The sequence below is a fragment of the Phaeobacter cretensis genome, assembly GCF_047372505.1.
Lineage (GTDB): Bacteria > Pseudomonadota > Alphaproteobacteria > Rhodobacterales > Rhodobacteraceae > Phaeobacter > Phaeobacter cretensis.
In genome coordinates this window covers 2,901,019-2,958,689 of the sequence record NZ_JBKBEU010000001.1, presented here as the reverse complement: position 1 = coordinate 2,958,689, position 57,671 = coordinate 2,901,019, and the positions used below count along the sequence as shown (strand labels likewise).

At 55.8% G+C, this 57,671-nt stretch carries 48 protein-coding genes and 1 tRNA gene (2 of these 49 only partly in view); 24 read left to right on the top strand and 25 right to left on the bottom strand.

Annotated features, from left to right (window positions below; translation table 11 throughout):
• The 3 genes from ACEWZM_RS14040 to ACEWZM_RS14030 all read right to left on the bottom strand — a co-directional run.
• Positions 1-1,156, bottom strand: partial view of a tripartite tricarboxylate transporter permease gene (locus tag ACEWZM_RS14040; protein ID WP_414007026.1) — the 5' portion only. It extends 362 nt beyond the left edge of the window; only the first 1,156 of its 1,518 coding nucleotides appear in the window; it begins with the start codon at positions 1,154-1,156; its stop codon lies off the left edge, out of view.
• Between the two features lies 1 nt (position 1,157).
• Positions 1,158-1,652, bottom strand: a complete 495-nt coding sequence (locus ACEWZM_RS14035; RefSeq protein ID WP_414007025.1) for a tripartite tricarboxylate transporter TctB family protein — start codon at positions 1,650-1,652, stop codon at positions 1,158-1,160.
• A 144-nt stretch (positions 1,653-1,796) separates the two neighbouring features.
• On the bottom strand, positions 1,797-2,774 hold the full coding sequence (locus ACEWZM_RS14030) for a Bug family tripartite tricarboxylate transporter substrate binding protein (protein WP_414007024.1): 978 nt from the start codon (positions 2,772-2,774) through the stop codon (positions 1,797-1,799).
• A 142-nt stretch (positions 2,775-2,916) separates the two neighbouring features.
• On the opposite strand from ACEWZM_RS14030, the gene ACEWZM_RS14025 reads away from it, so the two are divergent.
• The 3 genes from ACEWZM_RS14025 to ACEWZM_RS14015 are packed head-to-tail and all read left to right on the top strand — an operon-like array spanning position 2,917 to position 6,070.
• Entirely contained in the window at positions 2,917-3,582 is a 666-nt protein-coding gene (locus ACEWZM_RS14025) for a response regulator (RefSeq protein WP_414007023.1), read from the top strand.
• Positions 3,579-4,994, top strand: coding sequence for a sensor histidine kinase N-terminal domain-containing protein (locus tag ACEWZM_RS14020; protein ID WP_414007022.1), 1,416 nt, complete (start codon positions 3,579-3,581; stop codon positions 4,992-4,994). The genes ACEWZM_RS14025 and ACEWZM_RS14020 overlap by 4 nt, the downstream gene beginning before the upstream one ends.
• The gene (locus ACEWZM_RS14015; RefSeq protein WP_414007021.1) at positions 4,964-6,070 is read left to right on the top strand and encodes an ABC transporter substrate-binding protein; all 1,107 of its coding nucleotides are present in this window, start codon (positions 4,964-4,966) and stop codon (positions 6,068-6,070) included. Before ACEWZM_RS14020 ends, ACEWZM_RS14015 begins: the two co-directional genes overlap by 31 nt.
• Before the next feature lie 18 nt (positions 6,071-6,088).
• On the opposite strand, the gene ACEWZM_RS14010 is transcribed toward ACEWZM_RS14015, so the two are convergent.
• The 5 genes from ACEWZM_RS14010 to ACEWZM_RS13990 all read right to left on the bottom strand — a co-directional run bounded on the left by ACEWZM_RS14010 (position 6,089) and on the right by ACEWZM_RS13990 (position 12,564).
• Positions 6,089-7,180, bottom strand: a complete 1,092-nt coding sequence (locus ACEWZM_RS14010; protein WP_414007020.1) for an ABC transporter ATP-binding protein — start codon at positions 7,178-7,180, stop codon at positions 6,089-6,091.
• Positions 7,181-7,211: 31 nt separating this feature from the next.
• Complete coding sequence (locus tag ACEWZM_RS14005) at positions 7,212-8,870, bottom strand: alpha-amylase family glycosyl hydrolase (RefSeq protein WP_414007019.1); 1,659 nt, start codon at positions 8,868-8,870, stop codon at positions 7,212-7,214.
• Positions 8,871-8,933: 63 nt separating this feature from the next.
• Positions 8,934-10,082, bottom strand: coding sequence for a carbohydrate ABC transporter permease (locus ACEWZM_RS14000; protein ID WP_414007018.1), 1,149 nt, complete (start codon positions 10,080-10,082; stop codon positions 8,934-8,936).
• 10 nt (positions 10,083-10,092) lie between these two features.
• Complete coding sequence (locus tag ACEWZM_RS13995) at positions 10,093-11,100, bottom strand: carbohydrate ABC transporter permease (protein ID WP_414007017.1); 1,008 nt, start codon at positions 11,098-11,100, stop codon at positions 10,093-10,095.
• 111 nt (positions 11,101-11,211) lie between these two features.
• On the bottom strand, positions 11,212-12,564 hold the full coding sequence (locus ACEWZM_RS13990; RefSeq protein WP_414007016.1) for an ABC transporter substrate-binding protein: 1,353 nt from the start codon (positions 12,562-12,564) through the stop codon (positions 11,212-11,214).
• Between the two features lie 248 nt (positions 12,565-12,812).
• Here ACEWZM_RS13990 and ACEWZM_RS13985 point away from each other — a divergent pair, with 248 nt between their 5' ends.
• Entirely contained in the window at positions 12,813-13,841 is a 1,029-nt protein-coding gene (locus ACEWZM_RS13985; protein ID WP_414007015.1) for a substrate-binding domain-containing protein, read from the top strand.
• Between the two features lie 48 nt (positions 13,842-13,889).
• Entirely contained in the window at positions 13,890-15,239 is a 1,350-nt protein-coding gene (locus ACEWZM_RS13980) for a GH1 family beta-glucosidase (protein ID WP_414007014.1), read from the top strand.
• A 12-nt stretch (positions 15,240-15,251) separates the two neighbouring features.
• Here the strand turns inward: ACEWZM_RS13980 and argE are convergent, their stop codons facing one another.
• The 6 genes from argE to ACEWZM_RS13950 all read right to left on the bottom strand — a co-directional run bounded on the left by argE (position 15,252) and on the right by ACEWZM_RS13950 (position 22,510).
• A complete protein-coding gene (argE, locus tag ACEWZM_RS13975; RefSeq protein ID WP_414007013.1) occupies positions 15,252-16,409 on the bottom strand; it encodes an acetylornithine deacetylase in 1,158 nt (385 codons plus the stop codon).
• 4 nt (positions 16,410-16,413) lie between these two features.
• The gene (locus ACEWZM_RS13970) at positions 16,414-17,598 is read right to left on the bottom strand and encodes a M24 family metallopeptidase (protein ID WP_414007012.1); all 1,185 of its coding nucleotides are present in this window, start codon (positions 17,596-17,598) and stop codon (positions 16,414-16,416) included.
• Between the two features lie 22 nt (positions 17,599-17,620).
• Positions 17,621-18,994 carry an aspartate aminotransferase family protein gene (locus tag ACEWZM_RS13965; protein ID WP_414007011.1) on the bottom strand — a complete coding sequence of 458 codons (1,374 nt, stop codon included), beginning with the start codon at positions 18,992-18,994 and terminating at the stop codon, positions 17,621-17,623.
• Between the two features lie 520 nt (positions 18,995-19,514).
• Complete coding sequence (locus ACEWZM_RS13960) at positions 19,515-20,117, bottom strand: acyl-homoserine-lactone synthase (protein ID WP_414007010.1); 603 nt, start codon at positions 20,115-20,117, stop codon at positions 19,515-19,517.
• 208 nt (positions 20,118-20,325) lie between these two features.
• Positions 20,326-22,266 carry an ATP-binding protein gene (locus ACEWZM_RS13955; RefSeq protein WP_414007009.1) on the bottom strand — a complete coding sequence of 647 codons (1,941 nt, stop codon included), beginning with the start codon at positions 22,264-22,266 and terminating at the stop codon, positions 20,326-20,328.
• Positions 22,267-22,434: 168 nt separating this feature from the next.
• Positions 22,435-22,510, bottom strand: a tRNA-Thr gene (locus ACEWZM_RS13950).
• Positions 22,511-22,965: 455 nt separating this feature from the next.
• On the opposite strand from ACEWZM_RS13950, the gene ACEWZM_RS13945 reads away from it, so the two are divergent.
• On the top strand, positions 22,966-23,955 hold the full coding sequence (locus ACEWZM_RS13945; RefSeq protein ID WP_414007008.1) for a hypothetical protein: 990 nt from the start codon (positions 22,966-22,968) through the stop codon (positions 23,953-23,955).
• 200 nt (positions 23,956-24,155) lie between these two features.
• Positions 24,156-25,448 (top strand): O-acetylhomoserine aminocarboxypropyltransferase/cysteine synthase family protein, encoded by a 1,293-nt coding sequence (locus tag ACEWZM_RS13940; protein WP_414007007.1) that lies wholly within the window; start codon positions 24,156-24,158, stop codon positions 25,446-25,448.
• A gap of 81 nt (positions 25,449-25,529) precedes the next feature.
• On the opposite strand, the gene ACEWZM_RS13935 is transcribed toward ACEWZM_RS13940, so the two are convergent.
• Positions 25,530-26,246: an SIMPL domain-containing protein gene (locus ACEWZM_RS13935; protein ID WP_414007006.1), complete on the bottom strand. Its 717-nt coding sequence runs from the start codon at positions 26,244-26,246 to the stop codon at positions 25,530-25,532.
• 169 nt (positions 26,247-26,415) lie between these two features.
• On the opposite strand from ACEWZM_RS13935, the gene ACEWZM_RS13930 reads away from it, so the two are divergent.
• Positions 26,416-29,070, top strand: a complete 2,655-nt coding sequence (locus tag ACEWZM_RS13930) for a hypothetical protein (protein WP_414007005.1) — start codon at positions 26,416-26,418, stop codon at positions 29,068-29,070.
• A 127-nt stretch (positions 29,071-29,197) separates the two neighbouring features.
• Here the strand turns inward: ACEWZM_RS13930 and hppD are convergent, their stop codons facing one another.
• On the bottom strand, positions 29,198-30,298 hold the full coding sequence (gene hppD, locus ACEWZM_RS13925) for a 4-hydroxyphenylpyruvate dioxygenase (RefSeq protein ID WP_414007004.1): 1,101 nt from the start codon (positions 30,296-30,298) through the stop codon (positions 29,198-29,200).
• Between the two features lie 144 nt (positions 30,299-30,442).
• On the opposite strand from hppD, the gene ACEWZM_RS13920 reads away from it, so the two are divergent.
• From ACEWZM_RS13920 to ACEWZM_RS13910, 3 genes are all read left to right on the top strand, one after another.
• On the top strand, positions 30,443-30,898 hold the full coding sequence (locus ACEWZM_RS13920; protein WP_414007003.1) for an Lrp/AsnC family transcriptional regulator: 456 nt from the start codon (positions 30,443-30,445) through the stop codon (positions 30,896-30,898).
• 62 nt (positions 30,899-30,960) lie between these two features.
• A complete protein-coding gene (locus ACEWZM_RS13915) occupies positions 30,961-32,181 on the top strand; it encodes a PAS domain-containing protein (protein ID WP_414007002.1) in 1,221 nt (406 codons plus the stop codon).
• Between the two features lie 203 nt (positions 32,182-32,384).
• A complete protein-coding gene (locus tag ACEWZM_RS13910; protein WP_414007001.1) occupies positions 32,385-34,277 on the top strand; it encodes a monovalent cation:proton antiporter-2 (CPA2) family protein in 1,893 nt (630 codons plus the stop codon).
• 90 nt (positions 34,278-34,367) lie between these two features.
• On the opposite strand, the gene cobT is transcribed toward ACEWZM_RS13910, so the two are convergent.
• Positions 34,368-35,384, bottom strand: a complete 1,017-nt coding sequence (gene cobT, locus ACEWZM_RS13905; RefSeq protein ID WP_414007000.1) for a nicotinate-nucleotide--dimethylbenzimidazole phosphoribosyltransferase — start codon at positions 35,382-35,384, stop codon at positions 34,368-34,370.
• A gap of 100 nt (positions 35,385-35,484) precedes the next feature.
• Here cobT and ACEWZM_RS13900 point away from each other — a divergent pair, with 100 nt between their 5' ends.
• On the top strand, positions 35,485-36,243 hold the full coding sequence (locus ACEWZM_RS13900) for an adenosylcobinamide-GDP ribazoletransferase (protein ID WP_414006999.1): 759 nt from the start codon (positions 35,485-35,487) through the stop codon (positions 36,241-36,243).
• A 237-nt stretch (positions 36,244-36,480) separates the two neighbouring features.
• Here ACEWZM_RS13900 and ACEWZM_RS13895 read toward each other — a convergent pair whose 3' ends face one another.
• The 5 genes from ACEWZM_RS13895 to ACEWZM_RS13875 all read right to left on the bottom strand — a co-directional run bounded on the left by ACEWZM_RS13895 (position 36,481) and on the right by ACEWZM_RS13875 (position 41,767).
• A complete protein-coding gene (locus tag ACEWZM_RS13895; protein WP_414006998.1) occupies positions 36,481-36,993 on the bottom strand; it encodes a CarD family transcriptional regulator in 513 nt (170 codons plus the stop codon).
• A 383-nt stretch (positions 36,994-37,376) separates the two neighbouring features.
• Positions 37,377-37,715: a ferredoxin FdxA gene (fdxA, locus tag ACEWZM_RS13890; protein ID WP_414006997.1), complete on the bottom strand. Its 339-nt coding sequence runs from the start codon at positions 37,713-37,715 to the stop codon at positions 37,377-37,379.
• Positions 37,716-37,778: 63 nt separating this feature from the next.
• Positions 37,779-38,144 carry an RNA-binding S4 domain-containing protein gene (locus ACEWZM_RS13885; protein WP_414006996.1) on the bottom strand — a complete coding sequence of 122 codons (366 nt, stop codon included), beginning with the start codon at positions 38,142-38,144 and terminating at the stop codon, positions 37,779-37,781.
• Positions 38,145-38,162: 18 nt separating this feature from the next.
• Positions 38,163-41,156, bottom strand: a complete 2,994-nt coding sequence (locus ACEWZM_RS13880; protein WP_414006995.1) for a helicase-related protein — start codon at positions 41,154-41,156, stop codon at positions 38,163-38,165.
• A 41-nt stretch (positions 41,157-41,197) separates the two neighbouring features.
• Positions 41,198-41,767, bottom strand: a complete 570-nt coding sequence (locus ACEWZM_RS13875; protein ID WP_414006994.1) for a tetratricopeptide repeat protein — start codon at positions 41,765-41,767, stop codon at positions 41,198-41,200.
• 97 nt (positions 41,768-41,864) lie between these two features.
• Here ACEWZM_RS13875 and ACEWZM_RS13870 point away from each other — a divergent pair, with 97 nt between their 5' ends.
• The 3 genes from ACEWZM_RS13870 (at position 41,865) to ACEWZM_RS13860 (ending at position 45,152) form a co-directional block, all read left to right on the top strand.
• On the top strand, positions 41,865-42,152 hold the full coding sequence (locus ACEWZM_RS13870) for an SCP2 sterol-binding domain-containing protein (RefSeq protein ID WP_414006993.1): 288 nt from the start codon (positions 41,865-41,867) through the stop codon (positions 42,150-42,152).
• Complete coding sequence (locus ACEWZM_RS13865; RefSeq protein ID WP_414006992.1) at positions 42,152-43,114, top strand: alpha/beta hydrolase; 963 nt, start codon at positions 42,152-42,154, stop codon at positions 43,112-43,114. The genes ACEWZM_RS13870 and ACEWZM_RS13865 overlap by 1 nt, the downstream gene beginning before the upstream one ends.
• A gap of 199 nt (positions 43,115-43,313) precedes the next feature.
• Positions 43,314-45,152 (top strand): M3 family oligoendopeptidase, encoded by a 1,839-nt coding sequence (locus ACEWZM_RS13860; protein WP_414006991.1) that lies wholly within the window; start codon positions 43,314-43,316, stop codon positions 45,150-45,152.
• Between the two features lie 72 nt (positions 45,153-45,224).
• On the opposite strand, the gene ACEWZM_RS13855 is transcribed toward ACEWZM_RS13860, so the two are convergent.
• The 3 genes from ACEWZM_RS13855 to ACEWZM_RS13845 all read right to left on the bottom strand — a co-directional run bounded on the left by ACEWZM_RS13855 (position 45,225) and on the right by ACEWZM_RS13845 (position 47,580).
• Positions 45,225-45,494, bottom strand: coding sequence for a DksA/TraR family C4-type zinc finger protein (locus ACEWZM_RS13855; RefSeq protein WP_414006990.1), 270 nt, complete (start codon positions 45,492-45,494; stop codon positions 45,225-45,227).
• Between the two features lie 214 nt (positions 45,495-45,708).
• Positions 45,709-46,770 carry an ABC transporter ATP-binding protein gene (locus tag ACEWZM_RS13850; RefSeq protein WP_414006989.1) on the bottom strand — a complete coding sequence of 354 codons (1,062 nt, stop codon included), beginning with the start codon at positions 46,768-46,770 and terminating at the stop codon, positions 45,709-45,711.
• An 18-nt stretch (positions 46,771-46,788) separates the two neighbouring features.
• Positions 46,789-47,580: an IclR family transcriptional regulator gene (locus ACEWZM_RS13845; protein WP_414006988.1), complete on the bottom strand. Its 792-nt coding sequence runs from the start codon at positions 47,578-47,580 to the stop codon at positions 46,789-46,791.
• A 135-nt stretch (positions 47,581-47,715) separates the two neighbouring features.
• On the opposite strand from ACEWZM_RS13845, the gene ACEWZM_RS13840 reads away from it, so the two are divergent.
• From ACEWZM_RS13840 to ACEWZM_RS13800, 9 genes are all read left to right on the top strand, one after another.
• Positions 47,716-48,966, top strand: coding sequence for an ABC transporter substrate-binding protein (locus ACEWZM_RS13840; RefSeq protein WP_414006987.1), 1,251 nt, complete (start codon positions 47,716-47,718; stop codon positions 48,964-48,966).
• Between the two features lie 161 nt (positions 48,967-49,127).
• A complete protein-coding gene (locus ACEWZM_RS13835; protein ID WP_414008042.1) occupies positions 49,128-50,066 on the top strand; it encodes a carbohydrate ABC transporter permease in 939 nt (312 codons plus the stop codon).
• Positions 50,066-50,914 carry a carbohydrate ABC transporter permease gene (locus ACEWZM_RS13830; protein ID WP_414006986.1) on the top strand — a complete coding sequence of 283 codons (849 nt, stop codon included), beginning with the start codon at positions 50,066-50,068 and terminating at the stop codon, positions 50,912-50,914. Before ACEWZM_RS13835 ends, ACEWZM_RS13830 begins: the two co-directional genes overlap by 1 nt.
• A complete protein-coding gene (locus ACEWZM_RS13825) occupies positions 50,911-52,977 on the top strand; it encodes an alpha-galactosidase (RefSeq protein ID WP_414006985.1) in 2,067 nt (688 codons plus the stop codon). The genes ACEWZM_RS13830 and ACEWZM_RS13825 overlap by 4 nt, the downstream gene beginning before the upstream one ends.
• Positions 52,974-54,689 (top strand): IlvD/Edd family dehydratase, encoded by a 1,716-nt coding sequence (locus ACEWZM_RS13820; protein ID WP_414006984.1) that lies wholly within the window; start codon positions 52,974-52,976, stop codon positions 54,687-54,689. The genes ACEWZM_RS13825 and ACEWZM_RS13820 overlap by 4 nt, the downstream gene beginning before the upstream one ends.
• Positions 54,689-55,459: an SDR family NAD(P)-dependent oxidoreductase gene (locus tag ACEWZM_RS13815; RefSeq protein WP_414006983.1), complete on the top strand. Its 771-nt coding sequence runs from the start codon at positions 54,689-54,691 to the stop codon at positions 55,457-55,459. The genes ACEWZM_RS13820 and ACEWZM_RS13815 overlap by 1 nt, the downstream gene beginning before the upstream one ends.
• Entirely contained in the window at positions 55,456-56,433 is a 978-nt protein-coding gene (locus ACEWZM_RS13810; RefSeq protein WP_414006982.1) for a 2-dehydro-3-deoxygalactonokinase, read from the top strand. The genes ACEWZM_RS13815 and ACEWZM_RS13810 overlap by 4 nt, the downstream gene beginning before the upstream one ends.
• Positions 56,430-57,041, top strand: a complete 612-nt coding sequence (locus ACEWZM_RS13805; protein ID WP_414006981.1) for a 2-dehydro-3-deoxy-6-phosphogalactonate aldolase — start codon at positions 56,430-56,432, stop codon at positions 57,039-57,041. Before ACEWZM_RS13810 ends, ACEWZM_RS13805 begins: the two co-directional genes overlap by 4 nt.
• Positions 57,031-57,671 carry the 5' portion of an SMP-30/gluconolactonase/LRE family protein gene (locus tag ACEWZM_RS13800; protein WP_414006980.1) on the top strand. Its footprint extends 232 nt past the window's final position, so the window shows 641 of its 873 coding nt (coding positions 1-641); the start codon lies at positions 57,031-57,033; the stop codon falls past the right edge of the window. Before ACEWZM_RS13805 ends, ACEWZM_RS13800 begins: the two co-directional genes overlap by 11 nt.

The following is a 57,671-nucleotide window of genomic DNA, read 5'->3' as shown; positions in this document are numbered from 1 at the left end:
TGGCGATATAGGGGATCAACGGAAGATTCAGGATGAGCAGGATCAGGTTGCCCACATACATGGAGATGATTACGGCCCAGAAAATCTCCGGTTCATCCACCATCAGACGAGGCCCTGGCGAGACATTGAGTGCAATCAGAGCACCAAGCAGAATTGCCGTGGTCCCCGACCCCGGAATACCCAGCGTCAGCAGAGGCACAAAAGACCCAGTGCAGGCCGCATTGTTTGCGCTTTCCGGTGCCGCAAGGCCCTTAATCGCGCCTTTCCCGAAATCCTTCTGCTCTTCCTTGGGTGCGATGTTGCGCTCAACCGCGTAGCCGAGGAAAGAGGCGATTGTGGCCCCCGCGCCCGGCAGTACCCCGATCAGAAAACCTTGGATCGACTGACGGCCAATCACTGGGGCGATGGACTTCGCCTCAGCCTTGGTGATGCGCAGATCCTTGATCTCGTTGCTACCGGCTTCGCTGTTCGAGCGTCCGGGGTCCAGCACTAGATAGAGCGCCTCTGGCAGTGCAAACATTGCCATTGCCAGCGTGATGAAGCCAAAGCCGGACTGAAGATCCATGATCCCCATGGTGAAGCGTGGCATGTTGAACAACGCGCCCTCGCCAACGGTTGCCATAATCAGGCCAAGAATTGTCATCAACAGTGCTTTGACCACCTGGCCAGTCCCTGCAAAAGCGGCGATGGCTGAGAGCCCTACCACCATCAGCGCGAAATATTCAGCGGAATGGAAAAGCAGCGCAACGCTGGCCAATGCGGGAGCAAAGATCATCAGCAAAACGGCACCAATGCTGCCACCGCAGAACGACGAGATCGCCGCTACGGTCAGCGCCTTTCCTGCCTTGCCCTGACGTGCCAGCGGGTAGCCATCGAAAGAGGTCGCAACGGTCGAGGCCACCCCGGGTGCGTTGATAAGGATTGATGAGGTCGAGCCGCCAAATATCGCGCCGTAATACACTCCGGCCAGCAGGATCAAAGCCGCCGAGGGGTCGCCGATCGAAATCGCAACCGGGATCATAATGGATATGATGCTCATCGGGCCGAGTCCCGGCAACATGCCGATGAACGTGCCTATCAGGCAGCCGCCGATGACCATAAGAAGATTACTGAAGGAGAAGGCGGTGCTGAGACCGATCAGAATACCGTCAAGCATGTCAGACCCCGTTCCCAAAGAAGATAGGCAACGGCCGCAGATAGATACCCAACACCCCCTGCACCAAGTACCAAACCAGGCCCGCTGCAAGCACGGCGATTGGGATCAGAAAACGCAGCTTGCGTTCCCCCAGGATCATAGCACTGATCACTAGGAACCCGACGGTTGAAATCAGGAAACCCACCGGACGCAGTGCCAGTGCATAGGCCACCATCATCGCCAGAAGCGATAACGCCTGCCCCAGTTTGTAGTCCAGAAGGCGTCGATAATCGATATCGCCGGCCTTTGGGCCCGCATCCGATTTTTGGGGCGACAGCACGATGATCAAGGCACAGACCACCGCCATCACTGACAGCCCTTTGGGGAAGGTGCTGGGCCAGATGGCATTGAATTTCATGAACGGCGGCAACCCGGCATCCATGGTGAAAAAGGCCGTATAGCCATAGGCCAGGCTAATCATAAGGATGACAAGCGCGATCCATCGGTCGAGCGCCATGAGGCTCTCCCCCCTTCGTGAGATTTGTCTGGATGAAACCTATAGGTGGCGCGCTGCCCTCCTGCAGATGCGTGCCACTGGTTTCCGGAAACAGGCTAGGCGCCCGGTGCAATGAAACCGAGCGCCCACCTGATAATCTTGTCCTCAGAGGAAGCCGAGTTCCACCATCAGGCTTTTGATGACCTCTTCCTGACCTTCCAGGAAGTTGACGAAATCATCACCACTGTTGTGAATGTTGACCCAACCGTTGCGGGCGCGAACTTCTTCCCACTCAGGCGTGCCATACATTTTGGCAAGCGCGGCGCGGTATGCTTCGACCTTGTCCTCTGCCAAGCCGGGTGCACCAAAGAAGCCCCGCCAGTTTACAAAGGTGGCGTCGATGCCCTGTTCTTTCATGGTCGGAGCATCAGCATAGGCAGGCACACGATCCTCAGCAGTCACACCGATAATCTTCACTTCACCCGCATTCGCGAGGTCGATCGCCTCGGAGAAGCCCGTCGAGAGCGCTGCGATCTCACCGGACAGGAGTGCGGCCATGGCCACACCGCCAGCATCATATGGGATGTACTTCACCGATGTGGGTTCTTCGCCCGCAGCCTTCATCACCATTGCCGCAACCAGATGGTCCATGCCGCCCGGCACCGAGCCGCCGCCAATAGCGGTTTTGCGCGGATCAGCCTGGTAGGCAGCAACCAGATCGGACATCGAATTGATCGGGCTGTCTTTGCCCACCACTATGGCAGCGTAGTCGCCAATGGTGCCTGCCACCATGGTCAGATCCCGGAAGTTATGTGGGAATACCCCGGTAAGCGAGCGGATCACAATCGGGGTCGAATTGACCATCAGCGTACCGTGGTTGCTCTCAGCGTTTTCAATCAGATAGCCGATCGCCTTGCCACCGCCGCCGCCGGACATGTTCTCAAAGGACGCATTGCCAACTAGGCCTGCTTTGGTCAACGCCTCACCTGTGCCGCGTGCGGTGCCGTCCCAGCCTCCGCCTGCGCCGCCGGGGATCAGAAAGTGGATGCTGTCTACCATCTCATCCGCAGTCACCGGTGCAGCAAACGCTAGTGTCGCGGCGGTCACGGCCATCAGTGCGCGCCGCGTCATGATCGTTTTCATTTTTGTCTCCTCCCATTTGACAAATGGCGGCTTGGCCGCTCATGACTGGAGAGGAACACGCCAAGCTGACACAGACCTGTCATCTGGCCTGTCATCTGGAATTTTGCGGCACCGGCGCTGCCTTCTCAATGGATAGACACCCATGCGTTTTCTGCTGGTCGAAGACAATCTGAGCCTTGCCGCCGCCGTAGAGGACCGGTTGCAAATGGACGGCCATGTGGTGGATCATGCCCCGGACCTGGCAGCAGCAGATGACTACGCCGCAACGGCCGACTACGATTTGATTTTACTGGATATTATGCTGCCTGATGGAGATGGGCGTCGCTTTCTGAAGTCACATCGCGCCCGTGAAGGCACAACGCCGGTGATCGTCCTGACCGCACGGTCCGAAGTTTCGGACCGTGTTGGAGTTTTGGATCTGGGAGCAGATGACTACATCACAAAACCCTTTGATTTTTCGGAGCTTGAGGCACGCTGCCGAGCCGTACTACGGCGGCATGGTGGCGGCAGCTCGAACCAGAAACGATTCGGTGCGCTGGTCTTTGATCCGCTGGCCGGTACCTTGGCAGCGGGCGACAAAACGGTTTCTCTGCGCAACAAGGAACTGAGACTTCTAGAGGTATTTATCAACGCACCAGACCGGATTTTTTCCAAATCGAAACTGGTGGATCGGTTGTTTTCCTATGAAGAGGATGTCTCGGAAAACGCAATTGAAGTCTATGTCGCGCGGCTGCGCAAACATCTGGCCGGGTCAGATGTGGAGATCACTACGGTCAGGGGATTGGGCTATCGGATGTCGCTCATATGAGCCAGACCTTGCCAACCAGCGGCTCTATCCGGCGGCGGCTGACGTTGCAATTGGTGGGGAGCGCCGCCTTTCTGGCATCGCTGCTGTTTTTCATCGTGCTCGTATTCACCCGCGATGTCTCGCAGCAAACCCATGACAGCATTCTACGGGCCTCAGCGACGTCGATCATGGACTCGGTTTCTGTCCGGTCCGGAGATGTAACGGTAGACATCCCCTATTCAGCACTATCGATGCTGGGCAATGTCAGCAACGACCGGGTGTTCTATCGTGTAGCACAAGATCAGGTCCTGTTGACCGGATACGCTGATCTGCCGCGCCCCGACCCGCTGCCGCGGCAAGGTACGCCGCAGTTTGAAACCCTGCCATACAAAGGCGATAGCATTCGGATGGTGACGCTTGCGCGACGAGTGTCATTGGGCGAGCAGGCCTCGGATCTTATCATATCTGTAGCGCAGACCCGTGAAGGGCAATCAGAACAACTGGCACAATTAACCCGCAACGCATTGCAACTGGGATTCGGGTTCTTTGTGATTGCCGCGCTGCTGGCCATCTGGACAGCACAATCCAGTGTGCGCCCTTTGGCTGAGCTGACCGATGCGGTGTCACTCCGTGGCCCAAAGGACTTGCGCCCCGTCCGGAGGCCAGTTCCGTCAGAGATGATTCCGCTGGTACAGTCCCTGAATCGTTTTATCGACAGGTTGCGGATTTCATTATCTCGATCAGAGGATTTCATCGCCGAGGCGGCGCATCGTGTACGAACTCCGCTGGCGACGGTTCGCACGCAGGCCGAAATCACTCTGCGCCGGGTCGATCGTGCCGAAAACCGCGCCTCCCTACGGGAGATGATCCGTGCCATTGATGAAAGTTCACGCGCCGCCGGGCAGTTACTTGACCACGCGATGGTCACGTTCCGCACCGACAGTCTGCTCCGTGAAGAGGTCGATCTGGGGGCCTTGTCCCGCGATCTGTTGAAACGGTTGCGCCCAATTGCAGAGCTGAAAGACATAGCGCTGCATTCTGATCTGCCGCAGACGCCGTCCCTATTAGGTGATCCGATATTGATCCAGAATGCAGTGCGGAACCTTCTTGACAATGCCATCAAATATGCGCCCTCCGAAAGCGACATACAGGTCAGCCTACGTAAAGAAGGCACGGAACTGCGTCTGAGCATTATCGATGAGGCAGGAGGATTTCCCAGTGGGGACACAGGCGCGCTAACGGCGCGATTTGCCCGTGGATCCAACGCTGCAGGCACCATCGGATCGGGCCTTGGTCTGACTATAGCCCGCGAGGTCGTCGAGGCCCATGGCGGTCAATTGACCATCGCCACCAGCAAAGCTGTAGACGGCCCACCAGCAGCGTCACCACGAAGGGAGGGGTCATGCGTTTCCTTATGTTTTCCGCTGTCCTGAGCGGTTTTCGAACCATATTCTCCCAGTCTGGCTTGCCTTGGGTCGTCTGGGGGCTGGCGATGGTGATGGCATCGATCGCCGGTGTAGCTCAATCGTTTGAGATCGAAGATCAACGCCAGTTCGGCCCTGCAAACAATGCCGTTGCGCCGGACGTGTTGAGGGTTCTATCAACCACCGACACCGACCTATTGGCACCACTTATAGAGAGTTTTCTAAATACGCGACCAACCACGGCAGTAGACTATGTTGCTGTCAGCAGTGCCGAGTTGATGCGTGCGGTGGTGGACGAAAACGCCGGGTTTGATCTCGCGGTATCCTCGGCGCTGGATCTGCAGACAAAGTTGGCCAATGACGGTTACACTCAGGCGCATCGATCGACGGCCACAGCACAGCTCCCTGTCTGGGGAAACTGGCGCGACCATGTTTTTGCCTTCTCACAGGAACCGGCATCGATAGTGCTGTCACCAGTGGCCTTTGAAGGGTTGGAACTGCCCCGCAGCCGACAAGCATTGATGTCGCTCCTGCGCCGCTATCCCAACCGGTTCCGGGATCGTATCGGAACTTATGACGTCGAGAAGAGCGGACTTGGCTATCTGTTTGCAACACAGGATCTGCGCACGTCTGAGAGTTTTTGGCGGATGATGGAGATCTTTGGCAGCCTTGATGTTCAGCTCTATTGCTGTTCCGGCGAGATGATTGAGGCCGTCGCCAAGGGAGAGATTGCAATCGCCTATAATGTGCTGGGTAGCTATGCACGCGCCCGGACGGATCTGACCGGGCTGATCGAGATTGTCGACCCACAAGACTATACCAATATGATGCTGCGAACTGCGGTGGTTCTGCGCCAAGCCGAGCGGCCGGATCTGGCCGGAGCTTTTATCGACCATCTCTTACGTGCAGCCTGGGGAGAGCGTGCCGATCCCGCCTATCCGTTTCCACGCTATCCATCGGGGCTGGCCAGCCAAGAGGCCTCGCTGCGTCCGATTCAGATGGGCCCCGGATTACTGGTGTTTCTGGATCACTTGAAACGGCTTCGTTTTCTGGACGAATGGCGCAGCGCTGTATTGCAGAAATAGATCCGCGACCAGGTTTCTTTAGCGATAAAGCAGCGACTGGCCGTTGTGAAACAGATGTAGTTTGGCCGGATCCGCATGTAGGCGGACTGAGGTTCCGCGCAGCCCTTTGTGAATGCCCGGAAGTTTGGCGATCAGTGGCTCCTGCCCAGTTTCCGAAGCGATATACAACACCGTAACCTCTCCCAGCGCCTCAACAATATCAACGCGACTGTCGATTAATGCACCGCCTTCACCGGTTGCGACCAGATCCTCCGGCCGAACGCCTACATTGACGCGGAGCCCCTGATCCGCATTGGTTGTGGGAATATTGGCGATCACTTCCTCATCGCTGTCCAACTGAACAGTCGTACGTGCGCCTGTGGCGACCACAGTGCCCGGAATGAGGTTCATCGCAGGGGAACCTATAAACTGGGCCACAAATTCGTTTTCCGGACGCTCGTATAGATCGAGCGGCGTGCCGACCTGTGCTACTCCTTTGTCAGCCAGCACCACAATACGGCTGGCGAGCGTCATCGCCTCGACCTGATCATGGGTCACGTAGATCATCGTGCTGTCGGGCATCGCCTCTTTCAGCTGAGCGATTTCGATGCGTGTGGCAACCCGAAGAGCGGCGTCCAGATTTGAGAGGGGCTCGTCAAAGAGATAGACCTTTGGGTCACGGACAATGGAGCGGCCAATCGCAACGCGTTGACGTTGCCCCCCTGAAAGCGCCTTAGGCAAGCGGTCGAGATAGGGTTCCAATTGCAGAATCCTGGCCGCGCGATTAATCGCGGCGTCGATTTCCTCTTTGCTTTTCTTAGCAATCTTTAGAGCGAAAGCCATGTTGTCGCGCACTGTCATATGAGGGTAAAGCGCGTAAGACTGGAACACCATCGCAATACCCCGTTGGGCTGGCGGGATATCGTTCATCACCCCGCCGTCGATTTCCAACGTGCCATCGCTGATCCGTTCCAGCCCCGCAATCATCCGCAGCAGAGTCGACTTACCACAGCCGGACGGGCCTACGAAAACCACCAGTTCTCCCTGCTGAATATCGAGGTTGATGCCTTTCAGCACCTCCACCGTGCCGCCATAGGTCTTGGCCACATTGGTCAGTTTCAAATTTGCCATCTGCTGGTCCCTCCCCTGCTCGTACTTCTGGTTATATGCGACGCGCCAGGCAGGCCTGCCATGCCGCCAGTTGCACAGGATCACCGGGCTGTGGCACCGGGGTCAAATCCAGTTCTGTGCTGAGCATTGTCCAGCTGCCCTCTGGCAATGAGATCTCTACCGGAACATCCCCCATATTGAAGGCACAGAAGATCTCTTCAGCCCCGCTCTGGCGGGTAAAAGACACGACGTTGCCCACGGCCTGCATCCCGTCATGATTGCCGAAAGCCAGCGCCGGATATGCACGGCGCAACGCGATTGCCCGGCGGTAATGGTGCAGGATCGCGTCTGGATCAGCCTCCTGATTGGCGACATTCAAAGCCAAATGCGCGGAATTAATCGGCAGCCATGGTTTGCTATCGCTGAAACCGCCCTCACCATTTGAGGCCTCCCACACCATCGGCGTGCGGCAACCATCGCGACCCTTGAATTCTGGCCAAAATTCAAGGCCGTAGGGGTCTTGAAGATCTTCAAAGGCGATATCGGCCTCTGGCAGGCCCAGCTCTTCCCCCTGGTAGATACAGGCGGTACCGCGCAGGCACATCATCAAGGTAGTAAACAGGCGTTGCGCCGCCGGGCTGAGGGACCAACGGGTAGTGTGGCGGATCACATCATGGTTGGAAAAAGCCCAACATGCCCAGCCATCTGCGGCGACCCGGTCGACCTCAGAAAAAACCTCAGCCAGACGTGCTGCGGTCAGCACATCCTTGGCCAGCAACTCAAACGCGTAGCACATGTGGACGCCGTTGTTGCCCGCGGTGTAGCTGCCCATAATCTCAAGCCCGCGCTGTGCGTCGCCGACTTCACCCACGGCGGCCTTGGCCGGGTACTCATCCAAAACCGCGCGGAAACGCCGCAGGAAGTCAAGATTTTCAGGCCGGTTCTTTGAATAGAGGTGCTCTTGATGATTGTAAGGATTCACTGAAGGCGCGATGGTGGCATTGCGGGCCTCAGGCGACAGCGGTGGATTGCTGCGCAGCTGGGCGTCATGGAAATAGAAGTTGATCGTATCGAGACGGAAGCCGTCGACGCCCCGATCCAGCCAGAAGCGGGTCACATCAAGCAAAGCATCCTGAACCTCTGTATTGTGGAAGTTCAGATCCGGCTGGGACGCAAGGAAGTTGTGTAGATAATATTGTTCTCGCCGGGGATCCCATTGCCAGGCAGAACCGCCAAAGATCGAAAGCCAGTTGTTTGGCGGCGCACCATCCGGTTGCGGATCAGACCAGACGTACCAATCTGCATGGGCATTGTCGCGATTGGCGCGGGACTGTGCAAACCAGGAATGCTGGTCCGAAGTGTGGGACAGGACCAGATCAATCATCACCCGCAGTCCCAGCGTATGGGCGGTCTTCAGCAGCTGGTCAAAGTCAGCAAGGTTGCCAAACATTGGGTCAACATCACAGTAATCCGAGACGTCATAGCCAAAGTCTTTCATCGGCGAGGTGAAGAAGGGCGAAATCCAGATCGCATCAACGCCCAGCGAGGCAATATGTGGCAAGCGCCGAGTAATGCCAGCCAGATCACCGATGCCATCGCCAGAACTATCCTGATAGCTGCGCGGGTAGATCTGATAGATCACAGCACCGCGCCACCAATCAGGATCGGCAGAGAGCATCTGTGCAGGGTCGAGTTGGAGTTGTGCATTCATGTCAGCGTATTCCGTAGGCTAGATAAAGGCGGGTCCCACAGCAGGGGAGGCCGCAAAAGAGGGTCATTTCACCGATCCGGCCAGCAGGCCGCGAACGAGATATTTCTGCATCGCGAAGAACACGGCCAAGGGCACGGCAATCGAAACAAAGGCTGAGGTTGCGAGGATCTCCCAATTGCCTCCACGTGTGCCCAACAGCTCCACGATCTGCTTGGTCATCACCGTCGTCTCGCCAGTTGCATCGATCAGGAAAACCATGGCGACCAAAAGGTCATTCCACGTCCACAGGAATTGGAAAATCGCGAAGGACGCCAACGCCGGGAAGGACAGCGGCAAGATGATACGGGTGAAGATCACGAAATCAGTCGCGCCATCTACGCGAGCGTTTTCGATGATATCGCGCGGGATGCCGACCATATAGTTGCGCAGCAGATAGATCGCCAACGGCAGTCCGAACCCCGTATGGGCCATCCAGACGCCAAGATAGCCTTTGCCGATGCCGATCTCATTGTGAAATTTCAGCAACGGGATCAGCGCTAGTTGTAACGGCACAACCAGCAGGCCGACAATTGTTGCGACCAAGAGCGCGCGGCCAGGAAACTCCATCCATGCCAAAGCATAGGCGGCGAAGGCTGCAACAAGGATTGGAATGATCGTCGCCGGTATGGTCACAGTGAGCGTGTTGAAAAACGCCTTGGCCATATTGTCGGTTGCGTTGCCGGAGATCAACACGGTCTCGTAGTTCGCCAGCGTGAATTCCGGTGGCACTGTCGCGGTCACGAACACACGCGGGCCACGCTTTCCGGTGATTTCTTCGACGTCTTCGAACCGGTAGCGCCCATCAGACTGCACGGTCATCAGGCCACCACGACGCAGCTCTGCGCTGGTTCCCGGAGCATTAGCAGCCGGATCACGCGCAGACGTCCCCCACGCGGAAATTTCGGCCTTGGAATTCTCCGCGAAAAAGCGCCCTTCTATTACGTATAAATCCCCCTCCCGAAGCTGTTCGCTGGGTGGATCTGTTCGCAAGGTCAGGTTTTGCTCTGTGGGGAAGAGCGCACGCCACCAGCCACTGGTTGCGATCTGATCGGACGTCCGAAAGGACGATACCAGCAGACCAAGCGTCGGGAACAACCAAAGCCCCACGAGCAATACGACCGAGAGGCGTAGTGCCCAGATCAGCGCAGGTTTTTGTCCGGCAATCGAAGTCATGGCGGCCTCCTCAGCGCATTTCGCGGCGGGCATTGTAGACGTTCCAAACCAGGATCGGCAGCACCAACAACATGATCACCATCGCGCTGGCGGAGCCCACTCCCCAGTCATTGGCGCGGAACAGTTTGTCGTACATGTAATTGGCCAGAACCTGCGTTTCCCACTGGCCATTTGTCATCGCAAAAACGATGTCAAAGACCTTGAGCACAACAATGGTAACGGTGGTCCAAACCACGACAATAGTGTCCATGATTTGCGGCACCTTGATCTTGAAGAAGATCTGAAAAGGCCCGGCACCATCAACAATAGCGGCCTCTACGGTTTCCTCGGGAATGCCGCGCAGGGCCGCAGATAAGATCACCATCGCAAAGCCGGTCTGGATCCAGACCAGAACCATCATCAGAAAGATATTGTTCCACAATGGAATAGTCAGCCACTGCTGCGGTGCATCACCACCAAAGTAGATATAGATCGCGTTCAGAACCCCAATCTGATCAGTGCCTTCGGGACGGGCATCATAGACCAGTTTCCAGATCACCGCAGCCCCGACAAAAGAAATCGCCATTGGCATGAAGATCAGAGATTTCGCGATATTGCCCCAAGCCAGCCGATCAGTCAGCTGGGCGGCCAGCAGTCCAAACCCAGTCGCGGCAGCAGGGACAATCAACAGCCAAAGGAAGTTATTCTTGAGCGCTTCCCAGAACTTCGCCTCGGCCAACATCTGTTGGTAGTTATCCAGTCCAACGAATTCAGAACCGCCTCCGGGCAAGCGTTCTGTAAGCGATAACCGCATGGTTTCGACAACCGGGTAAGCGAGATAGAGTCCCAAAGCCAGCAACGCAGGCAGCAGAAACAACCAGGGACGAATCATATTGGCGCGGCGAATATTACGGGCGATATGCTCACCTCGTGCCGGGAAGATGAACCGATCCAGCACAAGATTGGAGAAGTAAAAATAGCCGACACACCCGCCAACGCCAAAGGCAATGGTCAAAAGGCCCTGAATGGCTGGATGCATGGGGTTCTCCCTTCTCGGTGGGCTATTGAAACGGGGGTAGGCAAGCGGGCAAGCTGAGTTGATGCTTCAGGTGGTCACGGGCCGATCCACAAACCGGCCCGCGCAATCGTGTTACTTCAATGCATCCCAAGAAGATTGGATTTCTGCGGCTGCGTCAGCGGCAGAGGTGCCGCCGGCATAGCCAACCATACCGGTCCAGAAGGATCCCGCCCCTACACCACCGGGCATCAGATCGGACGCATCAAAGCGGAAGGTATCTGCTGACAGAAGGATATCTCCCATCTTTTTTAGAGTTTCCGTGGCATAGAGATCGGTGTTGACACCTTTGTGAGGGGTCAAGAAACCCTGCTGCGCCATCCAGACCTCATGTGCGATAGGAGATTGAAGGAACTCCATCAGAGCGCGGGCACCCTTGCTGTCGTTGGTAACCGCCCAAAGGGTGCCTGCACCCAGAACCGGGCTTCCCAGATCCTTTTCCGCGTAGGCGGGGAAATAGAAGAAATCAGCGTCCAGGCCAACTTCAGTTCCTTCGGGAAAGAACGCCGGAATAAAGGAGGCTTGGCGATGCATCAGACACTGCGGCGGGCTGGCAAACAGACCTTTGGGGCTGTCACGGAAATCAGTTGAAGCCACGGCCCCTGCCCCGCCAGAGACATAGTCATCGTTACGTGCGAAATAGCCAAACTCATCGATGGCGGCAACAACACGTGGATCGGTAAAGGGAATCTCGTTGCTGACCCATTGGTCATAGACAGCGGGTTCCTGCGTTCGCAGCATCATGTCCTCGACCCAGTCAGTAGCGGGCCAACCCGTCGCACCACCGGATCCCAGACCGATACACCAAGGCGTATTCCCGTCTTCCACCATCTGATCTGTCAGCGTCTTCAGTTCTTCCATCGATTGAGGGATGTCATACCCGAAATCCTCAAAAGTCTCGGGCACAAACCAAACGAGCGATTTTACATCGACCTTGTAGAAAAGGCCGAAAAGGTCTTCAGCTCCGTCCGGCCCTTCGAACGTGCTAAGATCAACCCAAGACTCACCGGCCGCATAGTTGCTCCGCACCCAATCCGCAGTCTCACTGCCCAAGGGAGTAATAAAGCCGCGGCGCGCCATATCGGCGACCAGGCCGGGCTGCGGGAAGACGGACACATTGGGAGCAGACCCTGCCTCGGCATCAACAACGATCTGCTGCTCGAAGCTGTCAGAACCGGTATAGCGCACATCTGCGCCGGTGGCTTCGCCGAAATAGGCCAAAACCTTTTCCACGACTTCTTGATCCGGGCCAAGCCATGGGCCAAAGACCGTTACCTGTTCTCCCGACAGATCTGTCGCCTTCAGCGCCTCAAAACTGTCCCAGTTGAATTCTCCCTCGCCGACCGGAAAAGTCAGCGCGCCCTCGGCGTGTGCAAGTCCGGCGGTCAATGCCAGAACGCCCGCAGCGGCAGTAAGCCTGCGTTTCATGATGTCTCCTCCCGATTATCACAGCACCAGTTTTGAGATCTCCTCAGACTCAAAATCCAAAGCGCTTTGGATCATCTCAATCTTGTAGATTCGAACGTCTCTGTCAACAAATTAGAACACAAGGCGCGAATATTCACCTTCAAACAAGGCTTGCAAGCCTTATCCAGACCCTGTCATAACAATATAAGAATAGGCGCTTCGGTGCCGTATGATGCCAAGTAATCAAATCGCTTTGGAGAATTTCGGGCATGAACCTAAAGGAACTTGCCGCCCATCTGAACCTGTCACAAACGACAGTCAGTCGCGCGCTAAATGGGTTTCCCGAAGTCAGCGAAGCGACGCGACGGCGGGTTGCGGCAGCGGCTGAGCAATACAACTACCGCCCTAACACCCGCGCCAAAGCCTTGGCAACCGGACGTGCGATGGCCATCGGCCATGTGATTCCGTTGTCATCGCAACATGAAATGGTGAACCCGATCTTTGGTGACTTCATCGCGGGTGCCGGTGAGAGCTACGCCAGAGCAGGCTACGATATGATCCTGTCTCTGGTCGAGGACAGTGAACAGGAAAAAGCCTATCGTGAGATGGCTGCAAAGCGAAATGTTGACGGCATCGTACTGCACGCGCCGCGCATGTCTGATCCGCGCATCGACCTGTTACGCAGCATTGGCCTACCGTTTGCTGTGCATGGCAGAGCATCTGACCTGGAAGCACCATACAGTTGGTTGGACGTGAACAACAAAAGCGCCTTTGACCGCGCAACCCAGTTTCTGTTGGATCTTGGCCATCGGCGTATCTGTCTGGTCAACGGGCTGGAAAGCATGGATTTCGCTTGGCGGCGGCGCGCAGGGTATGAGGCCGCACTATCCTCGCGCGGCCTGCCGCTGGATCCGGCGCTGATGTATGCCGAAGAGATGACCGAAAGCTATGGCTATCGCACTGTAGTGGCGACACAGGCACTAGAGAACCCACCGACAGCTTATCTGGTCTCATCCATTATCCCGGCCATGGGGGTTCGCCGAGCGATCGAGGATACTGGTCGCCGTATGGGACGCGAGATTTCGGTGATCACACATGACGACGACCTGTCTTATCTGCGCAACGGCGATGAAGTCCCACAATTTACCGCGACGCGATCATCGGTACAGGAAGCTGGGCGCCAACTGGCCAATCTGCTGCTGGAGCAGATCCGTTCCCCTACCGAGACGCCTTTGACGCGACTGCTGGAAGCGCACTTGACCGTTGGGCGTTCAACCGGGCCCGCTCCCACGCCTTAGCCCCGTAGCGCGCCCTCTCTCAGACATCACAGGCACAGGAGAGCCGTCATGCTCCGCAATACTCGCAGCGATTTCCCAAAAGGGTTTCTATTCGGTACCGCCACCTCCGCCTATCAGATCGAGGGACATGGGTTCGGCGGCGCAGGGCCGACCCATTGGGACAGCTTTGCCGCTACACCAGGGAATGTGACGCGCGCTGAACACGGTCTGCGCGCCTGCGATCACTACCACCGCTATGAAGAAGATCTCGACCTGGCAGAGGCTGCCGGGTTTGATTGCTATCGGTTTTCCACCAGCTGGGCGCGGGTTCTGCCGGAAGGACGCGGCGCACCCAACCCCGAGGGGCTCGATTTTTACGACCGGCTGACCGATGCCATGCTTGAGCGTGGTCTGAAGCCCTGCGTAACGCTCTACCATTGGGAGCTACCACAGGCACTGGCGGACATGGGCGGCTGGCGCAACGCAGATATCGCCAATTGGTTTGGCGAATTCACCGAAGTCATTATGGGCCGCATTGGCGACAGAATGTATTCAGCAGCCCCGATCAATGAACCCTGGTGCGTCGCCTGGCTGTCGCATTTCCTGGGCCATCATGCCCCCGGATTGCGTGATATTCGCGCCACCGCACGCGCAATGCATCACGTGATGCTGGCTCACGGCACTGCCATTGAGACGATGCGCGGTTTGGGCATGACCAATCTTGGCGCGGTATTCAATCTGGAATGGGCCACGCCTGCCAATAACAGCGCGGAGGTTCGCCTTGCCGCTGACCGCTATGATGCGATCTACAATGGCTTCTTTCTCGGCGGGGCATTTCGGGGTTGTTACCCGGATCTGGCGCTTGAGGGGCTGGAACCACATCTTCCAACGGGCTGGCAGGATGATTTCGATACCATTACCGCTCCAGTCGACTGGTGTGGTTTGAACTACTACACGCGTAAACTCATTGATGCAGAGAGCAACCCGGATGCAAATGCATGGCCAAACATGCAAGAGATCGACGGACCTCTACCCAAGACCCAGATGGGTTGGGAAGTCTATCCGCAGGGCCTTTATGACTTTTTGACCCGAACCGCGCGGGAGTATACCGGCAACACGCCCTTGATCGTGACGGAAAATGGTATGGCCAATGCTGATGCACTCATGGCAGGCGCAGTTACGGACGACGCGCGGATCGCCTTCGTCGACGACCATCTGGATGCGGTACGTCGCGCCATTGCGGATGGGGCGCCAGTCCATGGCTATTTCCTGTGGTCACTATTGGACAACTATGAATGGGCGCTTGGTTATGAAAAGCGGTTTGGTCTGGTGCATGTGGATTTTGACACGCTGAAACGCACGCCCAAAGCCTCCTACCATGCACTGAAATCAGCATTGAAAACTGCGCCGCTAGACTAATGCCCCGGCCTGCTAGTGGTCAGCTAACCGACTGCTCAGACGTCCCAACAGTGCCAAACATTGTGACAGCTGATCAACAGCCAGGTATTCATTTGCCTTATGCGCCTGCGCGATGGATCCCGGCCCGCAGACAACAACATCCATGCCCAGCGCCTGAAACAGGCCCGCCTCCGTGCCAAATGGCACCAACTCTGGGGTGTTGCTACTAAGCAGCTCAGAGAGGAGCTCGCGCGCTTCATTCTGTGTGGTGGGGATCAAACCGGCAACCTCTCCGACCACTTCAGTATCAATATTGGCGTCTGGATAGACCGCCCGCATCGAGGGCAGTAAAACATCAGCGCAATACCGCGCCATAGCGTCCTTAACGTAATCGGCGTCGGATTTGGCAACCGGGCGCATTTCCCAGTCGACCTGCGCCTTTGACGCGATGACGTTGTGGACGCTACCGCCATTGAGCGCACCAACGTTCAATGTGGTCCAAGGCGGATCGAACCGACTGTCCGATGGCGTACGATCCTGAAGGTCACGGCGTAAATCCAATAGTCGGCTGACATAGCGCACAGCATATTCAACTGCATTGACACCTTGCCCTGGATCCGATCCGTGCCCCTCAAGCCCGTGAAAGCGCGTGCTGTATTCGTGACAACCTTTGTGGCCTTCAACGATGCGCATACTGGTCGGCTCGCCAATGACCGCCAATCGCGGTTTGATGCCTCGTTCGCTCAGCGCTTGTGTGAGATGGCCCGCACCAATACAGCCCACCTCTTCATCGTAAGTGAAAGCAAAATGGACGGGCCGTCTGCCCACCCTATCCACGAACTGCGGAGCCATTGCCAGCGTCGCCGCAATGAACCCCTTCATATCGCAGGTGCCACGGCCAAAGAGCCGCCCCTCTCGCTCCACCAGAGTGAAGGGATCACTCTGCCAATCCTGATCAGCTACGGGTACGACATCGCTATGACCGGACAGCAGAATGCCACCATCCCGTACGGGACCCAAGGTCGCGAAGAGGTTAGCTTTTTGTCCGCTGCCATCAACGAGTACATCGACCTTAGCGCCACAGTCCTCCAGCCGGTTGGCGAGATAGGCCATCATTTCCAGATTGCTGTCGGCGGAAACCGTGGGAAAGGCGATGAGATCCGATAGAATGCGCGTGGTTTGCTCAATCAACGGCTCAGTCCTTTACAAACAATTTGCGCTCCACCGTACAAAGCGGCTGCGCCGCACCCGTGTCGCGGATAAGCAGGGTTTCGGTGGTTTCCAATCCCCAGCTGTCCATCCACAAAGCCGGCATGAAGTGAAAGACCATACCGGGTTGCAGTATAGTGTCATCTTCGCTGCGGATTGACGCGGTGCGCTCCCCCCAATCAGGGGGGTAGGACAAGCCAACCGGATAGCCCATACGGCCCGAACGCTCGATCCCGTGTTTTGCCATTACACGCATGAACGCATTCGCAATATCACAGGTACGATTGCCAGCACGAGCCGCCTCGATCCCCGCAGTGATACCCTCCATCTGAGCAACCTCTACCCGGCGCATATCCTCCGTCGGGGTGCCCAGAAATACCGTGCGGGACAGAGGTGCATGATAGCGGCGATAGCAGCCCGACAGCTCAAAAAACGTCGCCTCGCCTGACTGCATCGGGGTTCCATCCCAGGTCAGATGCGCGGCTGTGGCATCAAGCCCGGATGGTGTAAGTGGTACGATGGCCGGGTAATCCCCCCAATCCTCCCCAACACCAGTAACGCCAGCATGGAGAATATCGGCCACCAGATCATTTTTGCGTATGCCAGGTTCTGCGTGGTCAATTGCGGTCTGGATCACCTTATCGGTGATTCTCGCAGCCTTGCGTATGAAGCTGAGTTCAGCGTCGGATTTAACCAAGCGCTGCCAGTTCACCAATCCTGTTGCGTCCACAAGATCAGCCGTTGGTAACGCCGCCGCCAATACCACATGGGCCTTGGCAGAATAGTAGTAATTCTCCATCTCGACACCAATACGCAGGCGTTCCAATCCACGGGTGCGAAGCTGCTCGGCCAGCTCCTGCATCGGGTGGTGTTTCGTCGATTGGACATAATGATCTGAATACCCAAGCAGGTTATCCTGCGACATCCAGCAGGTGCGGCGAGCGCCCATCATATCCATGTGACGCCCCCACCAGATCGGGTCATGATCAAGGGTGACGATGACCCCCTGATGCACATAGAAGGACCAGCCGTCATAACCCGTGAGCCATGCCTGATTGGACGGATCGGTGACAAAAAGCACGTCTAAACCAGCTTCTGCCATGGCCGCGCGAGTCTTTGCCAACCGCTGCTGATACTCTGATCGCTCAAATGGGGTACTGGGTTTGCTCATCGCACTGCTTCCTCTCTACGCATCAGCCAAGTACCGCCGTCACCGCACGGTGGGTTGCGGCCACGACGCGGTCCGCCTCTTCTCGGGTCAGACAAAACGGCGGTGCGAATCCTAGGATGTCTCCCTGCGGCATTGCCCGCGCAATCACGCTGTCCTGCTCAAAAAGTTTGGCGGCGATCTGCGGCCCAATCTTATCACTGGCTTCGAAGAAACGGCGATCATCGCGATCCGCAACAAACTCCACTGCACAGAGCATCCCCTCACCGCGCAGATCACCCACATTGGGATGATGCCCCAACGCCCTGCGCATTTCATTGTTAAGATAGGCGCCGACATTACCTGCGTTTTCAATAAGACCCAGTCGATCAATCAGGGTGAGATTTGCAACGCCAGCTGCCGCACCAATGGGATGCGCCGAATATGTCCAGCCATGGCCGATCGGGCCGTTCTCATCTGAGCCGCGCTCCAGCACCTGCCACATTTTATCCGACACGATGGACCCGGAAAGTGGCGCATAGGCTGACGTCAACCCCTTTGCGATTGTAATAAGATCCGGACGTATACCGTAGTGCTCTGAACCAAACATGGTGCCCAAACGGCCAAAGCCAGTCACAACCTCATCGGCGACCAGTAGAATGTCGTGCCTTTCCAAAACAGCCTGTATGGCCGGCCAGTACCCTGCTGGAGGCGGGACAATCCCTCCGGTACCCAAAACCGGCTCACCAATGAAGGCCGCGATACTGTCTGCGCCTTCACGGTGGATCAGCGCTTCCAGCTCCGCCACGCAATGGGTGACAAAATCACCCTCGCTCTGGTTGCGATCCTCACGGCGGAAATAATAAGGAGCTTCCGTATGCACCACCTGCGCCAGTGGCAAATCGAACTTGTTATGGAATAGTTCCAACCCGGTCAGAGATCCCGTCATCAAGCCTGACCCATGGTAACCCCGCCATCGCGAAATGATCTTTTTCTTCTCGGGGCGACCAAGGATATTGTTGTAATACCAGATTAATTTGATGTTGGTCTCGTTAGCGTCAGAGCCCGATAGGCCGAAATAGACCTTCGACATATGGTCAGGCGCACGATCCATGATCATCTTGGCCAGCGTAATCGACGCCTCGGTTCCGTGCCCCACATAAGAATGATAGTAGGCCAACTCGCGGGCCTGATCGGCAATCGCCTCGGCAATCTCGGGGCGGCCGTAGCCCACATTTACACAATATAGCCCGGCAAAAGCGTCCAGCATTCGGTTGCCGTCGCGATCCTCAATATGGCAGCCGCTACCGCCAGTCACTACGCGCTGCAGCAGGTTTCCGCGGGCAAAGTCTGCAAGATGTGTTGAGGGATGGAAAAAGCTGTCTCTGTCCCATTGATCCAGTTGATCATTGTGAAGCATGGTTCACTCCTTGGCTTTGGCGGCGCGCCGCCTGTGGTCAAATGAAGGGAGCCAATTGCACGCAACAAACCGATATACGGTCTGATTTCGAGCAGAAAAGGCTCCGCTCACCCAGACAGCAGCGCGCAATGCCTTTATTGCCAGGGTCACCTATAGTTGGACCATGACAGGTCTACCAATGGCAACTTATTTCTTTCAAGCCGGAGGAACTGTCAGTAACGCATCCATGGATGCTGCATTACCGCACATTGATCATCAACAACGCGACTATGAAGCGGATCGATCAGACGAAATACCAGGTCGTCTAAATAGGGCCAAAAACCATTGCGATCACTAAGCCGAAGGTATCAATCGTATTTGCTATTTCGGATGCTATGCCCGTGGCCCAGATATTTCGATGAACACAGTACAGAGCATTGTTGGCCTGACACCATTCAACCCAGCGCTGTCTGAGAACGGTATTCTCTTGATCATCTCGCTAAAGGCGATGCTTAAGGGACGCCCAACCCGCGCGGCACTTTCACGCTGCATCACTGCGAATGCTCTTGGCGTCGACCTTAAGGTGGTAGGCTTGGCAGATCTCTCCACCCGCTTCAAACCGGGGGCCCGCTGAGGTTATCGACAACCGAGCTCGACGCATCAGCAAGGCTGCCGTCACAGATGTAATGCACAGGAATGCACTAATATCCCATTCCTGCGCAAACCGTGACAGGCCCTGCGCCAAATGACCCCGTACAAGCATACGTTCGCGGGCGCTCAACGTATCCTCAACAAAGAACCTGCTGACTTCCCAAATCGTCGAATCCTGTGGCGCCGAAGCGTCGAGAACATTGGACGGTAGACCCGGCAGCAATCCCAATTGTGCATCTCGCAACATGTAGCTGTTATTCATGCATTGGGCGGTTGTTGGCGTCATTCGAAAACCACCCAGAACCGTCTTACCTTCATGAACCGTGCAATACGTACTTTCCGGGGTATCGTACTGATCAAATTCAAGCCCGCGCACATTCGGCAGGTTCCATCGACGCAGCTTAACAAAATGGCGATAGCGCGCGCGAAGCAATTCAGTAAAGAGCGCTCCGGTCTCTCCAAAGTTGTCGAATGTGATCTCTGTCGACTGCATCGGAGTGTCCGGTCAGCTGTCTGGCCTCCTCGAAGCGGAATTGCCAGAAATTATTCATAAATTTAACTCAACTTATCCGGCAATCGTAAATTTTGAATTAATTCGTCAAGATCAGATCGCGTTGCCCTCAGCCAGTAGCCGAACTTTGCTGCGGTGATCCGGCGCCAAGTTGCGTCATGAATTGATTTTACCGCGCCAGGGCCGGACGTCAGGCTGTTCGAGCAATCGAAGTCGCGGTAACCTTACAAATTTCCGCAATCAAAACTGATTTTTTAACGGGCTTGGCCAGGTAACTCGCAGCCCCCAGTTCAATGAAAAGGTCCTGCTCCTCAGGGGCGGCATTAGCTGTTAGCATAATCACAGGCGTGCCAGAAACCTTACCGCCCCGCTTCGCCATTTCTACCAACGTCTCCCTGCCATCCATAACCGGCATTTTCATGTCCAGTAGCACCACATCAAATGCGTATTGCTCAAGGCAGGTCAGAGCCTCGAACCCGTTCTCGGCATCCATGATTGTAACGTTGCTGTTCTTCAGGAAAGCACGAACAACCAGCCGGTTAGAGGCGGTATCATCGACAAGAAGTATTGACAGCCCTTCAAGGTCGCGATGCTCGATAGTCTTCTCTGGCAGCTGCACCGCATCGACTTCAGGCGCGTTCAGGATTGTGGCAGGCCAGGAGAAAGTAAAGCAACTGCCCCAGTCCGGACTGGTCTGCACAGTAATGTCCCCCCCCATGATACGGGCAAGATTACGAGCGATCGATAATCCCAACCCAGTCCCAGGCACATTCGGTGCGTTCTTGTCATTGACCCGGTAGAAATCAGTAAACAGTTTCGCCGTCTGCTGCGCAGTCATGCCCCGCCCGGTATCAGAAACCTCCAAGCGCAGGATCGTCCGCCCATCCATATTCTCGCTATCGGCGACAACAGTAACATGGCCCGTTTCGGTATATTTGACCGCATTGGAGACGAGATTTCCGATGATCTGGCGCAAACGCAATGCATCACATTCTGCATGAATAGGGAAATTGTCAGATATTCTGGTGTTCAGATCCAATCCCTTTTCAACCGCGCGCAACCGATACATTTCAACGACACTAGAAATCTCCTCACGGGGGAGCGCCGGTGCTAGTTTCAGCTCAAATTGTCCGGACTCGATCTTCGCATGGTCCAGGACATCATCCAAAATCCCTGTGAGTGCTTGCGCAGACTTCCGCAGGAGCTGTGTGCGCTCTCTCAGCACCCCAGAATCTGAGTTTTCTTCTTCAATAAGCTCCGACATTCCACAGATCGCATTCAAAGGCGTACGAATTTCGTGGCTCATTGCTGCCAGAAAGCGGCTCTTCGCCCGACTACCCGCTTTAGCCTCTTTCAAAGCATCCTGAAGACGTGCCGTCAGTACGTGCTGCACCCACATCGCATGCAACATATAGACCGCGCCTAGTAGCACGATGACAGCAGCAATAAGCATCTCGCCCATGCTCGCAAAGCGAATAAGCGTTCGGTAAATCATATAGGTTACGGTGCAGATGATCGGCACCGCTGTGATAAATCCAAAGTGAATCCAGGCAGATCTGGCAACCACCGAATGGTTGAGCGCTATTATGAGAAGCATAGCACCCATCAATTTTGGGAACGGTTCCGGATGCAAGAAAAGCAACAAAGATAACGCGTTAAACACCCAAACGCCTACAAAGGCAGAGAACCCGAACAATAGGGTTGCACCAACAGTAATTTCGCGCGCCAGTCGATGATAAACACGCAGACCGATGACTTCGATCAGTACATAGGCTGCATAGACAATCACCACAGTCTGAAGTGGCAGGAAATAAAGAGACAGAAGAGATACTAGCGTGATGGAGGCAAAACGCGACGGCAGATCAGCCCGAACCAATTCATTCTGGGTCGCCACGGAATTCTTGAGGTCTGGCGATAAAGAAAACAAACGCATCCTCCTTCCGAGTTTCGTCAGCGTCCTCACGGTTGTGGTCTTCGAGCATCGGCGACCTGCCTGATCTGACTCTATCAAGGCAAACTGATTCGTCTCCCCCGTCAAATTGACGTTAAATAATGACCGATGACTTAATGCAAAATCATGAAATCCCTTAGCTGACCTGATCATCAACCTTTGCATAGCTGGTGACAACATGCCATTTCAATGAGATGACTAGCGAAAGCTAGATGTCGTCCGCCACTTAGGTCGCGTCTTCATAAAGTGGCATGATGAACCAAGAATAATACTAGTTCTGTGTCTGCAATGTATTTCGAAGGTTTGCACAGGAAAACACAGGCCATTTATTAGATATCTCTATATAAATGGTGCCCCCACACGGACTCGAACCGCGGACCTACTGATTACAAATCAGTTGCTCTACCAGCTGAGCTATAGGGGCCTTGGGGAGCGCAATAACGCCTCTCGCATAAGGGTGCAAGACGAAAAATTCGGGTTTTTGCAGTAAGATCATCAGGTCGCTTTTTCACACGATCAAATAGGTGCGATTTCGGCTTGGGGCGATCATCGGATAGCCGCACCCGTCCCGAAGATAGGTATCTTGCATCGCATCCGAGACTAGGCGCGAAGGGACGCATGCCAAGCTACTAAACATCGCCGTCTGAGGTGCGTCGGCATTTGCGATCCCAGCCTGTCGGGTCCGATAGCTGTTTCATATCTCCCGATTGCATTCAGGCCTAAGCACGAAAAGCTGGTACGAAATGCTACATCGAACCAAAGACATACTGGTAGTCGCCATGGAAATATAAGAACATGATATGGCCTACCTTGCGATGGCGTGCGGTATCTTCCGCCATATGCAATCACCAAACCTGTTCAAAAACCGAAAGCCGTTGAATGGCAGATCCTCGTTTCAACATCATGATCGTCGGACAAGCTGGGCGGTTGCAATATGAGGCGGTCTTGTTTGCCGCCTCCCTAAGACATCACGCTCCCGATTTTAACGGAAGGCTGTTCGTGGCGACCCCTCGGCCCGGCAAAAAATGGGAGAAGGACCCCAGCATTCGCAACAAACCGGTCCTTGACGCATTAGAAGCACTGGGCGCACAAATTTTGCCATTTCAATCAGAAGCCTTTGGGCAGGTTTATCCCTATGGCAACAAGATCGAAGCGCTGCGGGCCTTACCCGAGGGTGAGCCTTTCGTCTTTTTTGATACCGACACGCTGATCACTGGCCCAATTGATCAGGTCCCGTTTGACTTTTCCAAGCCTTCGGCCTCGCTGCGTCGCGAAGGGACTTGGCCAAAGCCCACACTTTACGGGCCGGATATGACGGGCATCTGGTGCGCGCTATATGATCGGTTCGGACTGGATTTCGAAAGCAGCCTTGATCATGGCCAACCGGACAATCATTGGCGGCGATATCTGTATTTCAACGCGGGCTATTTCTACGGAGAGTGTCCCCGGATCTTTGGCAGACGTTTTTTAGACTACGCGATGTCGATTCGTGACGACATGCCAAAGGCAATCATCGGGCAGTCACTGGACCCCTGGTTGGATCAAATCGCCCTTCCACTTGTCATACATAGCCTTGGAGGTGGCCGTGACGTGCTGCCTGAAGGATACCTTGATGGGGTGATCAGCTGCCATTATCGCAACTTCCCCCTGCTTTATGCCCGTGAGAGCGATAAGGTCGTCGAAGCACTGGAGACTGTGGCCCGCCCGAACAAGATCAAAAAGGTTCTGAAGCTATATGAGCCGATGAAGAGGATGATCTACCAAGGACGTGGCGCGAAGGTACGGGCGATGTTTGATCGCGACAACCTGCCCCGCAAAGAACAAGCAATTCGCAATAGGATCAAATCGGCCGGTTTCTGGATGCGCTGAACAGGTAAGTTGAACGAACTCGGCCATACTCCGAACAGTCGTTTGTTGAGGGCCCTCGCTACAAAGCCCTGAGACCGACTCTTATTTCTCGGGTTTTAGATCGACGGCAAATTGCGCCTTGCCTTACGGGCCGTGGCAGAGTGTTGTAGCGCGCGACGACAATTTGACCATCTCGGTGACTATCCAGAGGAGCACATATCATGTCTGCAGCGCCAAGCTACGGGTTCGACACATTGCAAATTCACGCGGGCGCAAAGCCCGATCCGGCCACCGGTGCGCGACAGACGCCGATCTACCAGACCACAGCCTATGTGTTTCGCGATGCAGATCACGCCGCTGCTCTGTTCAACCTGCAAGAGGTAGGTTTTATCTACTCGCGCCTGACCAACCCCACCGTCGCCGTATTGCAGGAGCGTATCGCCACGCTGGAAGGGGGCGTAGGGGCGGTCTGCTGCTCCTCCGGTCATGCGGCCCAGATCATGGCCCTGTTTCCATTGATGGAACCCGGACGTAATGTTGTGGCCTCTACCCGTCTTTACGGTGGCAGCGTCACTCAGCTAAGTCAGACGATCAAACGCTTTGGCTGGTCAGCGAAGTTTGTGGATTTTGATGATCCTGCAGCGGTCGCAGCGGCCATAGATGACGACACACGTGCGGTATTCGGCGAATCTGTCGCTAATCCGGGCGGCTATGTCACCGATATCCGCTCAATCGCCGATGTGGCCGACGCCGCAGGAGTACCACTGATCATCGATAATACATCAGCGACACCATACCTCTGCAATCCGATTGCTCATGGTGCGACGTTGGTCGTGCATTCCACCACGAAATACCTCACCGGCAATGGCACCGTAACTGGTGGTGTGGTTGTGGATTCCGGCGCGTTTGACTGGTCGGCAAACGACAAGTTCCCATCGCTTTCCCAACCAGAACCAGCCTACCACGGTTTGAAGTTTCACGAGACCTTTGGCGGGCTGGCGTTCACTTTCCACGGGATTGCGATTGGCCTGCGCGACCTCGGCATGACCATGAATCCACAGGCGGCACACTATACACTAATGGGCGTTGAGACACTCAGCCTACGTATGGAACGTCACTGTGAAAACGCCAAGACCGTCGCGTCATGGCTGGAGCAGGACCCGCGCGTAGAATATGTGACCTATGCCGGATTGCCCTCCTCCCCTTACTACAAGCGTGCCGAAGAGCATTACCCCAAGGGCACAGGCGGGCTGTTCACCTTTGCCGTCAAGGGTGGCTATGAGGCCTGCGTCAAGCTGGTCAATTCGCTTGAGATATTCAGCCACGTCGCGAATCTCGGCGATGCGCGATCACTGATCATTCACTCGGCCTCTACGACCCACCGCCAACTGACTCCAGAACAGCAGGAGGCCGCGGGTGCCGGCGCCAATGTAGTCCGCGTGTCCATTGGGATAGAAAACGCCAATGACCTGATCGCCGATCTGGATCAGGCTCTAGCCAAAGCCGCCAGCTGAGCGAAATGCGACAGCGGAACGTATATAGGCCGGGTGAAACCCCGGCCTATATACGTTTTGAAACATCTAGTCTTCACAAGACTATTCGGTATCAGGCGCTTTGATATCATAGACGACTGAGACACTGTGCCCGAAGGTCAGCTCGCCTGCCTCAATCGGCATCGGTGCACTGCGGGCCATCTCCATGGCCATCATCGGCTGGCCGCCACCGCTATCGCGATCATGGATAGACCGTACCGCCCCTAGTTCAACACCAGCCGCTTCCGCCAGCTGAGTGGCTTTGCGCAGCGCGTCTTTTACCGCAGCGCCTCTAATCTGATCCTGAACCATTGCCGAGTCAGTCACACCAAAACTCAAGCCTCTGAAATCATTGGCACCCACCGTCAGAACCTGGTCCAACACTTCGCCAAGCCGATCGAGATCACGGATGCGCAAAGACAGTGTATTTGATGCGATGAAGCCGGTTATCTTGCGTCGGCCATTTTCATGGTTTCGATCCTGCGACCACACCGGATTGAGCGAAATCTGCTGGGTTTGCATATCTTCGGCAGCGATGCCGGCAGATCTCAGCTGATCGACCACGGCCACCATTTTGGTTGATACCGCCGACATGGCAAGCGCCGCCTCATCGGATTCTTCGGTAACACCTAGGGTGATTGTCGCCAGAGTCGGAGTAACTGCGATACGTGCTTCGCCGGTTACGGAGATCTGGCGATCCACGCGTGCCTCTTCCGCATGAACCAGGCTGCTGGCCATCAGAATGGCCAGCGCCGATGCTGCAATATGTCTAGCTTTCATGAAACTACTCCTTTTCCGAGATGTTACATGGGGATGGCAAATGACCGCTTGCAAGGGGGAAAACGTGTCTTTTCCTTTCCCTTGAGCCGACACTGCCCTATGGTCTGCGGCAAGATCGCCTGCCCACACTTGGGTATGGGCATACTAGAGTTGAAGGCGTGTTTGCATAATGAAACCGGGGTTTGCACTCTCTCTTTCTTCCCACGGCGTCAGCCTGTTGCAGCGTGCCGCCGGTGGCTGGCGTCAGATTGGCACAGTGCCGCTGGATGACGAAGACCTGGACGCGGCCTTGGCGAATTTGCGCCAATTGGGCGAAAGACACGCCAAAGGACCAATCGCTTGCAAGGTCGTCATTCCCAATGACCAGATCCGCTATCTAACGTTCGAAACGGGGACCGCTGACGCGACCAGTCGGCGGGCGATCGCGGAGCAAGGTTTGGATGGGAGCACACCTTACCGAGTTGATGAGCTGTCTTTTGATCTTAGCGAAGACGGATCGCAAACCCATGTGGCTGCTGTCGCCCGTGAAACCTTGCAAGAGGCCGAAGATTTTGCACTGGCGCACGGGTTTCTGCCCATAAGTTTTGTCGCGATTCCCGGTGACATGGATTTTCTGGGTGAACCCTTCTTTGGATCCTCACAAACTCTACTGCAATCCGGCGAAACACCGGTAGAGCCTGATGGAATATCTGTTGTTGATATCGGTCCGGCCGATCCGCCGGAACCAGATCCCACGCCAGAGCCAGAGGTCTCAGATCAGTCATCGGTTCCAGAGGAGCCAATCGAGGCGTCGCCCGGCATAGATGAACTAAACGTGGTCAAGGTTGCCTCCACCAACGCAGACAGTCCGGCACCTGTGCCCGTCACAAGCGATCCGCAAACGACATTGTCTGACAAGGCAAGTGCGAAAGAAACAAAGACAGAAGAGCTCGAGGCATCAACTCCCGCTGAGGTCTCGAGCTCCTTGAAAGGCACCAATGACCCTGCTGAGGCAACACATGTTGCAGCCGGATTTTCAACACGACGCCGCAAAGAGGGACCAGCTCGCCCTGTAGCCTCTCCGCTCGCCGAAGAGGGCCGTGCGCCAGTTCTTGCCGCGCCGACAGGCCACAAACGCACGGCTAGTACCAGCGCAACAGCACTCAGCACGCCTAACAATGGAGGCGGTGATAACCGGCTTGTCCCGCATGCGGCATTCGGGTCCATCGCACTCGCGGATAGCACACCATCCATAGGCGACGGCGCAGCCAAGGCACAGCCCCTTGAATCGCCGACTGTACCAGCTGCCTCAACCAAAGGTGTCATTCCAGCGGCGCCCAAGTCGCCAGGACCTACGCCGGTCTTACCCCGTGACGACGTCGGAGACATAGCGCTGGCGGATACGCCAACCGACAAGCAATCGCTACATGAAGTCGGCAAAGCTTCCGTACTTGCCGGCGTATCAAAGGGGAACGTAGGAGGAAAACCGCGCTTCCTAGGCCTGGCGCTTATGGCGGCTTTGCTTATTTTCATGGCGATTGTTGCGACTTGGGCCATTCTGGCCGAGAACCAAACCCGCAACGCGGTCAGCGAAAATACGACGGCGCCAATCGGTACCGAAGAAACCGAAGAAGTCGGCACGATTGCACCGCAGGTCAGCGCCATTCCCGATCAACCGGACAAAGGCCCTCTGCTTCCATCAGAAATCGCCGCCGCTCCTGAAGGCGATCCAGATACGCTCTCCAGCACTGATACCGCTGTATTAGATGCGCTGCGCATTGAACAAGACACAGATCCAACTGCACCGGATCAACAGCTGGCCGAGGATCTCGACGCAGCAGAATTGGCCCCGGAGGGCGATAGTGAAGCTGCCCCCTCAGATCAGGACACGCCACTGACACGCGCCGCGCAATATGCTGCTACTGGCATTTGGCAGCACGCCCCGGATACACCCGAGCCGGCAGGCTCCGGCAATCTGGATAACCTATATGTGGCCTCTATAGATCCGACTGATATATCTGAGGATGCAATCGCTCTGCCCGCTCCCGATTTATTCGTAACAGATCTGGAGATGGGGGTAGTAAGCACGCCAACCGCGGCCGGGCAGCAGTTTGAATTGGACGAGCGCGGCCTCGTCAAGGCCACCCCAGAGGGCACGTTGAACCCTGATGGGATCATGGTGTTTCTGGGCCGCCCGGAAAAAGTACCGCCACCTACCCCGGCCCGCCCAGACCCCGAAGTTGCCGCCGCGGCTGAGGAAGCTACCCGTCGGGCGATTCTTTCAGAACTGCGCCCCAAATTACGCCCCAGCAATCTGGTTGAGCAAAACGAACGCGCTCAGCTTGGCGGGTTGAGCCGCGCAGAACTCGGGGTATTACGACCAAAGACACGCCCACAGGGGTTGAAGCCACCGGAAGAGAATACCCTGCCCCCGACCGCGCAGGCCATTGCAAGGTCCGTAGTCCCACGTGCGCGCCCGACTAATTTTGCCAATCTGGTGGATCGCGCCAAACGCAGCCGCCAACGAAACCCAGAGCCAACCGTTACTGCTGCTGTAGCCAGCGCGCCGGCTCCCAGATCGGTCACTCCTCGGATTCCATCCAGCGCATCGGTTGCCCGACAGGCAACGGTCAACAACGCAATCAATCTGCGACGCGTGAATCTGATCGGAGTCTACGGCACACCAGCTAATCGACGTGCACTGGTTCTGATGCCAAATGGCCGCTACAAAAAGGTAAAAGTCGGAGACAAGATTGATGGCGGGCGCGTTCTCGCCATCGGCGATAGCCAGTTGCAATACCAAAAGGGCAGCCGCAACCTGACGCTTAAGATTCCCAGCGGATAGAACAGGCGCGGGCTGCACACTCAGGTCCCATCCCTACCAATCCGAATACCAGAAAGCCGGACCTTCTCAGGCCCGGCTTTATTTCTATTGATCATGCCATTTGTCGTGGACTCTCGGCAGTCATTGGTCACTCGGCCGCTGAGATCTCACCATTGGCGATCTGTTCGCGTTCGATAGACTCAAATAGCGCCTTAAAATTGCCCTCTCCAAATCCGTCATCCCCCTTACGCTGGATGAACTCAAAGAAGATCGGCCCGATAACGGTTTTGGAGAAAATCTGCAGAAGAATTTTGGTTTCACCACCATCTATCACACCCTCACCGTCGATCAGGATGCCGTGCTTTTGCATCCGGTCAAGGGGCTCTTCATGACCCGCGACCCGCTCGTGGCTCATATCATAGTAGCTCGCCGGAGGTGCCGGCATATATTTGATACCACGCTCGGCAATATCGTCCGTGGCGCTATAAATATCCTCAGCTCCGACTGCGATATGCTGAATACCTTCGCCATTGTATTTTTTGAGATACGCTACGATCTGCCCAGTTTCGCCGCGGTCCTCGTTAATCGGGATCCGTATGCGGCCACAGGGCGATGTCAGCGCACGGCTCAGCAAGCCGGTGAATTTGCCCTCAATATCGAAGAACCGGATTTCCTTGAAATTGAACAGATCGCCATAGAAACGGAACCACTTGTCCATATTACCCTTGAAAACATTGTGAGTCAGGTGGTCCAGATAGTAGAAACCAACACCGCGTGGTTTGGATTGCTTCAGCCACTCAAACTCGCTGTTGTAGGGCGATGTGTCGTAATACTGGTCAATAAAATACAGAAGCGAGCCACCGATACCTTTGATTGCGGGCACATCCATGGTCTTGTCGTCGCCATCATATGGCTCCGCCCCTTTTGACACCGCATGCTCAAACGCCTTCTGCGCATCGACCACACGCCACCCCATCGACGGGGCACAAGGACCGTGATCTTCTACAAATTTATCAGCGAAGCTGCCTTTCTCCGCGTTCACGATATAGGTGATGTCGCCCTGCTGCCAAAGTTCGATACCCGGTTTTGTCTTGTGACGCGCCACTAGCTCATACCCCATGCTGGCAAAGAGATCGCGCAGCTCTTGTGGGTCCGGATGAGCGAATTCGACGAATTCAAAACCATCAGTACCCGCCGGGTTTTCGACGCTGATAATAGATTTCGGGGCATTATGTGGGAACGGGCCCATGCGGCTTCCTCCAAATAGGCAATAGTGTGGCTACAAGCAGGGTATCGCACTTGAAGTGCTTGTTTCGCGCATTGTTTCAGGTAAATCTAAGACATCACGCGCAAATCACGCGCTATTTTCGATAATTATGTAGAAACACCGCACATGCTAGATACAATCGACCATAGGTTACTCGCCGCACTGCAAAAAGACGCGCATCTAACGGCACAGCAGTTAAGCGAGATCCTCAATCTCTCCGCGAGCCAAGCCGGACGACGAAGGCAGCGATTGGAGGCGGATGGGTACATCCGGAGCTATGAAGCACGGTTAGACCCGGACAAGTTGGGGTTAAGCGTTCAGGGGTTTGTACAGATTCACCTAGAGAGCCATGGACCTGAACAATCTGAACGATTTTCTCGGCTCGTACGCACCCGCCCTGAAATTACCTCTGCCTGGACGATGACCGGTGAAGCCGACTATCTACTTAGGGTTTATTGCTTTGATCTTGCTGCATTAAACCGCCTTTTACATGAGGTCCTTCTCCCCCATCCCACCGTGGCACGCGTTCAAAGCCAAATTGTAATGGCCCAGTTAAAAAGCGATGGACCGCTCCCGACTTAAGGTTCCGTGAACACTCCTGCGCTACAAAACCATGATACCGACCAAGAGAGTGGATAGAAAACGTGTCCTTTGTAGATCGTCGCATAGAAAGCCGCCCAACACGCGGCGAAGCTCCTTTTGGGCTGGATGAAGTATTTTTCTCGCGCACTGACAGCCGCGGCGTCATCATTGCAGGAAACTACGTGTTCCGCCGGGTCTCCAACTACGATTGGGAGGAGCTGATTGGTGCCCCCCATCGCACTATTCGACACCCTGATATGCCCAAAGGTGTCTTTCAGTTGTTCTGGGATACGATCAAAAGCGGCAATACCATGGGCGCTTATGTAAAAAACAAGTCGAAAGACGGGCTGTACTATTGGGTCTACGCGGTTGTCATACCTTGTGCCGATGGCTACCTGTCCGCCCGTATCAAACCGAGCAGCCAGATTTTCGATGATATGCGAGATCTATACGCCAAACTTCTGACAGCAGAACAAGACGAAGACCTGACCCCCGAGGAAAGCTCCGAACGCTTGCAAAGCTGGATCGTTGATCATGGGTATGACAACTATCGCCAATTCGCGACAAAAGCGATGAGCGAGGAATTGATTGCGCGCGATATCGGTCTGGAGAACGAACCAGACCAGATGATTACCAATCTTCGCCAAACCCTAGAAGACGCCAGAACACTCGTGGGTGAGACCGAAGGGCTGATAAAAGACTTTGATGCAATGCACACTATTCCGCATAACCTGCGTGTCATTGCCTCCAGGATTGAACCCTCGGGTGGTCCTGTAACTGTGCTATCGCAAAACTATGGCTCTATGTCGCGAGAGATGTCCGATTGGTTCGCAGCCCACGTCATGGGAAAAGACAGCAACTTCGCCGTTATCGAAGCCGCTGTTCAAGATTCACTGTTCGTTGAATGCATGGTGCGAGTACTAAAGGAATGCGACAACCAACTGCAGCAAGAACGCCGTAGTATTGGTGAAGTCGATATGGCAGCCGAGCGTAAAATTCTGGCAGACTTGGTCGCTCAACAACTTAAAAGCGCGGGCAAAGGTCTGGATCAGGTAGAGCGAGAGTCTTCGCGTATTATGCATGCCTGCAGTGTCATGCACCGGCATTTCCTAGGCCTCAGTTCTACCCGTGTTCTATGTAAAATTGAGAGTGCCCGCCTACCCGAATCCGGTGAAACACTCGCCGATATCATCGACCAGCTGGGTGTCTTCCAAGAAAGGATTTCTCAGCGGCTCGAGAGAATAGCAAAACTCAGCAACGATATCCGTTCATCAGAGCGCTAATCGGATCAACTAGCAGGGGATACCTCCTGCAAATCGAAACTGACATACCTCCTCTTCTAGGGCGCCCGGAGAAAACGGCATTCGTCGTCAACTGCGTTATGAGGTGCTCCCTTTGTCGCCAGATGCCCTGCGACGAGGGAGGCTATGGGCATTGTGCGTGTTAGGCGTTGCCAACATGCCCTCTGCTTGCGATACCGAAACACATGGATGCGTTTCTTTATCAGGCGACAATCTATCTCGCCGCCGCGGTGATAGCGGTCCCAATCGCGGCACGCTTGGGACTTGGGTCGGTACTTGGGTATCTGGCTGCGGGTATCATTATTGGGCCCGTTTTTGGACTAGTCGGCAGTGAGGCCGAGGAACTAAGGCATTTTGCTGAATTTGGCGTCGTCATGATGCTGTTCCTGATTGGATTGGAGCTGGAGCCGCGCGCCCTTTGGGCGATGCGCCATAAGCTGCTTGGATTAGGCGGGTTGCAGGTCGCAGTTAGCACTGTGGCCTTGATGGGCGCGGCTATGCTGGCAGGCGAAAGCTGGCAGGTTAGTCTCGCAATCGGCCTGGCACTTTCGCTGTCTTCAACCGCAATTGTATTGCAAACTCTTTCGGAAAAAGGGCTCATGCGTACTGGTGGTGGCCGTGCCACGTTCTCCGTACTGCTGACACAAGACATTGCAGTCATCCCAATTTTGGCATTGCTACCCCTACTGGCGATCAAACATGGCGCACAGATCAATGGAGATGGCTCTATTGGACGCACGGCCGACGAGGCCCATGCAGCACCCGGCCATGCCACGCTCTCCTTGGTCGAAGGGCTACCGGGTTGGGCGGTGACACTGGTTACACTCGCGGCCATAGCATCCATTATCCTGGCCGGGGTCTATCTCGCGCGTCCTGTGTTCCGCTTTATCCATTCATCGAATTTACGCGAGATGTACACGGCTCTCGCGCTCATGATCGTTGTTGGAATTTCCTTTCTGATGACACTGGTAGGTCTCTCTCCTGCTCTTGGTGCATTTTTAGCCGGGGTTGTTCTGGCCAACAGTGAATTCAGGCATGAACTGGAAAGCGATCTGAATCCCTTCAAAGGACTGCTGCTTGGGCTATTTTTCATAACCGTTGGCGCTGGCATCAACTATCGCCTGTTCCTTGCCGAGCCGGGTGACTTGATCGGCCTTGCCCTTCTCGTCATCTTGGCGAAGGGCATAGTGCTCTATTTTGTGGGCCAAGCATTTGGTCTGAAAAAACGCGACCACTGGCTGTTCACGTTGGGCCTCGCACAGGCCGGTGAATTCGGCTTCGTCTTGCTTGCTTTTTCTCGGCAGCTCAACGTCGTGCCCCCTCAGCTATCAGAAAAACTTCTGCTGGTAGTCGCACTGACTATGCTGATTACTCCGCTGTTGTTCATCCTGTATGATGTGCTGTCGAAACACGCAAAAGATAGTCCAAATGAACCGGTTGCGGACGAGATCGACGAGCAAGGCCCCGTGATCATCGCCGGAATTGGTCGTTTCGGCCAAATCGTCAACCGCCTGGTCCGAGCTAGCGGCTTTAATACAGTCGTCTTGGATAGCAATATGGCGTCCGTACAGTTGATGCGCCGCTTTGGGGTTAAGAGCTTTCTCGGAGATCCAACTCGGCCAGAGCTACTAAAGGCTGCCGGTATCGCAAAGGCACAGGTTCTGGTCGTGGCCCTAGATGACCGTGAGGCCGCACTCAGATTGGTCGCACATGCCCGCAGGGGGCATCCAGACTTGCACATCATCGCCCGCGCTTTTGATAGAAATCACGTGTTTGAGCTATACAAAGCTGGTGCAAACGACATCGTGCGCGAGATGTTTGACAGCTCCCTGCGAGCGGGTCGCTACGTGCTCGAGCAGATCGGACTGAGCGAATATGAGGCTGCTCAGGCAGAGCAAACTTTCTATGCGCACGATCGCCACACCGTTCGAGAACTGGCAAGCCTGTGGATCCCTGGTACACCAGCCAGCGAAAACCCTGCCTATATTGCCCGAGCCAGAGAACTAGAAAAGGACCTGGAAACTGCGTTGTTGGAGCTTGCTGAAGCAAAAAACTCTTCAGACCAGAAATCAGCCTGACGCCAGATAATGCTTCACCGTTATTCAAGGCTGTAACATCCTGCAACGCGCCGACTTCTGCTTCGGATCGTAACACCTCAACATAGGCACTTAGTTGCCTGTGACGCCTGCCTCTTCAAAAGTTGCCATGCCACTGTGACAGGCAACCGCAGCACGCAACACCTGAATTGCAAGGGCAGCGCCTGAACCTTCGCCAAGACGTAGGTCTAGTGACAAGAACGGAGGCTTGCCCAGATAGGTTAACAACGCAGCATGAGCGCTCTCTGCGCTTTGGTGCCCGGCCACTACATGATCCAATGCAGCAGGATGTGCTCGCATCAGACAGGCGGCTGCCGCGCAGCAGATAAAGCCGTCCAGAATAACCGGAATGCGCATCATGCGCGCAGCTGTCATCGCCCCAGCCATAGCCGCGATCTCGCGACCGCCAAGGCGGCGTAACGCTTCGATTCCATCTGTAATTGCGGGGCCATGCAGCGCAACACCGTCAGCCACCACCCGTGTTTTATTCGCAAGCCCGGTATCATCGATCCCAGTACCGCGTCCTGTCCAATCACCGGCATCACCGCCGAACAACGCACAAGCCAGCGCGGCTGCCGGTGTGGTGTTCCCAATGCCCATTTCACCAACAACAAGTAAATCTGCTGACGGGTCCACAGATTTCCACCCAGTCTGCAGTGCGCTGAGCAGCTCTGCATTATCCATGGCAGCGTCTTTAGTGAAATCTTTGGTCGGCCTATCCAGATCTAGGCTGTGAACATCCAGTCGCGCTCCTGCAAGCTTGGCCAGTTGATTGATCGCCGCACCGCCATGCTTGAAGTTCGCGACCATCTGCGCTGTTACTTCGCTCGGGAAAGCCGAGACACCCTGTTCTACAATCCCATGGTTGCCGGCAAAGACGATCACCTGCGGCGCACGGAGCACCGGGCGCTCAGTTCCTCGCCAGCTGCCGTACCAGATAGCCAGATCCTCCAACCGCCCGAGCGAGCCCGGCGGTTTGGTCAATTGACTGTTGCGTTCGGCAGCCGCAGTCTCAGCCTGTTCGTCCACGCCTGGAGCCTGCGCAAGCCGCGCACGAAAGTGATCAAGCGAAAAGAGCGGTGACAGCATTGCAAAGCCTCATTGCATCGAAGGGGTCGTCGCAGGTAAAGCGGATCATCCGTATGTACCGGTTCACCTTGACACCGCAAGCCCTCCGTGAGGTCCGTAAATGCGAAAAAACGACATATCTGGCATAGATTTTCTGCTTGTGTTGATCTTGTTGACACGATTGCCGATGCCACGCCTGCAAAAACGTCGGTTTGAGCGACATGCGCACGCGGTTTGGGCCTTCCCCTTTGCCGGTGTCGCGGTTGCGGTACCGGCATGTATTCTGGCCCAGGCAGGATTGTCGCTTGGGCTAGATCCCAAGTTGGCCGCTGGGATCGCACTAGCGTGTCAGACCGTATTAACCGGCGCAATGCACGAAGACGGCCTAGCAGATACAGCAGATGGGTTTTGGGGCGGCTTTGAACCCGCGCGACGGTTAGAGATCATGAAGGATAGCCATATTGGCACCTACGGTGTGCTTTCCTTGATCCTTAGCATAGGTTTGCGCTGGATGGCCTATGCCAGCATACTGGCGGCAGCAGGTCCATGGGCATTGCTCCCACTGGCTATGCTCAGCCGGGCAATGATGCCCATAGTGATGCTGGCACTACCGAATGCCCGTGGTTCGGGCCTCTCCGCATCTGTTGGCAGGCCGCCCCTGCTCAATTGCGGACTTGGTATTGTGCTCGCGGCTATTGCCTCCTCGCTGATGCTCGGTTGGCCTATTTGGGGTGTGCTATTAGCAATGCTTGCCGCGACCGGAAGCACCACCGCAGTCGCGCGTGTCAAGATTGGTGGTCAAACAGGCGATGTACTGGGGGCAACTCAACAACTGAGCGAACTCGCCGGGCTGTTGGTTCTCTCAGCATCGCTGAGCTGAACCGCGCCCATGTTCTTCTCGCCTGTAAAAGATCTGTGAGGCCGACGCTGATCAGTCGTATTTCCTCGATCATTGATCATGCGACAGCCACGGGTGTGACGCCCGCGGGTGGAAATTCCAATCCCGACCGAGCCCGAATGTGGTCAAAAATAATAAAGGCCACGCTCTACAGCGCAGCCCCTATTTGCTTTTTGTAAATATGCCTTCGGAGCACTCTCAGCGCTTCTCAGCCCGCGTTTAGGCCGCGGCGCGAGAGGTCAGAACCTCATCCACTTGCTTAGCAGCGGAGATTTCATCACCACCAGATACGGCCGCGACTTCGCGCGTCAAACGCTCCAGCGCTGCTTCATACAGCTGACGCTCAGAATAGCTCTGCTCGCGCTGGTCATCCGTGCGGTGCAAATCACGCACTACTTCAGCGATAGAGATCAAATCGCCGGAGTTGATCTTCTGCTCATATTCCTGGGCACGACGCGACCACATGGCGCGCTTAACTTTAGCCTTACCTTTAAGAGTGGTCATCGCCTTTGCGATAACATCTGGGGAGCTGAGCGAACGCATACCAATTTCAGTCGCTTTGTTTGTCGGCACCCGCAGCGTCATCTTGTCCTTTTCAAAGGTGATCACAAACAGTTCCAGCGTGAAGCCGGCCACTTCCTGCTCCTCGATCGAAATGATCTGGCCAACGCCATGGGCGGGGTACACAACATAGTCGTCAGGGCGGAATTCGGGCTTCTTCGATTTAGTCATACAGGTCTTTCCTCGCTATGCGCCGACACCAAGATCGGCTGGGCTGCCACAGGTCTATTTACGCGATGACCAAAGGACTCGCGACCCTAGAGAAGTGACAGAAAAACCGCCAATAGACCCGTGCGACGCAGGGCGCACAGTCAAGGCGGACATCCGTGATTGGTCATTTACTGAAATAGTATATCATATTTTTCGCCCTACAAAAAGGCAGCGGGCCGTGAATCATAGCGCTGACAGCCCCTGCAAAGAGACGAAATATCACGAAACAGCTATTTTCTTGTCTCATCGCAAGATGAGCCGAGTGACGTCTGGGGTGAGTCGCAACGCTTCTCACGGCTACTTTCCAGCGTCAGCGATAATGCTCGATAACAGGGAAGCCCTTATCAGCCGCCTTCGCCTGGGGCCTCGGAGAAGTACTTGTCCAGCTTACCCTCTTCCCCGTCACGCTCTTCAGCGTCCGGAAGCGGGTCTTTCTTCGAAACAATGACAGGCCACATTTCGGAGTACTTCCGGTTGAACTCAACCCACTTATCCATATCCGGCTCAGTATCCGGACGAATTGCATCTGCCGGGCACTCGGGTTCGCAGACACCGCAATCGATGCATTCGTCTGGATGGATTACGAGCGTGTTCTCGCCTTCATAGAAGCAATCGACCGGGCAGACTTCGACGCAGTCGGTGTATTTGCAGGCAATGCAGTTGTCCGTAACGACATAAGTCATGATGGCCGAGTCCCGTAGCTGTTTGGCATCTAGCTAATTCACCGCGCCGCCGGCTTCAAGATGTCAAAACGCACCATCCCGGCGACTAAGATCAAGCGCTCTACGCTCTTTCTTATCCGGACGACCTTTTCCCTCATAGCGCGGGTTACGCGGCACGGGATCCTGCTTTTCAGTCAAATCAAAGTACAGCGCCTGAGCCTCTGGGGCAGGTCCGCGACGTGTCCCAAGGGCCTCGATCCGCAAAGTGCGGATAATGCGCCCCTGAGGGAAGGTCAGAACGTCCCCGGGAGAGACGTTCTGGGCCGGTTTCGCGATCTTGTTCCCGTTGAGTCGAAGATGATCACCGCTTACCATTTTGGCGGACAGGCTACGCGTCTTAAAGAAGCGCGCCTGCCACAACCATTTGTCAATTCTGATCTTCTCGCTCACCGGCGTCACCAAGATCGATCAATCGGGCTGTTTTAGCCCCATCAGCGCTGCTGCAAATGGGTTGTCAGGATCGATCTGCTTTTCCTTCTTCGGCGGACGCGCCGAGTAAGTTTTGCTGCCTTGATCCTGACGGCCGCCTTTCTTTGCAGGTCTTCCATCGCGACCAGGTTTATTACCACCACGAGGTTTGCCTTTGCCGCGTGGGGCATCGCCACCACGTTTCCCGCCAGCGCGCTCGCCGTCTACTCCCGCGTCCTGACCACGTCGACCGGCATTTCGATTGCCGCCAGCTTTGCGCGCACGTCCCCAAGTAAAGGTATAGAAGATTTCAGTCTCAGGCTCTTCGGTCTTGGCATCGGCAGATTCGCCAGTCGACGCTTCGACTTCGGTCACTTCGGGTGCCGCAACTTCCGCATCTGGTTCCGCGACAGGTGCAGCCGATGCATCGTCAGGTGTCGATACGTCGGCAAGTGTAGCTGGTTCTACGGCAGCCGCCTCAACCGTCTCAGCCTCATCCGGTGCGGCAGAAGGCATGTTTTCGTCCTGCTGTGCCGCAGCATCCTTAGCAGAACTGTCCGTATCCGGAGTATTGGATTCGGCCACCACAGCGTCAACCGCCTTGGCCTTCACCCGCTCGCCCTTGTCAGCCTGATAACCGAGGCCCTGCATAAGGTCCGCGAACTGTTCCAGCGTCATGCCGGTGATCGACAGCATATCTGCCTTGGCTTCAAAGCCGCTACGGCTGTCTTCCGCGCGCAACATATCTGCAAGACGTTCCAACATGTCGATACGAATCATGCGGTCGCCTGCGTTGCGATACCCGCACATGGTATCGTATCCCTGCGGTGCATCCTTGATGGCCGGAACCGTCACAAGCCCGGCAGGAGGCGCATCGGGGAATTCACCCAAGCCTTGTGACAATGCCCAAAGTACCAACCGCAGCCGGGTCGGAGCCGGTTTCAGCAACAAGGGCATAAAAATAGTAAACTGACCGAACCGGATGCCATGCTTGCGCAGCGCGCCGCGAGCATCTTGGTCCAGATCTTTGACCTCTTGCGCGACAGCTCCGCGCGGCAACAGGCCAAGGCCCTCAACCATGCGGAACGCAAAACCACGGGCAAGCCCGCTGAGTTCTTCATCACGTTGCAGGTTCAGCAGCGGTTCGAAGAGTGCATTGATCTTGCGAGAGATGAAATGCTGCAGCCGGCGTTCAACTTTCTGAGCTACATCTGCACCGGCAGCATCGTCAACGAATACCTCAATACGAGGATTCAGAGGGTCTGCGCCGGCCATCAATTTGCCAACAGCATATTCACCCCACATCAGGCCGCCCTGATCGGTAAAATCAATTTCGGTATCGGGTGCGTTGTAAAAACGGTCAGCCCGGAGATGGAAATGCGGTGCGAGAGCTTGAAGAGAGGCGGACTTCAACGCCTTAGCTTCAGCGCCTTGGGCGCTCTTGTCCGGTGAGAACCGGAACCCTTCAAGACGACCAACGAATTCACCTTCGACGGTCACTTCACCCTTATCGTTCACTTCGGCCAAAAGGGCCTCCTTCTGTTTGAGCCGGCGCAAAAGCACGGATGTGCGCCGGTCCACAAATCGCTGAGTCAGACGTTCGTGCAAGGCGTCCGACAACCTGTCTTCTACAGCGCGCGTCTCGCCGCGCCAATGACTTTCATCACGAACCCAGCCGTTCCTTTGCGCGACATAAGTCCACGTTCGTATAAACGCCAAGCGTTTCGACAATGCGTCAATGTCACCATCGACCCGATCGATACGCTTGACTTGCCGCGCGAGCCAATCGTCCGGTACGACGCCCGAACCATGCAAATATTGGAATAAAACGCCCAAAAGCCCAGAGTGTTCCGACTGCGAGATCCCACGAAAGTCGGGCACGCGGCAGATATCCCACAACAATCGCACAGAAGGTGCATTGGTCGTGCGTGCAACGATTTCATCCAGCTGTGACAAGGATTTCAAAGCCATCAGGTCATCGGCTTCGCGCGCACGAACCAAATTTTGATCCTGTGGGGCTGATTCGAGAGACCGGATCAATGCCTCAACGGTGCCGAATTGCAGCGCAGCAGACCGCCAGTTGAGCTTTTTCAACGGAGTAAACCGATGATCCATGATCGCCTGTGCGACACCATCGTCCAACGGCGGGGCATCTCCAGTTACACCAAAACTGCCGTGGCTCATACCGCGCCCTGCCCGCCCGGCGATCTGCGCCAGCTCGTTGGGGGCCAATTGTCGCATACGGCGACCATCAAATTTGCTCAGTGACGAAAAGGCGACATGATCAATATCAAGGTTCAGCCCCATGCCAATGGCGTCGGTAGCCACGAGGTAGTCGACCTCGCCGTTTTGATACAATTCGACCTGAGCGTTGCGCGTCCGAGGGCTGAGTGCCCCCATAACCACGGCTGCGCCCCCCTTTTGGCGGCGCAACAGCTCGGCGATGGCATAGACATTATCTATAGAGAAACCGACAATCGCAGTGCGCGCTGGCATCCTGCTCAGTTTCTTGGAACCCGCATAGACCAGATCCGACAGGCGCTCGCGGCGTACGAACTGCACACCCGGCACCAGCTCCGCGATCGGCCCGCGCATCGTATCCGCTCCCAGAAACAGCGTCTCTTGGGTACCACGAGCACGCAGCAAGCGGTCGGTAAAGACATGGCCGCGTTCGGGGTCGGCACAGAGTTGGATCTCATCCACCGCGAGAAAGTCGCAGCCCATGCCCTCGGGCATCGCCTCCACTGTGCAGATCCAATACTGCGCACGCTGCGGCACAATGCGTTCCTCGCCGGTGACCAGCGCCACGACCGATGGACCACGGACGGCCACCACCTTGTCATAGACTTCCCGTGCGAGCAGACGCAGCGGAAATCCCATCACGCCAGTGCGATGTCCCAGCATCCGTTCAATCGCATAGTGAGTCTTACCTGTATTCGTCGGCCCCAAAACCGCCACGACCCGGGATCCCCCGGAACTTTGCGTGCCTGTCATGAATTCGCCCTCAACGCCCGAACGGGACCCAATTGTCAGCTCTAAAGCTCTCTGCCCTCGACCGCAGTCATCAGTCGATCTAACGCGTTGGTTATCGCCTCGTGGTGAGGATGTATAGCCTGCGCCTTTTGATAGGCGTCATAGGCGTTTTTGGGATCATTGAACTGTTCAAACATCGCCCCCAGCGCAAAGATCGCGTTGTAGTCATTGGGGTTCAGCATCAGCGTTCGCTCCAGATCCGCCACAGCGGGCCCATATAGGCCCGCGTTAAAATAGGCCCTCGCACGTTCATACCAGCCCATTGCGAATTTCGGCGCGTGATCGGTCAATGCAGTCAGATGTTCGATGGCCATTTGGGTTTCACCCCGGTCCAGCGCATCCTTGCCCCGCTTCAGCAATAGATCCATCGCCGGTGACCCGCTACTGCTCCACAAAGCTTGCAGCGACCTGTCCAGACGGATGGCCTCATTCGGGTCAGAGTCAGAGAGTGCGGCCAGTAGTCCTGCCTCATCCAACGTTTCTTGGGCGTAAACCTGCAAAGGCACGGAAAACAGGACTGTCAAAGACGTTGCCGCCACGATAGCTTTGAGCTTGGAGAATTTTACAACCATGATGGGTTAAGTGTAACCGCGCAGCCTGCGTTTTCCAGAGCCTGAGGGCCTTCCCTCACATAAAATTGCTGGCTGCAGATCAAAATGAGGACTGAAAATGAGCGAAACGCTAACTCAAGCGGCAGAAACGCTGAACGCAAAGATGGACGGCGGCTTTGATGGCTCCGCGAAATTCGACATCACAGGCATGGGCAGCATCATGCTGGACCAAAGTGGCGCACGCGTTGCGGATGAAGACGCCGATGTAACCATGACCGCGGATGCAGAAACCTTTCAGTCGATCATCGAGGGCGAGTTGAACCCGACCGCCGCCTTTATGAGTGGCAAGCTAACGATCGACGGTGACATGGGCATCGCGATGCAGTTGGCATCGGCAATGGCCTGATGAGCATACCCCCGATGGACCTGACCCCTGCCCCTTTCTTTGCCGACATCGCGCAGGGACCAGACGGCGGTCAGGCCCATTGGGTGACCACCAGTGACAACTTGCGGATCCGCGTGGGCCATTGGCACCCGGATGGTGCCAACAAAGGCACATTGCTCCTGTTCCCCGGGCGCACAGAGTATATCGAAAAATACGGCCCTGCCGCCCAAGATCTGGCCAAGCGAGGCTATGCTACGCTAACCGTAGACTGGCGCGGACAGGGTTTGGCGGATCGGATGCTACCTGAGCGACGTCTAGGCCATGTCGTCGCCTTTGGCGATTTTCAGAAAGATGTCAAAGCCGCAATAGATTTGGCAGAGTGCCTGGAGTTGCCAAAACCCTGGTTCATCTTGGGGCATTCCATGGGCGGGGCTATTGCATTGCGCGCCGTAATGCGCGGGCTGCCAGTCAAAGCCTGCATATTCTCAGCCCCGATGTGGGGCATCCAGATCCCCGGCGCGCTGCGCCCATTGGCGCGACTACTCAGCTTGATAGGAGACCGGTTCGGCATCGGTGCGATGCGCACGCCAACCACGACTTTAGCACCCTACGTGCAGGCCAGCCCATTCGAAGGGAACTCCCTGACCAATGACGCTGACATGTACCGCCTGATGCAGGATCAGTTGACAGCACAGCCGGACCTAGCACTTGGCGGGCCGACAATTCAATGGCTGGGCGAAAGCCTGCGGGAATGCGCTGCTCTTACCGCGATGCCGTCTCCCGCCCTCCCCTGCATTACCTTCCTTGGCACGCAGGAACAGATCGTAAATACCGCTGCAATCCACGACCGGATGGCCCGCTGGCCGGGTGGAGAGCTGGATCTGGTTGAAAATGCCCAGCACGAGGTCATGATGGAGGCACTTGAAACACGGCGTGCCATTTTCGACAAGATGACCCGGCTGTTCGACCAATATACCGGCTAGAACCTAGTCTACCGCGATCTCTTTCGCCGAATAGCCATGCTCGACTTTCCCTACAGATCAATGGCTTGCAGGCCAAAGCCGTGAAGGATCAACGGAACCTCGCGAAGAATATCGCACCAGCTTATCAGCCCATTGCTTGTGATCCCCTGCCCTCGCGCTTAGATGTCGAAATAGACACATTACAGCCTGAGGTATCCTGATGTTCAAAGTTCCTTTCCTTGACCGCGACCTGATGCGAGACGCCAATGCCAAAGGTGGGGCTGGGCCGGATGGGTTGGGCAATCTGCCCGAATGGGATCTGAGCGACCTATACACATCAGAAGATGCTGCCGAACTAAACCGTGATCTGGCTTGGCTGGAAGACGAGTGCGTGAGCTTTGCGACGGACTACGAAGGCAAGCTGGCAGATTTGGACGCAGAGGGTCTGCTCGCCTGTGTCCTGCGGAACGAGAAAATCAACAGTATCGCTGGTCGAATCATGTCCTTTGCAGGTCTGCGCTACTATCAAATGACCACCGATGCAGATCGCGCCAAGTTCATGTCCGACATGCAGGAAAAGCTCACGGTCTTCACCACTCCTCTGGTGTTTTTTACCTTGGAGATCAATCGGATCGAAGACGCGACACTGGACGCTCATTTCGCCACCAATACCGATCTAGCACGCTACAAGCCGATTTTTGACCGCATTCGTGCGATGAGACCCTATCAGCTGTCGGATGAGCTGGAGAAATTCCTGCATGATCTCGGCGTCGTGGGCGATGCCTGGGAGCGCCTTTTTGACGAAACCATCGCCGGGCTCACTTTCGATGTAGATGGCGTAGAACTCAACATCGAGGGAACGCTGAACCTGTTGACCGAACAGGATCGCACTAAACGTGAAGCCGCAGCACGCGAGCTGGCCCGCGTCTTCGCCGAGAACATCAAGATCTTCGCCCGGGTTCACAACACCCAAGCTAAAGAGAAAGAAATCGTGGACCGGTGGCGCGGCATGCCGACACCGCAGACGGGGCGTCACCTGTCCAACCATGTGGAACCTGAAGTCGTCGAAGCGCTGCGCGAAGCCGTGGTCGCTGCCTACCCTAAGCTATCGCACCGCTACTATGAACTGAAACGAAAGTGGCTCGGCTTGGACCGGATGCAGGTGTGGGATCGTAACGCGCCGCTTCCCATGGAGGCCACGCGTACCGTCGACTGGGAAGAGGCGCGGAGCACGGTGATGGATGCATATAGTGCATTCGATCCGCGCATGGGCGACTTGGCTGAGCCATTCTTTGATAAGGGCTGGATTGATGCTGCCGTAAAACCCGGCAAAGCACCGGGCGCTTTTGCGCATCCAACGGTGACCGACGTACACCCCTATGTGATGCTGAACTATCTTGGCAAACCGCGTGACGTAATGACACTGGCACACGAACTTGGCCACGGGGTGCACCAGGTCTTGGCAGCAGATCAAGGCGAAATGCTCTCCTCCACACCGTTGACGTTGGCGGAGACCGCCTCTGTCTTTGGCGAGATGCTGACCTTCCGCAAGATGTTGGAAAACGCCACTGACAAGAACGAGCGCAAGATCCTGTTGGCCGGCAAGGTCGAGGACATGATCAATACGGTTGTGCGTCAGATTGCATTCTATGATTTCGAATGCAAATTACATGCCGCTCGCGCCGAAGGTGAGCTCACACCCGATGACATCAACGCACTTTGGATGTCGGTGCAAGCCGAAAGCCTCGGTGAAGCCTTTGATTTCATGGAAGGCTACGAGACATTCTGGACCTATGTTCCACACTTCGTCCACTCACCGTTTTATGTCTACGCTTACGCTTTTGGCGATGGATTGGTGAATGCGCTCTATTCGGTTTACGCCGAGGGAGCTGACGGGTTTGAGGAAAAATACTTCGACATGTTGAAGGCCGGCGGCTCAAAGCATCACAAGGAATTGCTCGCACCCTTTGGACTGGACGCCTCTGACCCAACTTTCTGGGACAAGGGATTGAGCATGATTTCCGATATGATTGATGAGCTGGAGGCAATGGAGGATTAATCATCCCCTCAGCACAACAAACAGAGTTAAAGGCGCAACTGGTAGGTTGCGCCTTTGCATTTTTGCGCCCTGTTACTTCAGCTGACTGTCCTTGCTGCCACGCCGATTGATGCCTGCGCGTGTATTCTGCACCCCGTCTCGATCCTGCTGGCAGTCAATACATAGCTTGATACTTGGAATGGCTTTGCGCCGCGCCTCCGGGATCGGTTCGTCGCAATCGGCACAATGCGTGAGGCTCTCTCCGACCGGAGTTGCCCTAGATTTTAGACGTGCAAGTTCGTCACTAATTGACGCTTCGATCTGCTCGCTTACCGCGCCGTCCCTAGCCCATCCTCCAGCCATTGCCTCTCTCCCATCTTCGTACCTCCCCACATAGCATATCTGTTCAGCGCGACTGGTCACGATGAGTTGCTTAACTCCATAAGAGACACCTTCGGCAAGGTTAACGAGAGCGTATTTCTGTCAGCCTGATCAAGGTCTGATGCAATTACAATTGGCGCATCGCAGAACCATGAATATGCGGCCCCGGCCTGGGTCTTTGCTAGGGCCGTTCAGATCAGCGCAGACGTTGCTCCGTCACGCCATCGAAAAAGTAGGCGTCTTTATCGTCGAAATCCAAGGCAACGGCCGTGCCTTCCGGCAGCGCCTCATCACCACGGGTTTCCACAATGATCTTTTCGCCCGTAGTACTACGCAGGTAATCATAAGATACGCCTCCCAACCGCTCACGCAGATCAAGGATCAGATCATTGTCCCGGGGAGCAACCGATAGGTGCTGCGGTCGTAGGCCAACGAATACCGGCGCGCCATCAACAGGCAGGGCGACAGAGGTCTCGACCTCTCGTCCGCCTAGCGCCGGGACAGCGACCGCCCCACCGGACACTGTGCCTTGCAGAAAGTTCATACTGGGCGAGCCGATAAAACCCGCGACGAACCGATTGTCGGGATCCCCATATAGCTCCATCGGGCTACCGACCTGCTCGACACGACCTGCTCGCAGGACGACGATCTTATCTGCAAGCGTCATCGCCTCGACCTGATCATGGGTTACATAGATCATCGTCGCGCCGATTTCCTTGTGCAGGCGCGCAATCTCTACCCTCATGTCCACGCGCAACTCCGCGTCGAGGTTTGAGAGCGGCTCATCAAACAGGAACACATCAGGCCCACGAACGATCGCGCGACCAATGGCGACACGCTGTCGCTGACCGCCTGACAAGGCCTTCGGTTTACGCTTCAAGTAGTCTCCCAATTTCAGAATCCGGCTGGCTTCGGAGACTTTTTCCTTAATCACCTCCTTGGGGTGTCCGTTCATCTTGAGCCCGAACCCCATGTTGTCTTCAACGGTCATGTGTGGGTAAAGCGCGTAGGACTGGAAAACCATAGCAACGCCGCGGTCTGCAGCATCCAGAAGGGTCACATTCCGATCACCGATATGGATGCTGCCGCCGCTGGTCTCCTCCAACCCTGCCACCATCCGTAACAACGTCGACTTTCCGCAGCCCGACGGGCCAACGAAGACGCAGAATTCGCCGTCTTCAATGGTGAGATCCACATCATGGATCACCTGAACGTCACCATATTTTTTGACGGCCTTGGCCAACGTGACCCCTGTCATGCGTCTTCTCCCTTTGGGTTAACTTGGAAATTGCCAGGTCTCGGCAGCGGTTGCGATGTCCTGAGCGGTTTGCAACAGGGCCGGGCGCAGGGCGGTCAACCCTACCAGCGACTGGCGCTGCAGGGAGGACGTGATCGACAGCCCTCCCATGACCTTACCCGCTTCCGACAAGATCGGTGCAGCGATACAAATAATGCCCGGCTCATGCTCTTCGCGGTCAAAGGCAACACCATCACGGCGAACGTCAGCAAGTTCAGTCAGCAGCGCCTGCGCAGAGGACAGAGTATGCGGTGTATGGGCGAAGAACGCCTGCCTGCGGATTGCATCCGCCTGCGCATCTGCCGACAGATATGCTATCATAGCCTTGCCGACACCGGTGCAATAGCCCGGCCCGATCTTTCCGGCCTGGCTGAACATCTCAATCGGTGTGTCGGCGTTGCGTTTGTCAACATAGAGTACCTGCCCCCGGTCCAACTGAGCCAGGTGAATGGTTTCGCCGACATCCTGCGAAAGCTTGTCCAGATATGGCCGTGCCACAGGAGCCAACGTACTTTGCCGCCAGGCGGCATGCGCAAGCCGAACCAGACGCAAGCCGGGCGTATATGTCTGATGGGTCTCATCATAGGACAACATGCCCTGATTGGTCAGGGTCTGAACCAGCCGATAAAGCGTAGCCTTGGGAAGCACGGATACTGCCAACACCTCGCCAAATCGCAGGGGTCTACCGGCTTCTGCAATCTGGTCAAGCACCGCCAACGCCTTGCCGACTGTGCCATCCGCCTCTCGCGACTGGGGAATGGGTCCTGTCATCGCCATCCTTTCTCACGCCCCAATCGGGGCGATGTAACTGTTGACATCCTTAGCGTAGGGCGTTCATAGTTTCAATAGTTGGAATTTGGTTCCATTATGTGAAACCAAACAAACCACGTCAATAGGGAGGACGTCATGAAGACTTTGAAAGGAACAGTTGCCGGGCTAGCACTCAGCCTTGGACTGGTGACCTCAGCGCAGGCCGAGCTAAGCGGTACGCTTAAGATTTTCTCAGATATGTCCAATCCTGCGCCCCGCGCAGTGATGGAGCAAATGGCGGCGGACTTTGACGCCCTCCATCCGGATTTGACGGTGGAGTTGACCGTCATCGACCGCGAAGCCTACAAAACTCAAATCCGCAACTTCCTGTCCGCCAATCCACCGGATGTTGCCAACTGGTACGCCGCAAACCGTATGCGACCCTATGTATCTGCTGGTCTGTTTGAGGATATCAGCGACCTATGGTCCGAGCCTGAAATCGCCGACGCGCTGGCCTCGACCAAGGGTGCGATGACATTGGATGGCAAGCAATGGGGCGTGCCCTATACCTACTACCAGTGGGGTGTCTACTACCGCGAAGACATCTACAATGAACTTGGCCTGGAAGAGCCATCCGACTGGGCGAGCTTCAAGTCCAACTGCCAGAAGATCATCGATTCCGGCCGTAAATGCTTCACCATCGGGACAAAGTTTCTATGGACCGCCGGCGGTTGGTTTGACTATCTGAACATGCGCACAAACGGCTATGACTTCCACATGGCCCTGACCAATGGCGAAATCGCATGGACTGATGATCGGGTAAAACAGACCTTTGCGAACTGGCGCGAGCTGATCGACATGGGCGCTTTTATCGACAACCACCAGTCCTACAGCTGGCAGGAAGCTCTGCCGTTCATGGTAAAGGGTGAGGCCACTGCCTACCTAATGGGCAACTTTGCGGTCGCACCACTGCGCGAGGCCGGTCTTGGCACTGATCAGCTGGATTTCTACCAGTTTCCAAACATCAACCCAGATGTTGAATTGGCCGAAGATGCACCGACCGACACGTTCCACATTCCAGCCGGTTCGCAAAACAAAGAAGCCGCGCGTGAATTCTTGCGCTTCGTTGTTTCTGCCGACAATCAGACCAAGATCAACGGCGGCGATGCCCTGGGTCAGCTGCCCGTCAACTCCGGTTCATCAGTGGACGACGATGAAATGCTGAACCAGGGGTTTGAGATGCTCTCGTCGAACGCGCCCGGCGGCATCGCCCAGTTCTTTGATCGCGACGCGCCGGCTGAAATGGCGTCCATCGCTATGGAGGGTTTTCAGGAATTCATGGTGTTCCCAGACAATCTGGATGACATCCTGAACCGGTTGGAGAAGGCACGCGACCGGGTCTACTGATCACTGCCAGCACGCAAGTTTAGTAACAAGGCCGGTCAATTTGATCGGCCTTGTCAGCCCTTCGGATTGAACCTTGCAGCAGTACATTATGCTGGTTGCTCGCGTCGGAAATTTTCCAACGCCGCTTCAGAACACACTAAGGGAGATTTCCCGTGGCTCAGATGAACCTAACGCCAGAAACCGGATCGCCCGCCGCCTCACCCCGTGGCCGCGACAGTTGGTTGCGGCGTAACCGTCAGACGCTTGCGCCTTGGCTATTTCTGGCGCCCGGCGTCATCTTCTTTCTATTCTACGTAATTTTCCCGATCCTGCAGAGCTTCAACCTATCTCTGTATCGCTGGGATGGTCTGGGCGAACCTCAGTTTATCGGTATGGAAAACTACCGCGAGCTGATGGATGACCGCGCTTTTGAAGTGTCCATGTGGAACAACCTCAAATGGCTGCTGCTCTATCTACTGGCGATCCCTGCCGGCCTGTTCATAGCTTTGTTTCTAAACCAAACCGTGACTGGCATACGCCTATACAAATCCCTATTTTTCTTTCCATTTGTGATTAGCCAGGTGGTTGTCGGCCTAGTATTCAGTTGGTTCTATGATCCGACATTTGGCTTGCTCAACCAGGTATTGGGCTGGGTCGGCCTTGGCCCGATCAATGTTTTGGGCGACCCGACTCTGGTGACCTATGGCATCATCGCAGCAGGCCTTTGGCCCCAGACCGCTTATTGCATGATCCTGTATCTCACCGGCTTGAATGCAGTGGATCCCGAACAGGTCGAGGCCGCGCGGCTGGATGGTGCAAAAGGAGCCAAGATGCTCTGGTATGTCATCATCCCGCAGTTGCGCCCGGCGACCTTTGTCGCGTTTGTGGTGACTATCATCGGTGCGCTGCGTAGTTTTGACCTGATCTCAATCATGACCAATGGCGGACCGTTCGGCTCCAGCCGGGTACTGTCTTTCTATATGTTCGAAAAGGCGCTGTCTGAATACGGTTTTCGCATGGGATATGGCGCGGCAATCGCGGTGGTCTTGTTCCTCATCATGCTGTGTTTCATCGCCTATTTCTTATGGTCCATGTACCAAGACGACAAAGGGGCGCGCTGATGTTTCCCAAACCCATCCAGAACAGTTCCCGCGGCTGGCAGACCACGTATCAGGCACTGGTGCCAGCAGCACTCATCATGTGGCTGCTTCCGCTGATCGCTGTAGCTATTTTTTCCATCAAGCCCGAAGCCGATTTCACCACCGGCAACTATTGGGGCATGCCATCATCATTTGAGGGGGCCGCCAACTATGGCAAGGTCTTCTTCGGATCGGACATGCCACGCTATCTGATGAATTCAGTGCTGATCACGGTACCAACGGTAATTGGTGCTGTGGCGCTATCCTGCATGAGCGGCTTTGCACTCGGGGTCTATAAATTCCGCGGCAATCTGCTGCTGTTCTTTATGTTTGTGGCGGGCAATTTTGTACCCTTCCAAATTCTGATGGTCCCCGTACGCGACCTGACGCTGGACATGGGCCTCTACAATACCAAGACCGGACTCGTGCTGTTTCACATCGCCTTTCAAACAGGGTTCTGCACGTTGTTCATGCGGAACTTTATTCGCGCACTGCCCTTCGAGCTGATCGAAGCCGCACGCGTCGAAGGCGTCGCGGAATGGCGGATATTCTGGTACGTCGTTCTGCCATTGATGAAGCCTGCAATCGCCGCTCTCAGCGTGCTGATCTTTACCTTTATCTGGAACGATTATTTCTGGGCCGTCGTCTTGACACAAGGGGCTGAGAGCCAGCCCGTCACGGCAGGCATCACCTCCTTCAACGCGCAATATCGGGCCGCATATCACTTGATGAGCGCAGGTAGCATCGTCGCTGCACTGCCACCAGTTGCCATGTTCTTCCTGATGCAACGCCACTTCATCGCAGGGCTGACCCTGGGAGCGGTTAAATGAGGTCAGACCCGCAGCTATGGCGGATCGATGCGCCGGGTCAGACGCTGGTTCTATCATCCGATGGCGGCATTCCCAGTGCAATCTACTGGGGGCCATCGCTGCACCCTGAGACGGAACTCGCAGCGATGGCCAGTGCGTGCGAACAGGAGGTGACCGGCGGGATGATTGACCGTTTACCACCCCTATCGCTGTGCCCTGAGACATCTATGTCGTTTGAGGGGCAACCGGGTTTGATTGCCTATCGCGACGGAGCGCCACTTTATCCACGTTTCCAACTTGAAAAAGCCGATAACGGCCGGTTCACCTGTCGCGACCACGATCTGGGGTTAGTGCTTTTCTTTGACCTTGAGGCTCTAGGCGAGACGATTGCAGCAACGACCACTCTCGTCAGCGATAAGGAGATTACCCTGCATCACCTGGCAGCCCCCGTACTGCCGGGGCCGCAGATGGCACAAGAGATCGTCGATTTCTCGGGCCGCTGGATTGGCGAGTTTCAGATGGAGCGTACAGACTGGCGCCCAGGCATCCATAAGCGTGAAGCGCGCCTAGGTCGATCCGGGCATGAACATCCATCCTTGGCCTATTTTCCTGAAACCGGCGCACGAAATACCCAAGGATGCGTCTTTGCTATGCACTACGGTTGGTCTGGCGGTCATGTAATGCTGGCGGAAGAACTGCCTTCGGGGCGACGCCAAATTCAATGGGGCCATGCCACTGGAACCCAGAGAAAGGGTACGCAATTCCGTACAGCGCCGCTTTATCTCGCGGTCTCACAAACCGGGTTCAATGGTTGTGCCACTGCGTTTCAACGTCTGCTACGCGATCATTTGGTTGATTGGCCCAAACCTGAGACACCACGCCCAGTACACTACAACTGCTGGGAGGCGGTGTATTTCAATCATGATCTGCCTGTGCTGACTGAGATTGCCAATCAGGCGTCAGAGCTTGGCGCAGAGCGTTTTGTGCTCGATGACGGTTGGTTCGGAAACCGGAATGACGACACCTCCTCGCTGGGCGATTGGGAGATTGACCATCGCAAGTGGCCTGAAGGGCTAACACCACTGATCGAACATGTCGAAAGCCTTGGCATGACCTTCGGTCTTTGGGTCGAGCCAGAGATGGTGAACCTTGATAGCGATTTGGCCCGCGCGCACCCAGACTGGATCCTCGGGCCAACCGATCAGGTCGAGGGGCGGCAACAACGCGTGCTGGATCTATCCAAGAATGAAGTGCGCGCGCATCTGATAAATAAACTGTCGATGATTCTGAGCGAAAACCACATCGACTACCTCAAATGGGATCACAATCGTTTGCTGCCCATTGCCGATGCGGCACAGGCTGATGGGATTTATGCACTCCTACACGAATTGCGGGCAAAATTCCCGAAGGTAGAAATTGAGAGCTGTGCCTCTGGTGGTGGACGGATCGACGCGGGTATTTTGAGCCTGACGCAGCGGATCTGGCTGTCAGACAGCAATGACGCGTTGGAACGTTTGCGTATTCAACATGATGCCGCGCTTTTGCTGCCAATGCCTGTAACAGGTTCGCATGTTGGCCCACGCACCTGCCATACGTCGGGGCGAACCATGAACATACGAATGCGTGCCTGGGTGGCCGCACAGCGCCACATGGGGTTCGAGATGGACCCTCGCGAGCTCACCGATGACGAAACCGAGGTGCTGACACGGGTCACGGCCTGGTGGAAAAGCAACCGCGCATGGCGCATGGGGGCCGATATCCTACGGCTTGACGCGTCCGACCCAAGCATCATCGCTGAACAGCAACTGTCGGCTGATGGTGCGCAATTCGTGGTTTTTGCGGGCAAGGCACGAACGTCTCATCAGATTATGCCGCGTCCGCTACTCCTGACAGGGCTAGACCCGGATGCTCGCTACCGGATTGATCTCGTCAACCGCGATGAGCTGCACCATCTTTCTCGAAGCCGCACCGCGCTGAAGGACGGAGCGCTGACGCTCAGTGGCCAAATCCTGTTGCAGCACGGGCTGACTCTTCCCTGGCAATTTCCTGAAACGATCTGGGTGATCGAAGGAGAAAAACTATGACCAAAGACCGTCGCAGCCGCGCCTGGTATGGCAAGCCCGACAAAGACGGGTTCATTCACCGCAGCTGGATGAAGAACCAAGGATTTCCCGATCACGCCTTTGATGGTCGCCCCATAATTGGCATCTGCAACACTTGGTCCGAGTTGACGCCCTGCAACTCAGGTCTGCGCGATTTGGCCGAGGGTGTAAAACGTGGCGTTTGGGAAGCCGGTGGCTTCCCGGTTGAATTCCCGGTTATGTCGCTCGGCGAGACCCAGATGAAACCCACTGCAATGTTGTTCCGCAACCTCCTTGCGATGGACGTCGAAGAATCCATCCGCGCCTACGGGATCGATGGGGTGGTATTGCTGGGCGGCTGTGACAAGACAACACCAGGCCAACTGATGGGTGCCGCTTCGGTCGATCTGCCGGCAATTGTTGTCAGCTCTGGCCCCATGTTGAACGGTAAATGGCAGGGCAAAGACATCGGATCCGGAACGGATGTCTGGAAGTTCTCCGAAGCCGTGCGCGCCGGTGAGATGACGCTGCAAGATTTCATGGCCGCAGAGTCAGGCATGAGCCGCTCCAAAGGCGTTTGCATGACGATGGGCACCGCTTCGACCATGGCCTCCCTGGTTGAGGCGATGGGAATGAGCCTGCCAACCAATGCTGCCCTGCCCGCTGTTGATGCGCGCCGCATGGCGTTGGCGCATCTGACGGGTAAGCGGATCGTCGAGATGGTCGAAGAAGAGCTGAAACCATCAGATATTCTGAGCCGAGATGCATTCATCAACGCAATCCTTGCAAATGCCGCGGTCGGAGGATCCACCAACGCTGTCGTGCACCTATTGGCTCTGGCTGGCCGTGTGGGTGTTGAACTTACGCTCGATGATTTTGGACTGGGCAGTGATATACCCCTCCTAGTTAATTGCATGCCGTCCGGCACATATCTGATGGAGGACTTCTGCTATGCTGGCGGCATGCCGGTTGTTCTGAAACAGTTGGCAGACGCTGGCCATCTCCGCAGCAATACCACCGTTTTGGGTGGCGACATCCATGCCTATGCCGATGGCGCCGAGTGTTTCAATGACGATGTTATCAAGGGTTTTGATGATCCGGTGAAACCCGCGGCCGGCCTGCGTGTCCTGCGGGGCAATCTCGCCCCCAATGGTGCTATTGTGAAACCATCGGCCGCGTCTGACCACCTGCTTGAGCACGAAGGCGTCGCCCATGTGTTTGAAACCATCGAAGACATGAAGGCCAATATCGACCGCGACGACCTGCCGGTCACCAAAGATAGTATTCTGGTACTAAAAGGTGTTGGCCCAAAAGGCTATCCAGGGATGCCCGAGGTCGGCAATATGCCGATCCCCCGCAAATTGGTGCGGGAAGGCGTCCGCGATATGATCCGTATTTCAGACGGGCGTATGTCCGGCACAGCATTTGGTACGGTAATCCTGCATGTATCTCCTGAATCGCAAGCAGGCGGGCCATTGGGGCTCGTCCAAACTGGTGATCACATCAAGGTGAGTGCCAAGAATGGAACACTCGATCTGATGGTCACTGAAGAAGACCTGACCGTACGCCGGGAGGCCTGGCAACCAGAGCCGCCACACTACACCCGCGGCTATGCGAAGCTTTACGTGGACAGCGTTTTACAGGCTGAACAGGGCGCGGATCTTGATTTCCTGGTGGGCAAAGACACCCGCCCCGTCACACGGGAGAGCCACTGATGAGCGCAACCGCAACCTTCCCCGACCTAGACGGGGCCTCCGTCTTCATCACCGGCGGCGGCTCCGGCATTGGCGCAGCCCTGACTGAAGGATTCCTGCGCCAAGGCGCAAAAGTCGCCTTTGTCGGGCGCTCTGATGCCTCTGAATTTGTGGATCGTATGGAGAGTGAGACTGGCAATCTTCCCTTGTTCATCCCTTGTGACATCACAGATATTCCGTCGTTGAAGGCCGCCATCGAACAAGCCGCTGCGGCTCATGGTCCGATCACCAAATTGGTAAACAACGCGGCCAACGATCAGCGCCATGCGACACTGGATGTGAGCGAAGACTTCTGGGATTGGGCCCAGGCCATCAACCTCAAGGCCTATTTTTTCGCCTGTCAGGCAGTGTTACCCGGTATGCAGACTGTAGGTGGTGGATCCATCGTTAACTTCACCTCCATTAGCTACATGATGGGAAATGACGGCTACCCAGCCTACACCACTGCGAATTCCGGCATCAATGGCATGACCCGCAGCCTCGCACGCGAATTTGGATCCGACCGTATCCGGATCAATTCCCTCGCACCGGGCTGGGTGCTGACAGACAAGCAACTGGACAAATGGGCAACACCAAATGCGCTCGCCGCACACCTAGAACGCCAGTGCCTAAAGGATCACCTTGCACCGCAGGACATCGTTGGTTCGGCACTCTTTCTGGCCTCCGCGACAAGCCGCATGATCACCGGCCAGACTCTGGTGGTTGACGGCGGGGTTGTGGTGACAGGATGACGGCGCATCCGACCTCCACTCCAGACAAGACCACCGCAATGCCCGTACCAGCATGGATTGCAGCGGATTGGGGCACGAGCCATCTGCGGCTATGGCTTATGGACGACCAGAACAAGGTGATGCATCGCATCCTCTCTGATCGTGGCATGTCCAGCCTGCCGCCCGCCGACTATGAACCGACCCTGCTTCAGTTATTGGCCGATCACCTTCCCGAGAAAGGTGAGCTTGCGACCTCTCCGATCCAGGTGGTCTGCTGTGGGATGGCCGGATCCAGGCAAGGCTGGGCAGAGGCGCAATATGCTACATCGCCCTGCACACCCCCGGGTATCTCCGAGGCAACAAAGCCACGCGTACTAGATCCACGCCTATCGGTTTATCTGTTGCCAGGAGTCAAAAATGTAGCACCAGCCGATGTGATGCGCGGCGAAGAAACGCAGATCGCTGGCTTTCTGGCACGCGACGCCCGAACAGACACTGCACAGGTAATCTGCCTACCCGGAACACACAGTAAATGGGCAAGGCTGGAGAACGGTAAGATCACAGCCTTCACCACATTCATGACTGGTGAGTTGTTCGCCCTGCTGCAACGGCAGTCTGTATTGCGGCATTGCGTGTCAGAGGACGGCTGGGATGCAGACACCTTTACGACAGCCGTCGAAGACGCAATCACCGATCCGGTCAGCATCGCAGCAGCTTTGTTCGGGGTACGTGCAAACGCACTGCTGTCGGGTGACGGTCCAGACATCGGACGCGCCCGGCTTTCGGGGCTATTGATCGGGGCTGAGCTTGCCGCGACGCGCGACTACTGGACCAACCAGCCAGTCGCGATACTCGGAACAGATACACTTGCACGCCACTATGAAACCGCCCTTGCGAGTCAGGGGTGCCAGCCTGCCCGAATGGATGCCGAAACGCTGACAATTGCCGGTCTTTGTGCCGCATATGACCAATTGAAAAAGAGCCTACACCCATGAGCCGAAACATCATTGCTATCCTGCGTGGCATGCCCCCGTCAGAAGCCCGCCCAATGACCGATGCGCTGATCAACGCAGGGATCACCAAGATTGAAGTCCCACTGAATTCACCCAGCCCGTTTAACAGCATTGCCGCGATGCTGGACCAAGCTGCCGGTCGGGCCACAATCGGGGCCGGTACCGTATTGAATACAGATGCGGTTGCCAAACTCTCCGCTATCGGTGCGCAAATGGTCGTCTCGCCAGATTGCAACCCCGATGTCATCAGCGCCACCAAAGCGGCTGGCATGCAGTCCTATCCCGGTGTTTTCACAGCCTCCGAATGCTTCGCAGCGCTACGTTCCGGTGCAGACGGGTTGAAATTCTTCCCGGCATTCAAGCTGGGACTGGATGGCTTTGCTGCGCTCAAGGCCGTACTCCCCGCAGATGCGGCAACATTTGCAGTCGGCGGTGTCGGTCCAGACGCTTTTGCTGACTGGCAACAGGTCGGCATCACGGGCTTTGGCATGGGTTCGTCGCTCTACAAACCCGGCCGCTCGGTCGAGGATGTCGCCCGCATCGCGGCAGAGACCATCGCTGCCTATGATGAAGCGTTCGATGTCACGTGATCCCGTGCTGAATCCTGTGCAGGCTCAAGTCTACAACGAGACGTGTTGTACTTTGGGAGAAGGACCGCTTTGGCACCCAATGAGAGCACAGTTATTCTGGTTTGATATCCTAGAAAAACGCCTCCTGACGGTTGAGGCAGGGCGAGAGCGCAGCTGGACCTTTGACGATTGCGTCTCTGCTGCAGGTTGGCTAGATAAATCAACCCTCATCATGGCAAGCGCAAACGCGCTCTGGCGATTTGACATCACCACCGGTATCCGAACTCACCTGATTGACCTGGAGGCAGACCAGCCTCTGACCCGGTCAAACGATGGGCGCGCGGATCCGTGGGGTGGGTTCTGGATTGGCACGATGGGCTATGAGGCCGAACCGGGGTTGGGTGCGATCTATCGCTACTACATGGGCGAGCTTCGCCAACTTATCAGTGAACAGACAATCACCAATGCCATCTGTTTCGCGCCTGACAAATCCTGCGCTTACTTCACAGACACGACCACCGGCCAAATCATGCGGCAGCCTCTTGCTGCCAATGACGGTTGGCCCTCGGGTGAGGCAACCGTCTTTCTTGACCTCAGCACAGAAAACTTTGGCCCAGATGGTGCCATCGTTGATGCAACGGGCCGGTTCTG

What these genes read in the sequence shown, in the direction of transcription:
- ACEWZM_RS14035 (WP_414007025.1), bottom strand. Translation starts at nt 1,652, where the DNA reads ATGGCGCTCGACCGATGGATCGCGCTTGTCATCCTTATGATTAGCCTG.
- ACEWZM_RS14030 (WP_414007024.1), bottom strand. Translation starts at nt 2,774, where the DNA reads ATGAAAACGATCATGACGCGGCGCGCACTGATGGCCGTGACCGCCGCG.
- ACEWZM_RS14025 (WP_414007023.1), top strand. Translation starts at nt 2,917, where the DNA reads ATGCGTTTTCTGCTGGTCGAAGACAATCTGAGCCTTGCCGCCGCCGTA.
- ACEWZM_RS14020 (WP_414007022.1), top strand. Translation starts at nt 3,579, where the DNA reads ATGAGCCAGACCTTGCCAACCAGCGGCTCTATCCGGCGGCGGCTGACG.
- ACEWZM_RS14015 (WP_414007021.1), top strand. Translation starts at nt 4,964, where the DNA reads ATGCGTTTCCTTATGTTTTCCGCTGTCCTGAGCGGTTTTCGAACCATA.
- ACEWZM_RS14010 (WP_414007020.1), bottom strand. Translation starts at nt 7,180, where the DNA reads ATGGCAAATTTGAAACTGACCAATGTGGCCAAGACCTATGGCGGCACG.
- ACEWZM_RS14005 (WP_414007019.1), bottom strand. Translation starts at nt 8,870, where the DNA reads ATGAATGCACAACTCCAACTCGACCCTGCACAGATGCTCTCTGCCGAT.
- ACEWZM_RS14000 (WP_414007018.1), bottom strand. Translation starts at nt 10,082, where the DNA reads ATGACTTCGATTGCCGGACAAAAACCTGCGCTGATCTGGGCACTACGC.
- ACEWZM_RS13995 (WP_414007017.1), bottom strand. Translation starts at nt 11,100, where the DNA reads ATGCATCCAGCCATTCAGGGCCTTTTGACCATTGCCTTTGGCGTTGGC.
- ACEWZM_RS13990 (WP_414007016.1), bottom strand. Translation starts at nt 12,564, where the DNA reads ATGAAACGCAGGCTTACTGCCGCTGCGGGCGTTCTGGCATTGACCGCC.
- ACEWZM_RS13985 (WP_414007015.1), top strand. Translation starts at nt 12,813, where the DNA reads ATGAACCTAAAGGAACTTGCCGCCCATCTGAACCTGTCACAAACGACA.
- ACEWZM_RS13980 (WP_414007014.1), top strand. Translation starts at nt 13,890, where the DNA reads ATGCTCCGCAATACTCGCAGCGATTTCCCAAAAGGGTTTCTATTCGGT.
- ACEWZM_RS13970 (WP_414007012.1), bottom strand. Translation starts at nt 17,598, where the DNA reads ATGAGCAAACCCAGTACCCCATTTGAGCGATCAGAGTATCAGCAGCGG.
- ACEWZM_RS13965 (WP_414007011.1), bottom strand. Translation starts at nt 18,994, where the DNA reads ATGCTTCACAATGATCAACTGGATCAATGGGACAGAGACAGCTTTTTC.
- ACEWZM_RS13960 (WP_414007010.1), bottom strand. Translation starts at nt 20,117, where the DNA reads ATGCAGTCGACAGAGATCACATTCGACAACTTTGGAGAGACCGGAGCG.
- ACEWZM_RS13955 (WP_414007009.1), bottom strand. Translation starts at nt 22,266, where the DNA reads ATGTTGTCACCAGCTATGCAAAGGTTGATGATCAGGTCAGCTAAGGGA.
- ACEWZM_RS13945 (WP_414007008.1), top strand. Translation starts at nt 22,966, where the DNA reads ATGGCAGATCCTCGTTTCAACATCATGATCGTCGGACAAGCTGGGCGG.
- ACEWZM_RS13940 (WP_414007007.1), top strand. Translation starts at nt 24,156, where the DNA reads ATGTCTGCAGCGCCAAGCTACGGGTTCGACACATTGCAAATTCACGCG.
- ACEWZM_RS13935 (WP_414007006.1), bottom strand. Translation starts at nt 26,246, where the DNA reads ATGAAAGCTAGACATATTGCAGCATCGGCGCTGGCCATTCTGATGGCC.
- ACEWZM_RS13930 (WP_414007005.1), top strand. Translation starts at nt 26,416, where the DNA reads ATGAAACCGGGGTTTGCACTCTCTCTTTCTTCCCACGGCGTCAGCCTG.
- hppD (WP_414007004.1), bottom strand. Translation starts at nt 30,298, where the DNA reads ATGGGCCCGTTCCCACATAATGCCCCGAAATCTATTATCAGCGTCGAA.
- ACEWZM_RS13920 (WP_414007003.1), top strand. Translation starts at nt 30,443, where the DNA reads ATGCTAGATACAATCGACCATAGGTTACTCGCCGCACTGCAAAAAGAC.
- ACEWZM_RS13910 (WP_414007001.1), top strand. Translation starts at nt 32,385, where the DNA reads ATGGATGCGTTTCTTTATCAGGCGACAATCTATCTCGCCGCCGCGGTG.
- cobT (WP_414007000.1), bottom strand. Translation starts at nt 35,384, where the DNA reads ATGCTGTCACCGCTCTTTTCGCTTGATCACTTTCGTGCGCGGCTTGCG.
- ACEWZM_RS13900 (WP_414006999.1), top strand. Translation starts at nt 35,485, where the DNA reads ATGCGAAAAAACGACATATCTGGCATAGATTTTCTGCTTGTGTTGATC.
- ACEWZM_RS13895 (WP_414006998.1), bottom strand. Translation starts at nt 36,993, where the DNA reads ATGACTAAATCGAAGAAGCCCGAATTCCGCCCTGACGACTATGTTGTG.
- fdxA (WP_414006997.1), bottom strand. Translation starts at nt 37,715, where the DNA reads ATGACTTATGTCGTTACGGACAACTGCATTGCCTGCAAATACACCGAC.
- ACEWZM_RS13880 (WP_414006995.1), bottom strand. Translation starts at nt 41,156, where the DNA reads ATGACAGGCACGCAAAGTTCCGGGGGATCCCGGGTCGTGGCGGTTTTG.
- ACEWZM_RS13875 (WP_414006994.1), bottom strand. Translation starts at nt 41,767, where the DNA reads ATGGTTGTAAAATTCTCCAAGCTCAAAGCTATCGTGGCGGCAACGTCT.
- ACEWZM_RS13870 (WP_414006993.1), top strand. Translation starts at nt 41,865, where the DNA reads ATGAGCGAAACGCTAACTCAAGCGGCAGAAACGCTGAACGCAAAGATG.
- ACEWZM_RS13865 (WP_414006992.1), top strand. Translation starts at nt 42,152, where the DNA reads ATGAGCATACCCCCGATGGACCTGACCCCTGCCCCTTTCTTTGCCGAC.
- ACEWZM_RS13860 (WP_414006991.1), top strand. Translation starts at nt 43,314, where the DNA reads ATGTTCAAAGTTCCTTTCCTTGACCGCGACCTGATGCGAGACGCCAAT.
- ACEWZM_RS13855 (WP_414006990.1), bottom strand. Translation starts at nt 45,494, where the DNA reads ATGGCTGGAGGATGGGCTAGGGACGGCGCGGTAAGCGAGCAGATCGAA.
- ACEWZM_RS13850 (WP_414006989.1), bottom strand. Translation starts at nt 46,770, where the DNA reads ATGACAGGGGTCACGTTGGCCAAGGCCGTCAAAAAATATGGTGACGTT.
- ACEWZM_RS13845 (WP_414006988.1), bottom strand. Translation starts at nt 47,580, where the DNA reads ATGACAGGACCCATTCCCCAGTCGCGAGAGGCGGATGGCACAGTCGGC.
- ACEWZM_RS13840 (WP_414006987.1), top strand. Translation starts at nt 47,716, where the DNA reads ATGAAGACTTTGAAAGGAACAGTTGCCGGGCTAGCACTCAGCCTTGGA.
- ACEWZM_RS13835 (WP_414008042.1), top strand. Translation starts at nt 49,128, where the DNA reads ATGAACCTAACGCCAGAAACCGGATCGCCCGCCGCCTCACCCCGTGGC.
- ACEWZM_RS13830 (WP_414006986.1), top strand. Translation starts at nt 50,066, where the DNA reads ATGTTTCCCAAACCCATCCAGAACAGTTCCCGCGGCTGGCAGACCACG.
- ACEWZM_RS13825 (WP_414006985.1), top strand. Translation starts at nt 50,911, where the DNA reads ATGAGGTCAGACCCGCAGCTATGGCGGATCGATGCGCCGGGTCAGACG.
- ACEWZM_RS13820 (WP_414006984.1), top strand. Translation starts at nt 52,974, where the DNA reads ATGACCAAAGACCGTCGCAGCCGCGCCTGGTATGGCAAGCCCGACAAA.
- ACEWZM_RS13815 (WP_414006983.1), top strand. Translation starts at nt 54,689, where the DNA reads ATGAGCGCAACCGCAACCTTCCCCGACCTAGACGGGGCCTCCGTCTTC.
- ACEWZM_RS13810 (WP_414006982.1), top strand. Translation starts at nt 55,456, where the DNA reads ATGACGGCGCATCCGACCTCCACTCCAGACAAGACCACCGCAATGCCC.
- ACEWZM_RS13805 (WP_414006981.1), top strand. Translation starts at nt 56,430, where the DNA reads ATGAGCCGAAACATCATTGCTATCCTGCGTGGCATGCCCCCGTCAGAA.